Below are 56741 nucleotides of genomic sequence, written 5' to 3'. Positions count from 1 at the left end.
CGGTCGCGTGCTGCTCAAGCTCGGCGGCGAGATGTTCGGCGGCGGCGGCGTCGGAATCGATCCCGAAGTGGTCGCCACCGTGGCCCGCCAGATCGGCGAGATCGTCGCGGACGGGGTCGAGGTGGCCATCGTGATCGGCGGTGGGAACTTCTTCCGCGGCGCGGAGCTGCAGCAGCGCGGCATGGACCGCGCGCGCGGCGACTACATGGCGATGCTGGGCACGGTGATGAACTGCCTGGCGCTGCAGGACTTCCTGGAACGCGAGCACGGGATCGACACCCGGGTGATGACCGCGATCACCATGGGTCAGGTCGCCGAGCCCTACATCCCGCGGCGCGCGATGCGGCACATGGAGAAGGGCCGCGTGGTCATCTTCGGCGCCGGCACCGGCATGCCGTACTTCTCCACCGACACCACCGCCGCGCAGCGGGCGCTGGAGATCGGCTGCGAGGTCGTGCTGATGGCCAAGGCCGTTGACGGCGTCTACACGGCCGACCCCAAGACCACGCCGGACGCGAAGCTGTTCGAGCACATCACCCACCGCGAAGTGCTGGAACGCGGCCTGAAGGTCGCCGACGCCACGGCGTTCAGCCTGTGCATGGACAACGACATGCCCATCCTGGTGTTCAACCTCCTGGAGGAAGGCAACATCGCCCGGGCGGTCGGCGGTGAGAAGATCGGCACGCTGGTCAGCACCCCGGGCACCGAGCAGCTTTGATGGTGCTGGATCCTGATCTGGTCGCGGGGCCGCCTGGGAGGCGAGCCGAGCGACGCGCAACACTTGCAAAGTCCACTGGTCGGCAGACTTAAGGAGCAGCCGTGATCGACGAAGCTCTTCTCGAAGGCGAGGAGAAGATGCAAAAGGCTGTGGAGGTGGCCAAGGATGAGCTGGCCTCCGTCCGCACCGGTCGCGCGAACCCCGCGATGTTCTCCGGCATCGTCGTCGACTACTACGGATCGCCGACGCCGCTGAACCAGCTCGCCAGCGTCTCCGTCCCGGAGGCTCGGCTGGTCGTCATCAAGCCCTACGACGGCAGCCAGATCCAGGCGATGGAGAAGGCGATCCGCGACTCCGACCTCGGGGTCAACCCGTCCAACGACGGCCAGCTGATCCGCATCGCGATCCCGCAGATGACCGAGGAACGCCGCAAGGAGATGGTCAAGCTCGCCAAGGCCAAGGGCGAGGAAGGCCGGGTCACCATCCGCGGCATCCGCCGCAAGGTGAAGGAAGAGATCGAGCGCATCGTCAAGGACGGCGAAGCCGGCGAGGACGAGGGTTCGCGTGCGGAGAAGGAACTCGACAACCTGACCCACCGCTACACCGGTCAGGTCGACGACTTGCTCAAGCACAAGGAAGCGGAACTCCTCGAGGTCTGAGTGGTGACGCCCGGCCAGTGTGCAGACGAGTCCGGAATGTCGGCAGACGACGTTCCGGACCCGCCTTCGCGTCCATCCCGGGCCGGTCGTGACCTCCGCGCCGCCATCGGCGTCGGGGTCGTGCTCGGGGCGGCCGTCATTCTCTCGTTGCTGATGGTGCGGTTCGTGTTCATCGGCATCGCCGCAGCGGCTGCTCTGGTGTCGACCATCGAGCTCGCCCAGGCCGTGCGACGCGCGGCGGGCATCCGGGTCTCGTTAGTCCCGGTGCTGATCGGCGGGCAGGCCATGATGTGGCTGTCCTGGCCGTTCGGGCTGCGCGGCATCCTGATCTCGTTCGCGATCACCGTGCTGGCCTGCCTGGTCTGGCGGTTCCGCGACGGCATCGACGGATACCTGCGCGACGTGACCGCCTCGGTGTTCACCGCCGCCTACGTGCCGCTGTTCACGGCGTTCGCCGCGATGCTGGTGCGCCCGGAGGACGGTGCGTTCCGGGCCTTGGTGTTCCTGATCTGCGTGGTCGCCTCGGACACCGGTGGGTACGCGTTCGGCGTGCTGTTCGGCAAGCACCCGATGGCGCCGGTGATCAGCCCGAAGAAGTCCTGGGAGGGCTTCGGCGGGTCGCTGGTCGGCGGTGTGCTGGCCGGTGCGCTGTCGGTGTGGTTGCTGCTCGACGGCCAGTGGTGGATGGGCGTGCTGGTCGGAGCCGCGCTGGTGTGCAGCGCGACGGTCGGCGACCTGATGGAGTCGGTGATCAAGCGCGACCTGGGCATCAAGGACATGGGCAACCTGCTGCCCGGTCACGGTGGCCTGATGGACCGGATGGATTCGTTGCTCCCGTCGGCACCGCTGGCGTGGATGATGCTGTTCTGGCTCATCCCCGGCTGATGCGGACCTGGCGGGAGAAGCAGGTTCCGGAGGTCACGCCGAGCCCCAACATCTGGAACTGGCCCGAGGTCTACGAGGCGGAGAACCACGCCCAGGACGCGGTCGGGGCGCTGTGGAAGGCGTTGCGCGCCGAGCGCGACTGGGCCGGCCTCGACGTGGTCGACGTGGGCTGCGGCGACGGCTTCCACCTGCCCGTCTTCGCCGCGACGGCCCGCTCGGTGGTCGGAGTCGAACCGCACGAGCCGCTGGCCGAGCGCGCTCGCGTCCGCACGTCGGGCACGCCGGGCGTGGACGTCCGGGTCGCTCCGGCCCAGCGCCTCCCGCTGGCCGACGGCAGCGTGGACCTGCTGCACGCGCGCACGGCGTACTTCTTCGGGCCGGGCTGCGAGCCGGGCCTGGCCGAGGCGGAGCGGGTGCTGCGTCCGGGCGGCACGATCGCGATCGTCGACCTGGACACGGCGAGCCCGCCCTACGGCGACTGGATGCGCGCCGACGCCCCGCAGATCGATCCTGGCAAGATCGAATCGTTCTTCACCCGCCACCACTTCACCAGCACGACGGTGCCCACCCTGTGGCGCTTCCACGACCGCCGGACGTTGGAGGCGGTCCTGCGCATCGAGTTCTCCGCGAAGACGGCGGCCCGGGCGGCCGCCGAGTCCCCGGGCAGGACCTTCCCGGTCACCTACCGCCTCCGAACCCGCACCAAGCCCACGGGCCTGCTCACCTCCTGAGCCCGGGTCCTCGCGGCGGGCGGCGGCCCGTCCCGGACCCCCGCCAGCGATGGAGTCGACCGCGGACGTTCCCGACCAGAACTGCCCGTCAGGGCACCTCCCGTGCGGGTTCGCGGATCTCAGCGGAAATCCGTGCCCGGATCTCAGTGGAAATCAGGACACGGACTTCAGTGGAAATCGCTCTCAGAAGGTCTCGCCGGCGGGTTGCCGGGTGACGGCGTTGACGCGGTTGAAGAGGTTGGACAGCCCGATCATGAGCGTCAGAGCCGCGATCTGCTCCTCGTCGTAGTGCTCGGTGATCCGCTTCCAGAGCTCGTCGTCGACGGAGTCGCCCTTGTCGGCGAGACGGGTCGTGGCCTCGGCCAACTCCAGGGCGGCGCGCTCGCGGTCGTCGAAGAAGGGAGCCTCCCGCCATGCGGCCACCGCCCAGAGCTTGTCGTCGCTGGTCCCGAGCTCCTTGAGCTGCTTGGAGCTGTAGTGCGCGCAGAAGCTGCACCCGTTGATCTGGCTGGAGCGCAGGTGCACCAGCTCCAGGGTCTCCGCCGGGACGTCGACCGAGTGAACGGTCTTCATCAACGCCTGGATCGACTTGAACGCGTCCGGCAGGAGCATCGCGGGATTGTTCATCCGTGCTTGCATGAGTACCTCCGGTGTCACATGAGCCGGTTCCGGCTCGTCTACCCCCATGACGGGCGGCGACGGAGGAACGTGACCGATGGACGACAGCGATTTCTTGGCGAAGCGGTTCGAGCAGCACCGCAGGCGGTTGAAGGCGGTCGCGCTGCGGATGCTCGGTTCGCACGCCGAGGCCGAGGACGCGGTGCAGGAGGCGTGGCTGCGCGCGGACCGCGCGGGTGCCGATGACGTCGCCAACCTGGGCGGCTGGCTGACCACGATCGTCGGCCGGGTCTGCCTGGACATGCTCCGCGCCCGCCGTTCCAGACCCGAGCAGCCCTCCGACGACCTGCCCGAGCAGTCGGAGGGGCTGACGCCCGAAGCGGAAGCGGTGCTGGCCGACTCGGTCGGGCTGGCGCTGTTCGTCGTGCTCGACACGCTCGAACCGGCCGAGCGCCTCGCGTTCGTCCTGCACGACATGTTCGCGGTGCCCTTCGACGACATCGCCCCGATCGTGGGACGCAGCTCGACCGCCACCCGGCAGCTCGCCAGCCGCGCACGCCGCCGGGTTCGGCAGAGCGGACAGCCGGAACCCGACCTGGTCGCGCAGCGCGAGGTCGTCGACGCGTTCCTGCGCGCGGCGCGCGAAGGCGACTTCGAGGGCCTGCTGCACGTGCTCGACCCCGACGTCGTGCTGCGCGCCGATCAGCGCGCGATGGACACCGCCGCCCGCGCTCGCAAATCCGGTGCCCCCGTGCTCACGGCGGAGTCGCGCGGTGCGGACATCGTGGCCCGGGCGTTCCACAACAGCGCCAAGGGGGCGCGTCCGGCGCTGATCGCCGACGCCATCGGTGCGGCCTACGCGCCTCGCGGCAAGGCGCACTCGGTCTTCGTCGTGACCATCCGCGATGGACGGATCACCGAGATCGAGGTCATCGGCGATCGTGACCACATCGCCGAGCTCGACCCGCTGGTGCTGGACTGATCACTCGGGGGTGCGCCGGTCGGTGTCGATGACGGCGAAGTCGGCGCCGACCACGTCCCGCACCACCGCGATTCGCCCGTACGGGGAGTCGGTCGGCTCGCGCAGCACCTCGCCGCCCAGCGACTGGGCCTTGGCGACCGCGGCGTCGGCGTCGTGGTCGGGGTTGACCTGGAAGTACAGCTGCCAGTGCGACGGGACGTCGGCGGGCAGCGACCGGCTCGACTCGAAGCGGCCCAGCATCGGCCGGTCGCCGACGTGCCAGACGGTGAAGTCGAACTCGCCGCCGGGCTCGCCGATCTGCTCCTGCCGGTAGCCCAGCAGCTCGGCGTAGAAGGAGTCGACCGCCGAGGCGTCGCGGGTGAGCACCTCGGCCCAGCACAGCGCTCCCGCTCGCGCCCAGCCGAACACGGCGTTCTCCGGTGCCTCCCACAGGCCCACGACCGCTCCGCCCGGGTCCTCGGCGATCAGGAACATCTCACGCCCGGGAGTTTCGGTCGGCGGGACGAGGACCTTCCCGCCCAGCGCCCGGATCCGCTCGGTCGCCCGTCGCGTCGACTCGCATTCCAGGTACAGCGTCCAAGCCGACGGGATGTGGTCGGAGTCGGGCTTGAGCAGCCCGGCCACCGGCGTGTCGTCGCGGAACGCGATGCTGTACTCGCAGCGCTGCACCCAGCGCCAGCCGAACAGCCCGGTGTAGAACTCGCGCGCGGCGTCGACGTCGTGCGACGTCAGGTCGGTCCACCCGGGTGCACCCAGTGCGATGCTCACAGCGATCACTCCCGAAAACGGCGCCAGAGGCCCCTCGACGCGTTCGAGCGGGCCCTTTCTGTAGGCAGCGTCACGTCTTCGTCGGACTCCCGCAATGCGAAGCCCCCGAATGACGGCTTGATCGTCGTCCGAGCGCGTGATCGACTGGGTGCTGTCGTATGCACGTACTCGGGTTTTTCGGGAGCAGCCATGGCATTCCGCGCGGCACAGCCGGTGACCGCGGGCCTCAGCCGGCTTGCTCAGTTGGACCGTCACGAGCGCGCCCGCATCATCCGGCAGCTGTGCCGGCAGCACCCCGTGTTCCGCTCGATGCTCCGGCAGGCGGCCATCGCGCGAACGGTCGCGTTCGGGTCGGCACTGGCGCTGGGCACTTCGGTGATCACGCTGGCTCAGGCGTTGAACATGTGGATCACCGCGAGCCTGGTCTTCGCCGGGATGGGCGGCTTCTGCTACGTCGCCGTGTCGTTGACCAGCAGCCGCTTCGACCTGCTCATGGCGGTGCTCGGCGCCCACCGGACCGACGAGCTGCACAGCAGGCTGGTCACCGAGCAGATCTACGGCGAAGAGGCCGCCCCGGCGGATCCGCTACCGGATCGCTCGCCGCAACAGGTGGTGTGCTCCCACGCGATCGGTTCGCGGCTGACCGGCGAACCTAGTTCTGCACACTGATCGACAGCGCCGCGACGATCTCGTCGCCCACGAAGTGGGTTTCGGCGTTCGGGGGCTCACCGACGCGCACCACCAGCGGACCGCCGAAGGGCTTGCGCTCCACGATCTCGATGCGCGAACCCAGCGTCATGCCGTGCTCGGTGAGGTAGCGCAGCAGCTCGGAATCGGTGTCCCAGACGCGCGCGATGGTGCCGACGGTGCCGGGCTCGATCTGGTCGAGCTGCAGGGTCTTGGGCGCGGGGAGCAGGCCCTCGGCGGTGGGGATCGGGTCGCCGTGCGGGTCGATGGTGGGGTTGCCCAGCTTGGCGGAGATGTGCTCGACGAGCTCGTCGGAGACGGCGTGCTCCAGCGCGTCGGCTTCGGTGTGCACCGCGTCCCAGCTGTAGTCGAGCTCCTCGACCAGGAACAGCTCGATCAGGCGATGCCTGCGCAGCACCGAGTGCGCGAGCCTGCGGCCTTCGGTGGTGAGCTCGACGCTGCGGTAGCGCACGTGGGTGACCAGGCCCAGCTGGTCCAGCTTGTTGATCATGCCCGAGACCGAGGAGGGGCTGAGTCCGAGTCGCGCGGTCAGCGTCGCGTTGGTGACGGGCTCGCCCCGTTCGCTGAGCCCGTAGATCGCCCGGAGGTAGTCCTCCACCGAAGGCGACGGGCGCTCGGTTTCGCTCGCCATGACTTTCACGATACGGGCGACGCCGTACCCGCGGTCGCTCGGTCACCGACGACCGGGCGTCGCCGCAGCGCCCGGGGCAGGAGCCCCTGCCCGGGCGCCAGCAGGTAGGCCAGGGCGAACACGACGGTCTGGCAGACCACGATCATCCCGCCGGTCGAGGTGTCGACGTGGAAGCTCAGGTAGGTGCCCGTCACCGCGCACAGCACCGACAGCCCGGCGGCCGTGGCCAGCATCTGCGGGAACCTCTTGGTCAGGAGGAACGCGGTCGCTCCAGGCGTGATCAGCATGGCGGTGACGAGCACGACCCCGACCGCCTGCAGGGCGACCACCACGGTCAGCGCCAGCATCGCCAGCAGCAGGGTGCTGATCCGCCGCGGCGAGATGCCAATCGCGTGCGCGTGCGTGGGGTCGAAGGCGTAGAGCGTGAGGTCGCGCCGCTTGAGCAGCGCCACCGCCAGCACCGCGGCGGCGATGATCAGGACCTGGGCGATGTCGAAGTCGGTGACGCCCAGGACGTTGCCGAACAGGATGTGGTTGAGGTCGACCTGGCTGGGGATGCGCGACACCAGCACCAGACCGAGCGCGAACAGGCCGGTGAACACCACGCCGATCGCCGCGTCGCCCTTGAGCTTGGTGGTGTTGCGCACGCCCGCGATCAGCCCGACCGCGAGGCTGCCGAACAGGAACGCGCCCACCGAGAACGGCATCCCCAGCACGTAGGCGAGCACCACCCCCGGCAGCACGGCGTGCGAGACGGCATCGCCCAGCAGCGACCAGCCGATCAGCGTCACCCAGCACGACAGCACCGCGCACACCAGCCCCGCGACGAGGCTGACCAGCAGGGCCCGCTGCATGAACCCGAACTGCAGGGGTTCGATCAGCCACTCGATCATCGGGCCTCCACTCCGAACGTGCGGGCCAGCACCTCGGGTGCGAGCACTTCGTCGATCGCGCCGTGGGCGATCACGCGTTGTTGCAGCAGGACCGCTTCGTCGCACAGCTCGGGGACGCTGGCCAGGTCGTGGGTGGAGATGACCACGGTGCGCCCTTCGTCGCGCAGCTCCCGCAGCAGGTCGCTGATCGTCGCCTCGGACTTCTTGTCGACCCCGGCGAAGGGCTCGTCGAGGAACAGCAGCCGCGCGTCCTGCGCGATGCCGCGCGCGACGAAGGCCCGCTTGCGCTGGCCGCCGGAGAGTTCGCCGATGGGCCGGGCCGCGAGGTCGGTGAGTCCCACGCGGGTCAGCGCCGCGCGCATCGCGGCCTTGTCGGCGCGGCGCGGGCGCCGGGTGAGCCCGAGGTGCCCGTAGCGGCCCATGAGCACCACGTCGGCGACCGTCACCGGGAACGTCCAGTCCACCGCCTCGGACTGCGGGACGTAGGCGAGGAGCCCTTCGCGCCGCGCCTGCTTGCGGTCGCGGTCCATGATCCGGATGTTCCCGGCATCCGGTCTGACCAGGCCCATCAGGGATTTGAAGAACGTGGACTTGCCCGATCCGTTCATCCCCAGCAGGCCGCAGATGCGTCCTTCGCGGATGTCCACCGACACGTCGTCGAGGGCGAGCACGTCGCCGTAGCGGACGGTGACGTGGTGGGCGCTGATGGCGGTCACGGTGTCCCTCCGCGCAGTCCGGTGACGATGACGTGCGCGTCGTGGCGCAGCAGGTCGAGGTAGGTCGGGACCGGCCCGTCGGGGCCGGACAGCGAGTCGACGTAGAGCTTGCCGCCCAGCTTCGCGCCGGTTTCGCGGGCGACCTGGCGTTGCGGTCCGTCGTTGACGGTGGACTCGCAGAACACCGTCGGGACCCCGTTGGCGCGGACGAACCGGGTGGTGTCCTTGATCTGCTGCGGCGTGCCCTCGGATTCGCTGTTGACCGGCCACAGGTAGGCCTCGCTCAGGCCGGCGTCGCGCGCCAGGTACGAGAAGGCTCCTTCGCAGCTGACCAGCGCCCGCCGCGATGCGGGCAGCGCGGCGAGCTCGTCGCGCAGGTACCGGTCGATCTCGGCGAGCCGGGCCAGGTAGGCGTCGGCGTTCGCGCGGAAGGTCGCCGCGTGCGCGGGGTCGATCCGGATGAAGGTGTCGGTGATGTTGTCGACGTAGATCGCGGCGGTGCGCGGCGACATCCACGCGTGCGGGTTGGCCTTGCCCTGGTACTCGCCGCTGCGGATCGGAACGGGTTCGACGCCTTCGCTGAGCGTCACGTGCTCGGCCTCGCTGCGCTGCACGAACCGGTCGAACCAGCGCTCCAGGCCGAGGCCGTTGTTCAGCACCACGTCGGCCTTGGCGGCTTTGAGCATGTCGCTGGGGGTCGGTTCGTACTCGTGGATCTCGGCGCCGGGTTTGGTGATCGACTCGACGACCAGGGCGTCGCCGGCGATGTTGCGCGCCATGTCGGCGAGCACGGTGAAGGTGGTGACGACGTGCTTGCGGCCGTCATCGGGCCGGCTCAGGCCGGTGCCGCACGCCGACACCAGCATCGCGACCACGGCCAGGAGGGCCGTGTTTCGGCTACTCGCAAGTCCAGGTTTCGCCACGCCGAAAACCATACCTCGGGGCACCGCGAGGGCCAACGGGGCGGCTCCACCGGCTGCCCACCAAGGTCGTCCGCGGACGTGGGAGACTGTAGGGCGCTATGTCTACGAAATCCCTGCCGCTCGTCTTCGACGCCCCGCGCCGCGGCAAGCCGCCGCGCCACCTCGCCGACCTCTCCGCCGAGGAGCGGAAGGCCGTCGTCGCCGAGCTGGGGGAGAAGCCGTTCCGCGCCAAGCAGCTGGCCAACCACTACTTCGGCAGGCTCAACGCCGACGTCGAGTCGATGACCGACATCCCGGCGGGCAGTCGCGAGGCGCTGGGCTCGGCCCTGCTGCCCCAGCTGCTCAACCCGGTGCGCAACCTCGACACCGATGAGGGCACCACCCGCAAGACGCTGTGGAAGGCGCACGACGGGACGCTGCTGGAGAGCGTCCTGATGCGCTACCCGGACCGCGCGACGGTGTGCATCTCCAGCCAGGCCGGATGCGGCATGGCCTGCCCGTTCTGCGCCACCGGCCAGGGCGGCCTGCAACGCAACCTCTCGACCGCCGAGATCGTCGACCAGGTCCGCTCGGCGGCGGCCATGATGCGCGACGGCGAGGTCCCGGGCGGCCCCGGTCGGCTGTCGAACGTGGTGTTCATGGGCATGGGCGAGCCGCTGGCCAACTACCGCCGGGTGATCGACGCGGTGCACCGCATCTGCGATCCCGCGCCCGACGGCCTGGGCCTGTCGCAGCGCTCGGTCACCGTCTCCACCGTGGGCCTGGTGCCGGCGATCCGGAAGATGACCGCCGAGAACCTGCACGTCACGCTCGCGGTGTCGCTGCACACCCCGGACGACGAGCTGCGGGACACGCTGGTGCCGGTCAACAACCGCTGGAACGTCGCCGAGGTCCTGGACGCCGCTCGCGGCTACGCCGACCACACCGGTCGCCGGGTGTCGATCGAGTACGCGCTGATCCGCGACATCAACGACCAGCCGTGGCGCGCCGACCTGCTCGGCAAGCTGCTCAAGAAGCACCTCGGCCAGTTCGCGCACGTCAACCTGATCCCGCTGAACCCCACCCCGGGCAGCAAGTGGGACGCCAGCCCCAAGCCGGTCGAGCGCGAGTTCGTCCGCCGGGTTCGCGAGACCGGGGTCTCCTGCACCGTCCGGGACACCCGCGGCCAGGAGATCGCCGCGGCCTGCGGCCAGCTCGCGGCCGAGGAGTAGCCCACCCGGTCTCGGCCAGCTGACCACAGACCTAGCGGCCAAGTGTCCACGTATGGTGGTTGTGAGCATCAAGAACTCACTGGTTGAGCGGCATGCCGAGAGGTTCGTGGCCGAGGCTCTCGGCGATGCACGAGTGGTGCACGTGAAAGGCCTGATGGCTTCATCGATGCTGCGTTCGCGCACGGTCCTCAACTCGATCATTCATCCACACTGCGACGACGGGACTACCTGGAGCGAGCCACGATCGGTGGTTCCCCGAGGCGGTTCGGCGCAATCCGCGCAGGCGTAGTGCGTTCTTCAACTCCTACTTGTCCACGCTCATCGAGCGAGACGTGCTGGAACTGGCCAGCATCGAGCGTCACGGCGAGCTGATGCGATTGCGTCTTCCGGGCACACGCACCGCGTGGTGAGCACGCCGAAACTCGCGTTCACCGACACCGGCGTGGCCTGCCATCTTCTCGGTCAGGACGTGAACAGCTTGGCGGAACCGGGCGGGTCGGTCGGAGCGGTGTTGGTCGGAGACCGCTTCGTCGCGGGTTACGTGCTCTACACCGGACAACAGACCCTTCCGTTCGGTGACAAGGTGCGAGCGGTTCCGATGGACGCATTGTGGCGGCTCCGGCCGTGAATTCGTGACCGCAATGAACAGAAGTGGCCCGTTGTGCTTCCGATGGCCGATGATCCTCAGGTCTGAGTGATCGAGCTGGGAGGCAACGGTGCCTGACCTGAGAATTCGTGGCGCAGCGGTTCATTCGATCGTCGCGGCGGCGCTGGTGCTGCTCGCCGCTCCCGCCCACGCCGAGGCGCCCGATCACCGGGCGGTGTCGACGGGCTGCGGGAACACCGCCGTCGCGCCCGGGGAATCGGTGACCGAGGAGATCGTGTCGGGTGGCACCACCCGCACCTACCTGCTGCACGTGCCGGAGGACTACGTGCCGCTGCGGCCGACTCCGCTGGTGCTGTCCTTCCACGGGCACTCGCGCGACTCCGCGTATCAGGAGGAGCTCTCGGAGTTCTCCGACACGGATGCCATCGCGGTGTACCCGCAGGGGCTCGTCGGAACCGACGGCGAGACGGCCTGGCAGGGGGCGCCGTACTCGGCGGACGTCGACGACGTCCTGTTCACCGGCGACCTGCTCGACGAGCTGCAGCGCGACCTCTGCGTCGACCCGGCTCGGATCTACGCCGCGGGCAAGTCCAACGGCGGCGGCTTCACCGGGGTCCTCGCCTGCCGGATGAGCGACCGGATCGCGGCCTTCGCCCCGGTCTCCGGTGCCTTCTACCCGCAGGGCGGCGCCTGCGAGCCCACGCGCCCGGCACCGATCCTCGACTTCCACGGGGCGCTGGACGACACGATCCCCTACGACGGCGATGCGGAGCGCGGGCTCCCGCCGATCCCGGACTGGCTGGCGGGCTGGGCCGAGCGCAACGGTTGCGACCCGGAGCCGGTCACCCGTGACGTCGGTGACGGGGTGCACGAGGTCGAACACCGGGCGTGCGACGGGGGAGCCGAGGTCGCGCACTACCGGATGGACTCGGTCGCGCACGACTGGCCGGCGACGCACCCGAACCCGGACTCCGATCAGCCCGCGCCGATCGACGCCACTCCGCTGATCATGGACTTCTTCTCCCGGCACGCGTTGCGCTGAGCGCACCGGCGGTCGGTTCTGGTCCGAACCGGCCGGGCACAACGGACGATGAGCATGGGCGGTTCGTACCAACCCTGCCCCGGGGTGACCGCTACGGCCGCTCTGAACAGCGAAAAGCCGCCCTCCGGATTCCGGGGGCGGCTTCGTCGACGTTCTGGGTCAGCGACGGCGCTTGTTCTTGGCCAGGTCGTAGAGCAGGCCGATGGCCAAGACCGCGGCCGTGCCGATGAGCCAGACATCTTCCATCTTGAAGTGCCCGCCGCCACTGAGGATGCCCTGGTGGTTGCCGATGAGCATGCACAGGACCGCGACGACCGAGAACCAGCCGGCGATCTGGGTGCCCTTCGGGAAACCGCCGTGCCAGCCCCACTCGACCGACGGTTCCTCGGCCGGGTCGATGGCCTGGCTGGGCTTCTTCTCCAGCTCGGTGCTCGCCACGTTCCCCTCCTGCGCCACACCGGCCACGCGCGGCCGGAAAGCCTGTTGCTTGAGTTTCGCGCACCGCCGGACGACGATCCACGATCGCCTTCATCCTCGCACACCCGGTCGGCGTCTCGGCGCCCACCTGCCCGGCATCAGCAGCGAAAAAGGTGCCGCGCGAACTCGGCTCGCGCGGCACCCCGTGAACGACGACCCGGATCTACCCCTTGACCGCCTTGCGGCCGACGATGACGCGGTAGATGCCGAGGACGATGAGCGATCCCACGATCGCCAGGATCCAGGTCTGGATCGACCAGAACTCGTTGAGACCGGTCCCGAAGATCCACTTGCCGATGAACCCGCCGAGGAAGGCTCCCACCACGCCGAGCAGCATGGTGATGATGATCCCGCCAGGGTCCTTGCCCGGCATGATCAGCTTCGCGATGGCTCCCACGATCAAGCCGAGAACGATCCATCCGATGATGCCCATGACGGCCTCCTTAGTTCATCGGGCTGCGGCCGGTAAGCCGATCGTGACGCCGAATGGTGATTTGCGCACCGCGAGGGGCGCCTGCTCACCTCCTTCAGGGACAATGGGCGGCGATGCACGCGGATACGAGCACACAGAGCGACACCACTCCGCGCACCGTTCTGGTGCTCGGCTCCACCGGTTCGATCGGTACCCAGGCACTCGACGTGATGCGCGACAACCCCGACCGCTTCCAGGTCGTGGGACTCGCCGCGGGCGGCAGCGACCCGCAGGCGCTGGCCGCGCAGGCGCTGGAGTTCCAGGTGCCGGCCATCGCCGTGGCGAAGGGCACAGCCGCCGAGGACGTCCAGCTGGCCCTCTACTCCGAGGCGCAGAAGCGCGGCTACGCCGAAGGCGACTTCAAGCTGCCGCGGCTGCTGGCCGGGCCGGAATCGGCCCTGGAGCTCATCGACGCCGCGCCGGCCGACGTGATCCTCAACAGCGTCGACGGCTCCCGCGGCCTGCGCCTGACGCTGGCCGCCCTGGAGACGGGCGCTCAGCTCGCCCTGGCCAACAAGGAATCGCTGGTCGCCGGTGGTGCGCTGGTGCTGGACAAGGCCGCGCCCGGACAGCTGGTCCCGGTCGACTCCGAGCACTCCGCGCTGGCCCAGTGCCTGCTCGGCAACGACAACAGCGACGTGGACCGGCTGGTGCTGACCGCTTCCGGCGGCCCGTTCCGCGGCCGCAAGCGCGAGGAGCTGGCCGAGGTCACCGTGCAGCAGGCGCTGGCGCACCCGACCTGGGCGATGGGCAACGTCGTCACGATCAACTCGGCGACGCTGGTCAACAAGGGCCTGGAGCTCATCGAGGCGCACCTGCTGTTCGGCATCGACTACTCGCGCATCGACGTCGTGGTGCACCCCCAGTCGATCGTGCACTCGATGGTCACCTACACCGACGGTGCGACGATCGCGCAGGCCAGCCCGCCGAACATGAAGATCCCGATCGCGATGGGCCTGGAGTGGCCGCGCCGCGTTCCCGGGGTCGCGCCGCGGCTGACCTTCGACGAGGCCCAGGCGTGGACCTTCGAGCCGATGGACCACGAGACGTTCCCGGCCGTCGAGCTGGCCCGGGCGGCCGGTTCCGGCGGGGGATGCCTGCCCGCGATCTACAACGCCGCCAACGAGGAAGCGCTGGCCGCGTTCGTCGACGGCCGACTCCGGTTCACCGAGATCGTGCAGACTGTGGGTGACACGCTCTCCGCTGCCGACCAGTGGCGCGGCGAGCCGTCGGGACTTGATGAGATCTTCGCAGCCGAGGACTGGGCGCGGACCCGGGCACGCGAGCTGGCCGGAGGGAAGGCGGAGTAGTGCTGGTCGTCGTTGGCATTCTGATCTTCTTCTTCGGTCTGCTGTTCTCCATCGCGTGGCACGAGCTGGGCCACCTCGCGACCGCCAAGATGTTCGGCATCAAGGTCACCGAGTACATGGTCGGCTTCGGCCGCACCATCTGGTCGCGCAAGAAGGGCGACACCGAGTACGGGCTCAAGCTCATCCCGTTCGGCGGCTACATCCGGATGATCGGCATGTTCCCGCCGAAGAAGGACGAGGAGTACGGCCGCACCGCCTCGTCGTCGCCGTTCCGCGCGATGATCGACGACGCGCGGCAGATGTCGGCCGAGGACGTCACGCCCGAGGACTCGCACCGGCAGTTCTACCAGCGGGCCCCGTGGAAGCGGATCGTCGTGATGGTGGCCGGGCCGGTGATGAACCTGATCCTGGCGGTCGGCATCTTCGCCGCGATCCTGATGGGCCACGGCATCAACACCCCGACGCTGACGGTCTCCTCGGTCAGCGAGTGCGTGCTGCCGGCCAACGCGCCGGACACCCAGAAGTGCCCGCCCGGGGCGAAGCCCTCGCCCGCGGCGGCGGCCGGGTTCAGGCCGGGCGACCGGATCGTGGAGTTCAACGGAAAGCCGTTCCAGTCCTGGGAAGACCTGCAGCTGGAGATCCGCCAGTCGAAGGGTTCGGTCCCGGTCGTGGTCGAGCGCGACGGGCACCGGGAGACGCTCAACGCGGCCCTGATGCAGACCGAGCGGCCCAAGCTGAACTCGACCAGCGAGTACGAGACGGTCGGATTCCTGGGGCTCTCGCCGACATCCGAGCTGGTCAAGCAGGACATCGGTGGTGTGGTGAGCACCATCGGCGAGTTCGTCGGCCTGACCGCGCAGAAGATCGTCGAGCTGCCGCAGCGCGTCCCGGACCTGGTCAGCGCCATCTTCGGCGGTGAGCGGCACAAGGACTCGCCGGTGGGCATCGTCGGCGCCAGCCGCCTCGGCGGTGAGGTGCTGGCCACCGAGCAGTTCGGCGTCGACGAGCGCGTCATCCTGATGTTCAACCTGCTCGCGGGCGTGAACCTGTCGCTGTTCGTGTTCAACATGCTGCCGCTGCTGCCGCTCGACGGTGGGCACATCGCGGGCGCGGCCTGGGAGTGGGTCCGGCGCGGTTTCGCCAAGCTGGTCCGGCGCCCGGACCCGGGACCGTTCGACACGGCGCGCCTGATGCCGTTGGCCTACGCGGTCAGCCTCATCTTCATCGCGTACTCGCTGCTGGTCCTGGTGGCCGACATCGTGAACCCGGTGACGTTGTACTAGGGGTGTGGTCGGTGTGCTCGGCGCCCGGAACTCGAGCGGCTCCGCCGGGTCCCCAGGCGCCGGCTGATTTCACCGCTGTGGTGGACCGGGTTCACAGCCGGGGACGACGTGTCGTCCTCGGTGACCGAGATGGCGCGTGCTTGTGAGCGCAATATCGCCGATAGGGTGATGCGCGGCTCGAAGTCGTGGGCCGAACGGGATATGAACGGCCGATGTCGATCACCCAACGTGATCCGTCAGACGCCCGGACGTCCAGCCGGATGAAGGTGCGCCGGTATCGTGGAATGCGGGCGGGACACCGTCCGAAGCACACCAGAAGAGGTGGAGAGGTATCGATGACCGTCGATCTGGGCATGCCCGGAGGCCCCGCCCCGGTGCTCGCGGAGCGGCGTAAGACTCGCCAGTTGCAGGTCGGACCGGTCGGAGTGGGCAGCGAAAGCCCGATCTCCGTGCAGACCATGACCACGACCGTCACCGCAGACATCAACAGCACTCTGCAGCAGATCGCCGAACTCACCGCCGCAGGCTGCGACATCGTCCGGGTCGCGTGCCCGAGCGCCGATGACGCCGAAGCCCTGCCGGCCATCGCGAAGAAGTCGCAGATCCCGGTCATCGCCGACATTCACTTCCAGCCGAAGTACGTCTTCGCGGCGATCGAAGCGGGTTGTGCCGCGGTGCGCGTGAACCCCGGCAACATCAAGAAGTTCGACGACAAGGTCAAGGAGATCGCGCAGGCCGCGAAGGACCACGGCACGCCGATCCGCATCGGCGTCAACGCCGGCTCCCTCGACCCGCGCCTGATGGAGAAGTACGGCAAGGCCACCCCGGAGGCGCTGGCCGAGTCGGCGCTGTGGGAAGCGGGCCTGTTCGCCGAGCACGACTTCCACGACATCAAGATCTCGGTCAAGCACAACGACCCGGTGGTCATGGTGCGCGCCTACGAGATCCTCGCCGAGCAGTGCGACTACCCGCTGCACCTCGGCGTCACCGAGGCCGGCCCGGCCTTCCAGGGCACCATCAAGTCGGCCACCGCCTTCGGCGCTCTGCTGCGCCAGGGCATCGGCGACACGATCCGGGTCTCGCTGTCGGCTCCGCCGGTCGAGGAGATCAAGGTCGGCACCCAGATCCTGCAGTCGCTGAACCTGCGGCCGCGCAAGCTGGAGATCGTCTCCTGCCCGTCCTGCGGACGCGCCCAGGTCGACGTCTACAAGCTCGCGGACGAGGTCACCGCCGGTCTGGAGGGCATGGAGGTCCCGCTGCGCGTCGCGGTCATGGGCTGCGTCGTCAACGGCCCCGGTGAAGCCCGCGAGGCGGACCTGGGTGTGGCCTCCGGCAACGGCAAGGGCCAGATCTTCGTCAAGGGCGAGGTCATCAAGACCGTGCCCGAGCACCAGATCGTCGAGACGCTGATCGAAGAGGCCATGCGCATCGCCGAGGACATGGGCGAGACCGTGGAGGAGGGCGCGAGCCCGACCGTCACCGTCAGCTGACGCGACATCGCACATCGGCCGCCCGGATCCGTCCGGGCGGCCGATTCGCTTTTTTCGGGAGTTGTCGCTGCTCCGAACGGGTGACCGCAGCTGTGTTCGACTCGGTTGATCTCCGCCGATCAGCCGTTCGCGTGGTGTTTCTGGCAGTCTTGGCTGGTGCTCAAGGTTGCCGGTGCCCGCTTGCTGGAGGAACGGGACGCGAATCTGGTCCGCTCGGCGCTGGACTCCGCGCCCGTGGCCGCCTGCATGGTCGCGGCGCGCGTCGAAGAAGCCGGTGTCCACCCGCTGCGCCTGGGCGGTGAGCTCTGGGGCTACGGCAGCCGGCTGAGCGGGATGTGCTTCTCGGGCGCGAACCTGGTCCCGCTGCGCGGTGGCCCGGACGCGATGCGCGCCTTCGCCGATCGCGCGCTGCGCCGCCGCCGCGTGTGCTCCTCGCTGGTCGGCCCGTCCGAGCAGGTGCTGGCGCTGTGGGAGGAGGTCGAGGCGCAGTGGGGGCCCGCACGCGAGGTCCGCGCCGAGCAGCCGCTGATGGCGCTCTCCGAGCGCCCGCACGTCGACCCCGACCCGCTGGTGCGCTCGGTGCGGCCGGACGAGCTGGAGCGCTACCTGCCCGCCGCGGTGGCCATGTTCACCGAGGAGGTGGGTGTGGACCCCTCGACCGACGGCGGTGCCGCCGGGTACCGGGCGCGCGTGGCCGATCTCATCGCGGGCGGCCGGGCGTTCGCGCGCTTCGAGGACGGCGAGGTGGTGTTCAAGGCCGAGATCGGCGCGCTGTCGTCGACCGTCGGCCAGATCCAGGGCGTCTGGGTGCACCCGGATCGTCGCAGCACGGGGTTGGGAACCGCCGGGACGGCGGCGGTGGCCGACCGCCTCGTGCGCGGCTTGGGTCGTACCGCGAGCCTGTACGTCAACGACTACAACGTCGCCGCCCGAGCCGCCTACCAGAAGGTCGGTTTCCGGCGCGTCGGCGAGTTCGCGACTGTGCTCCTGTAGAACGGTTTCGTCCGCTCTGCGCCCTGTGCCGGAGCCCAGATTCGGTGTCCTGCAAGACTTCGGCATACTCGCGGGCATGCATTCCTCGCGGATCATGGCCGGGCTCGCCGCAACGCTGCTGATTCCAGTTGCCGGGTGCAGCACCGGACCATCCGAGAAGGACGTGGCCACCGCATTCGTCAACGCCGTCGCCGCAGGTGATGTGGCGGGTGCGGCGGCTCAGACCAACAACCCCGAAGCCGCCCGCCGCACGCTGGAGCAGGTGCGCAAGACGCTCGCCCCGACCGCGTCGCACGCGAGCTTGGGCCAGGTGACCGAGAACGAGCAGGGCGCGGCGGCCAAGTACGACCTCTCCTGGGACTTCGGCGACGGCAAGGTGTGGCGGTACACCAACACCGTGCAGCTCGCCGAGGAGGCCGAGGGCTGGAAGGTCCTGTGGGCTCCGTCGGCGGTTCACCCGAAGCTCAAGGCCGGTCAGACGCTCGCCTACAGCGAGGTGCTGCCCGCGCCCGGACCCGTGACGGGCTCCGAGGGCAAGCAGCTGATGGGGCCGGAGCCGGTGGTCACGGTCAGCCTCAACGGTCAGGAGGCCGGTGACGTGCCGGGCGTGGCGGGCAAGCTCGCCGACGCGCTGCGCCAGGTGGACCCGGAGATCACCCAGCAGTCGATCGTCGAGGGCGTCGGCAAGACCCCGCCCGGCCAGCCGTACCAGGTCGTCACCCTGCGGCAGGCCGACTACGACAAGGTCCGCTCCAGCATCTACGACCTGCCCGGGGTGCGGTTCCCGGCGCAGGTGCGGTTGCTGGCCGCCGAGCGCGGTTACGCCGGCCAGGTGCTGGCCGGCGTGTCGAAGAAGGTCGACGAGCAGGCCAAGGCCAACGCGGGTTGGCAGGTGGCCGTCGCCGACGCCAAGGGCAACGAGATCAGCAAGCTGCACACCGTCGCCGAGAAGCCGGTCCCGCCGACCTCGGTGACGCTGTCGGACCGCACGCAGCGCGCGGCCGAGCGGGCGCTGGACCCGGTTCCGCAGCCCGCGATGATCGTGGCGATGAAGCCCTCCAACGGTGAGGTGCTGGCGGTCGCGCAGAACGATCCCGCCGACGCGCAGGGCCCGATGGCGCTGTCCGGGCAGTACCCGCCCGGCTCGACGTTCAAGATCGTCACGGGAGCCGCGGCGCTGGAGTCGGGCAAGGTGCGCGCCGACACCCCGGTCGAGTGCCCGCCGAAGAAGGTCTTCGACGGCATGACCTTGCCCAACGACAAGGAGTTCGACCTGGGCCGGGTGCCGCTGCACACCGCGTTCGCCCACTCCTGCAACACGACCTTCGCGCAGCTGTCGGTGGACCTGCCCGACGACGCGCTGCCGAAGGAGGCCAAGAAGTTCGGCATCGGCGTCGACTTCGACATGCCCGGTTCGACGACGATCACCGGGAAGGTCTCCAACGCCGAGACGGTCACGCAGCACGCGGCCAACGGCATCGGCCAGGGCAAGGTCCTGGCCAGCCCGTTCGGGATGGCGCTGGCGGCGGCGACCGTCGCCAACGGCGGCATGCCGACGCCGACGCTGATGCGCGGTCAGCCGACCACCGCCGACTCGCAGCCGGAGAAGATCGCCCCGGCGTCGTTGGAGCAGCTGCGCTCGATGATGCGCGAGGTCGTCACCGGCGGCACCGCCCGCGGCCTGGCGGGTTCGGGCGAGGTCCGGGGCAAGACCGGCACCGCGCAGTTCGGCGACGGCACCCACTCGCACGGCTGGTTCGTCGGCTACCGCGACGACGTGGCGTTCGCGGTGCTCATCACCGATGCGGGGGCGTCCGGCCCGTCGGTGGACGCGGCCAAGCGCTTCCTCGGCGGTCTGTGATCATCAACCGGAGATGTCGCTTCACGTGTTCGGGTGATCACTTAGGGTCAGTTGGGTGCTAGGTTGTAGCCCATCGAGCGCAGTGGTGACGGTTCGTTGCTGCGCTCGATGGGTCGTCACCGGTGTGGCCACCTCCGATGTGCGATCCCCCTCGCCACGTTGTGTTGCCACGACGATGGGCGAACCAGGTGTCCGGCTCCGTCCGGACGCGCATCGGCCCGCCGTGATCCCGGTGGGCGCCCCCGACGAACCGCGCCGGCACCGCCTCCCCCGAAGGCCGCCGGCGTCGCCCCAGGTGTGAACAGGAGTGGTTTTGATCTACTTCGACTCTTCCGCGCTGATCAAGATGATCGCCCCCGAACCGGAGAGCCAGGCGCTGAGCCAGTGGATCCGCGATCGCTGGGAGCAGCCGCGGGTGACCAGCGCGCTGTCCAAGGTCGACGTGCTGCGCAACTTCCGCGAGCAGGGCCCGGCCGCCGAGGACCTTGCCTCCATCGTGGTGTCCAAGCTGGAGACGCTGCCGGTGCAGCAGGAAGTGCTCGACACCGCCAGCGAGCTGCGCGCCGACCTCGGGCCCGTGGACGCGATCCACCTCGCCTCGGCGTGCGGCATCCGCAACGAGCCGGTGACCTACGTCTCCTACGACCCGGCGCTCATCGAAGCCGCGAAGGAGGCGGGCCTGGCGACCGCGTCCCCGGCCTGAGCTCTTCCGAAGTCCGGGCGGTGGCGTTCCACATCGCGGATGGTTCCGCGTGGTGCCGTTACCGCCCGGAGTCGTGGCGACCAACGTGGTTAAAGTGGGGGCATGCCGGTTCGAGCCCCGTTGAAGCCAGGCGTTGCGACGCCGCGCCGCCAAGTCCCAGCGCACATCGAGCGTCCCGAGTACGTGGACAAACCGGCTCCCCAGCGCAACACCGACCCTGACGTGCAGCCTCCCGAGGTCATTGAGGCGATGCGCTTCGCGGGCAAGCTCGCCGCCCAAGCGCTGGCCGAGGCGGGCAAGGCGATCCGGCCGGGCGTCACCACCGACTCCGTCGACGCCGTGGTGCACGAGTTCCTGCTCGACCACGGTGCGTATCCGTCGACGCTGGGTTACCGGGGCTTCCAGAAGTCCTGCTGCACCTCGCTGAACGAGGTGATCTGCCACGGCATCCCGGACTCGACGGTCATCGAGGACGGCGACATCGTCAACGTCGACGTCACCGGCTACATCGGTGGCGTGCACGGCGACACCAACGCGACCTTCCTGGCCGGCGACGTCTCCGAGGAAGCCCGGCTGCTGGTCGAGCGCACCCACGAGGCGACCATGCGCGGCATCAAGGCCGCCAAGCCGGGCCGCCAGCTCAACGTGATCGGCCGCGTCATCGAGTCCTACGCCAAGCGCTTCGGCTACGGCGTCGTCCGCGACTTCACCGGCCACGGCATCGGCCGCTCGTTCCACAGCGGACTGGTGATCTTGCACTACGACGAGCCGTCGGTGGACACCGTCCTGGAACCGGGCATGACCTTCACCATCGAGCCCATGATCACCCTCGGCACCCACGAGTACGACATGTGGGAAGACGGCTGGACGGTCACCACCAAGGACAAGAGCTGGACCGCCCAGTTCGAGCACACCATCCTCATCACAGAAGACGGCAACGAAATCCTCACCCAGCTGTGACCTGCGCGGGGGCGGCTCACCTCGGAACCGCCCCTACGGCCTCAGGACGTTTCATAGGGTGCATGCCGTGCAGACAGAACTGTGGGCTCCCAGCGATTCGGCCAGGCGGGTCTCGTATCGGGAGGGCTGGGGACTCCTGGCCGGGATGCTGTTCCTCCTCGCCTTCGCCGGACTGTTCCTGGCCGTTGCACTGTTCCCGGACGAGATCGTCACCCGGAAGGGACGGGACTTCGCGCCCTACGTCGGTTGGTTCTTCACAGTGCTGTTAGGGCCGCTTGCGCTGATCGGGGTCATCGGTGGGATCGGGATGGTCGCTCAGATCCACCGCGTCTTCGTCGACGAACGTGGTCTTTGGTTGCGGATTCACGGCAAGACCGACCTGGTCTCGTGGAGCGAGCTGAACGCGATCCGTGGTCAGCTCCCGCAACCCAAGGTCGAGGACGACCGGGGCTCGAAGCCGGTCCCTGCGGCTCTGCTGTTCCAACCCGTCGACGACGGCTTCGTCAGGCGTCACGCGCACATCCTCGACAAGCAGCAGTTGGATTCACCGCAGATCACACTGCCCGGGAAATCCGTCCTCCGACGGATCACCCGGGCAGTTTCAGAGGCCAGACCAGGCCTTCTGCGCTAGCGGTCGGCTTTCCCCTGTTCCTTCGCCCTTCGGCGGGCTTCCCTGATTTCAGCATCTCGCTGCCGCGAAGCTTGACGACGTGCTTTTTCCTCGTCTTCTTTTTGCTTCTTCGCGGCCTGCTCCTCAGGAGTTCCGTTGATCTTCTCCCAGAACTTGCGCTGCTCTTCCTGCGAGAAACCCCAGACGACGGCCTTTGCGAAGTACCAGAGGATCATGGGGATGGCGGCGAAACCGATGAGGATCGTGACGGTCAGGTTCACCCCTTCCGAGTAGCCGTCAGGCGAGCGGTATACGCGGTTATCCGACTTTCCGGTGCGTCCTCCGCTGTATCCCCAGGTGATCCTTTCCTGCTTTCCGATGCTCTCTGGGCTGAGGACGTTCATGTCGACGACGTCAGTCCAAACCTCGCCGGTCTCATCATCCCTGATCTCTGTTGTGCAGGCCCAATGATGTCCGAACCCTCGGCGGCTGACCGGACCGTAGTCTTCACAGGATTTCGCGACCGCAGTTGCGTTGGTTGCCGGGGTCTTTTCCGGGAACGTGAAGATGATCGTCAGCGCGGTAAGCGCGATCAAGGCGACGATGCCAAAACCGATGAGCACGCGCAGGATTCGGAGGATGGGGTTGTCGGATTTCCACACGACGATCTCCTACTTCTTCTCCTGTTGTTGTTCGGCTTTGGTCTCGCCGTCATCCAGCTTCGCGGTTTCCTTGACCACTTCGTAGCCGAACTTGTGAGCACCTTCTCGATGGCCCATGTCCACGGTGGGAGCCTTGAAGAGGTCGCCTTGCGCCCATGGCTTGTACTCGCCGAAGCCCGCCTTCGCTCCTGCGACAGCGTCGGTGAACCGGCTGCTTCCGGTCCCCTTCGCCCCTTCTCCGATCTGGTGGATCGTGCTCGAGTCGAATGCCTTCTGCGCGCTTGTATTCGCGACGCTCGCTTCCGGAACGTTGGCGAGTCCGGTGAAGAAGTCGTCCACCTTCGCCTTCAGCGATTGGCCGACCGAGCCGAGCTTGTTCAAGAAACCGGAGAGCCCCTTCAACACGTCGGCGAGCTTCTCCATCCAGCCGGCGATCTTGTTGGCATAGCTGATCGCTTTCGCGACCATCTCGGCGACCATGCCACCTGCGGCGATTCCAGCCGTGCACACGGCGGCGGCTCCCCACCGAAGCCCGATTGAGATGATCTCACCGACCGCGCTGGCGATCAGGTCCCGCACGATGCCGCGTACTGCGCCGACGACTGCGCCCGCACCTTGTACCGCGTCTTTCATCCCGTCACACGCTGCGGATAGTGCTTCTACGGTCTTGGCGGTTTCACCGCCCAGTGCCCGGTATGCGTCGCCAGCTTTGCCTTCCCACCCTGTGGTTCCTTGTACGGACTTTCCGTATTCGTCGCTCACTGCTTTCAGCTGCTTGCCGATGTTCTCCCAGGTGCTGGCCATGCCGGAAATGGCATCGGGGTTGCCCATGAGCGCATCGAACGGTTCACGCAGGAACGAGAAGTACTCCATGGCCCAGCCAAAGGCCCAGCTCCCGAGAGTGGCGAGCGGGTCAGCAGCGAGGCCGACCACGTCAACGCCAGCGCCCATCAGGCTCAGTCCGGCGGAGTCCCAGTCTCCGTTCTGGATTCCTTTGACCACGCCGAGAACGTTTTCCACGCCTCCGCCGCCACTGGCGACGTTGTACGTGTTGTTTTCCTTCGCGTCGGCCTCCGACTCGTCGGCTGTGACGACGAGGTCATTTTCCGAACTCAACCTTGACCCCCTCGATGATGCTGGTGCACTCCTCGTCGGTGCGCTGGTACTCCGCTGCTGTCTCGTCGAGGGCTGACTTCAGTTCGCCGAGGGCTTTAGCGCCGGATTCGATGACGGACTTGGTCATCTCGCCCTGGGCGATGCACTGCATGGCGATGAACTGGCCGAAGATGCCGAAGGCGTTGGTGTCCATGGTGGTTTCGGCTGCGCCGTGGGCTGTGCTGACGCGGTCTGCGAAGCCTTGGACCTGGTTGCTGTGCTGCTTGATGACCGGGACGTCCGCCCGGAAGCCGTCGCTCATCGCAGGAAGCTCCCGCGGGAGTAATCGTCATCGTCGTCGGGAGGGGGGACGGGTCGGTCGGGGGCTTGTGGCTGGTCCTCGTCGGTGCCGTCGCCGCTGTAGCCGTGCGGGAGGTTGCTCTTGACGAAGTCCAGGGCCGCGCCGTCGCCGACGAACTGCTGCATGACCTCGACCATCTGGCCTGCGGCCTGGCGTTGGGCTTCGCGGACGCAGGTCATGATCGCGGCTGCGACCTGATCCGGTTTCGGGTGCTGGAAGCCGTTGCCGAAGCGGATGTCCTCCAGGACGCCGCTGCTGTTGACCCGCACCGTGATCTGCCCGTCCGGGGAGCTCGCGGATGCGCCGACCTGCGTGAGTTCTTCCTGTGCGCGGTCGGTGTCGGCTTTGATCTTCTGCAGCTTGGCGTTGTAGTCGCTCAGCCAGTCGTCAGGTGTCGTCATCGGAATCCGTTGGTTGCGGTGGGCGGGCCAGTCGGGAGCGTAGTTGAGGGGGTTCGTTCCGTGTCCGGGTTTCGGGTGTCGGTCCCCACAGCGGGGGCATGGGGTAGGAACGGGGTGTGAATGCGCTGCTGATCGCTGGGACGACATCGGATGCCGGGAAGAGCGTGGTGACCGCTGGGATCTGCCGGTGGTTGGCGCGGTCGGGGGCGCGGGTGGCGCCGTTCAAGGCGCAGAACATGTCGAACAACTCGGTGGTCACGCCGGACGGCGGTGAGATCGGGCGGGCGCAGGCGGTGCAGGCGGCGGCGTGCGGTGTCGAGCCGTCCGTGCGGTTCAACCCCGTGCTGCTCAAGCCCGGCAGCGACCGGCAGTCGCAGGTCGTGGTGCTCGGCCGCGTCGCCGGTGAGGTGACCGCGTTGTCCTACCGCGAGCGCAAGGCGGCACTGCTCGACACCGTCGCGTCCACTTTGGACGACTTGCGGCGCGATCACGACTACGTCGTGTGCGAGGGCGCGGGATCGCCTGCGGAGATCAACCTGCGGGCCAGCGACATCGCCAACATGGGGCTCGCGCAGGCCGCGAAGCTGCCGGTCGTCGTGGTCGGCGACATCGACCGGGGAGGGGTGTTCGCGCAGCTCTTCGGCACCCTGTCGCTGCTGGACGCCGCCGATCAGGCGCTGGTGGCCGGGTTCGTGATCAACAAGTTCCGGGGTGATCCCGAGCTGCTGCGACCGGGGCTCGACCAGCTGCGGCAGTTGACCGGCAGGTCCGTGCACGGAGTGCTCCCGTGGGCAGAGGACTTGTGGCTCGACGCCGAGGACTCGCTGTCCTACGTCGCAGACGGCGTCGTAGGCCGGCCCGCGCCGCCGCGAGGTGGGCAGTGGTTGCGGGTGGCCGTGCCCCGGCTGCCCCGGATCTCCAACGCCACCGACGTCGAGGCGCTGGCGGCCGAACCCGGCGTGGCGGTGCGGTTCGTGACCGAGCCCTCGCGGCTCTCCGACGCCGACCTGGTGGTGCTGCCCGGCTCGAAGTCCACGGTGGCCGACCTGGCCTGGCTGCGGGAGAGCGGCCTCGCCGAGGCGATTCGCGATCACGCGCTAGCGGGGCTACCGGTGGCCGGGATCTGCGGCGGGTTCCAGATGCTGACCAGGCACATCCACGACGAGGTCGAGTCCGGCTCCGGTGCGGTCGACGGGCTCGGGCTGCTCGACCTGGAGATCGACTTCGCCCGGGAGAAGACTTTGGCCAGGCCGAGTGGTGAGGCGTTCGGCGAGGACGTCGCGGGTTACGAGATCCACCACGGCGTCGAGGTCCGCCGAGGTGACCTGCCACCGCTGATCACGCTTCCCGACGGCGAAGGAGAAGGTGGCGTTTCGGGGTCTGTGCTGGGCACGCACTGGCACGGGCTGTTCGAGAACGACGACTTCCGGCGCGAATTCCTCGGCTGGGCCGCCGGTCTGGCCGGCCGGGACGGTTTCCTCGCCGCCGAGGACACCGTGTTCGCCGACATCCGCGACGCGCAGCTGGACCTGCTCGGCGATCTCGTGACCGAGCACCTCGACACCGACGCGCTGCGCCGGCTCCTCGACGGCGGCGCGCCGACGGGTCTGCCGCGCTTGACCGCCGGGCTGAGCTGACCACGCGGTTCCCGACACAGCGGGACGAAACGGACGTACTCCGGGGTGGGATGTAGGTAGACCTGCCCAATCGACTACCCGATTCGGCCTCACGAGCGGCGTGATGCAGGTAACTTGTCGGCATGGCTGTTGAGTTTTCCGTGGACGAAGCCCGCGAGCGGCTGACCGAGCTGCTCGACCGCGCCGAAGCAGGCGAGCACATCGTGATCACCCGCTTCGGTGCCCCGGCGGTATCGCTCGAACCGACCCCGGTCCCCGCGCAGCGGCGTGGAGGCTTCGCCGCCGGAGTGGTCGCGGCGTCCTGGGCCGCGCCCGCGGCCGACGGCACCTTCGACATGGGCACCGACTACTGGGCCGATCCGGGGACATCCGTCGGCGCGTGAGCGCAACCGCGGGTCTCCCGGGCGCGTGCTGGATAGCCTCCGGGCATGCCCGCTGACGCTCCGACGATCCTCGCCACCAGTGGCGGGATCAGCGCATCCGACCGCCTGCCGTGGGGGATCGGAGCGCTGACCCGGCATGCCGTCGACCTCGCCGGGGCCACCGGCCGCGCGCCGCGCGTGTGCCTCCTGGCCACCGCCGTCGGCGACGACTCCGGGCTGATCGGCACCTTCTACGCCAACGCCGTCGCCGAGGGCTGGCAGCCCAGCCACCTGGCGCTGTTCCCCATGCCGAACATCGACGACGTGCGCGAGCACCTGCTCAGCAGGGACGTCGTGTGGGTGTGGGGAGGCAGCGTCGCCGGGTTGCTGGCGATGTGGCGGCTGCACGGCCTCGACGAGATCTTCCGCGAGGCGTGGCAGGCGGGGGTCGTGCTCACCGGTGTATCGGCCGGGTCGATCTGCTGGCACTCGGGCGGCACCACCGACTCGTTCGGGCCCGAGCTGCGGCCCGTCACCAACGGCCTCGGCCTGCTGCCGCACTCCAACGGCGTGCACTACGACAGCGAACCCCGACGGCGTCCGCTCTTCCAGCGCCTGATCGCCGACGGGACGCTGCCTCCGGGGTACGCCACCGACGACGGCGCCGGGCTGCTCTACCGGGGAACCGAACTCGTCGAGGCGCTCGCGGAACGGCGCCGCGCCGGGGCCTATCGCGTCGACCGCGGCCCGGACGGGACCGCGGTCGAAACGCCGTTGGACGTGCGCCGGATCAGTTGAGCGGCAGGTTGAGCAGCGCGTTCTCCAGCAGTTCCGGCATCGCGGGGTGGATCCAGTACTGGCCGCGAGCCATGCTGCGCGCGTCCAGGCCGAAGTGCATGGCCTGGATGATCGGCTGCAGCAGCGTCGGCGCCTGCGGGCCGATGATGTGCGCGCCGAGCAGCAGCCCCGTGTTCGGGTCGGCCAGCAGCTTGGCGAAACCGGTGGTGTCCTCCATCGCCCAGCCGTAGGCGATGCCCGCGTAGTCCTGGGTGGAGGTGACGTACTCGACGCCCCGCTGCTGGGCCTGCTGCTCGGTGAGGCCGACTGCGGCGATCTGCGGACCGGAGAACACCGCGTGCGGCACGAAGCGGTGGTCGGAGGAGATCGGTGTCTCGGGGTGCAGGATGTTGTGCCGCACGACGCGGGTCTCGTGGTTGGCGACGTGCTTGAGCTCGTGGGCCGAGCTGATGTCGCCGAGCGCCCACACGCCCTCGACCGAGGCGCGCTGGGTGTCGTCGACCGCGATCTTGCCCTCGTCGGTGAGCTCCAGCCCGCCGGTCGCCGCGTCGATCAGGTCGGCGTTGGGGGTGCGCCCCACCGCGACCAGCAGCTTCTCGGCCTCGACGGACTCCGCGCCGTCCAGGCCCTCGAGGTTCAGCCGGATCGCATCGCCGGTCTTCTCGGCGGAGACGATCTTGCGGTTGAGCCGCAGGTCCCAGCGCCGGGCGGCGATCTCGGTGAACCGGGCGGCCACGTCGGTGTCCTCGGCGCGCAGCACCTTGCCCGAGCGGCCGATCATGGTGACCTCGACGCCCAGCGAGCTGAAGACGTGGGCGAACTCGGCGCCGATGAAACCGGTGCCCATGATGATCATCCGGCGAGGGAGCTCGTCCAGGCGCATCACGGTGTCGCTGGTGTGCACCTCGACCTGGTCCAGGCCGGGGATCTCGGGGATGACCGGGCGGCCACCGGCGGCGACCACGAAGCGGTCGGCGGTGATCGTCTGGGGGCCGTCCGCGGTCTGGACGGTCAGCTGCTTGACGCCGGTGAACGCGGCCTCGCCGGTCAGCAGGGTGACGTTGGGCGAGCCCTCGGCCCGGTAGCGGCGGCCGCCTTCGGAGATCGGGTCGATGCGGCCGAAGATGCGGTCCCGGACCTCCGGCCAGCGCACGCCGTGGCGTTCGAGGTCGACACCGAGCCCGGCGCCGGCCTCGGGGGCACCCGCGACGTCGGCGGTGTGCACGAACATCTTCGTCGGGATGCAGCCGACGTTGAGGCAGGTGCCGCCGTAGGCGTCGTTGGGGCCGACGCCCTTCTCGACGATGGCCACGTTCCAGTCGGCGAACCGGTCGTCGATGATCGAGTTGCCGGAGCCGGAGCCGATGATGACTAGATCGAAATGCCGCACGGTTCCATCCTGCCTCACTTGGTGCGGGCCGTTGCGGGTCCGCGGACGTCGGTCAGTTCCAACCCGGCGAGCCACCCGGTGATTCCACGCCGATCTCGGTCCCAGATCACACCGATCGCGTGCGCGGCGCACCACAGCAGGCCGAGCACCGCGCTCGGCGCCCCCCTCGCCAGTTCGCAGGCGGCCTGGAGCAGTGCGAGACCCCCGGTGCCCAGCGTCCAGCGCAGCACGGCGGTTCGCCCGCCGGGGGAGCGCGCCCGCAGCAGGACCAGCCGCTGGCCGGGCGTGCCGTCCCAGCTCAGGGCGGCCACCAGCATCAGCAGCGCCGGGACGAGCCACGCGGCGCCCACCTGCAACGCCGTCGAGGGCGGGAGTCCCGCCCAGCGCAGGACGAAGCCCGTCAGGTGGACGCAGGCGACGCCCAGCCACCACAGCAGCAGGCCGTCGCAGCACATCCCCAGCAGCCGACGGCCGGTGGTCAACGGACGTGGCTCCGCGGCCCGGCGCCCGCTGCCCGCCGGAATCCGGTTCAGCAGCGGGACCAGCAGGCTCCCGAGCGCGGCCCCGGTGGTGTTGGCGATGACGTCATCGACGTCGAACACCCGGTAGGGGCACGGGTACCGGAACCACAGCCCGGTCAGCTGGGTGACCTCGACCAACGCCGACAGGGCCGCGCCGGCCAGCGCCGCCGCCGGTGGGGCGCGCCGCAGCAGCGCGCCCAGCGGGACGAACAGCGCGACGTTGCAGGCGAACTGCTCGACCCCCACGGCGCTGGTCAGCGCGGACAGCGGGCGCAGCTGCGCGGGGAAGCACGAGGTGCCGGTCGGCGGCAGGACGTAGCAACCCAGCGCGATGGCGTAGAGCAGCGTCGCGAAGCGCAGCACGGCCGTGCCCGCGCGCAGCTCGCCGTGCCGGCGGTAGTGACCAGCGACGAACGACGGCAGCAGCAGCGCGGCGACCCCGGTCGCGATCACCGCGGCGGTGGAACCCGGCAGCAGACTCATCTCTCGCACCTCCCTCATGAAGAAAGAGGCGCGAACCCCCCGAACAGATACATCTCCTTCGGGTGATGACGACGTCGCGCCCGCCCGGAGCGATCCGGGCGGGCGCGACGAAGAGCGGGATCAGTGCTGGTAGGTGGGGGTCATGACGGCTCGGCCGACGGTGTGGAAGGCCAGGTTGAAGCTGACCACCGCCGGCGAGGCGTCCTCGTCCACGCCGAGCTTCTCGGTGTCCACCGCGTGCACCACGAAGTAGTAGCGGTGCGGCCGGTCGCCGGGCGGCGGAGCGGCACCGCCGAAGGCGCGCTCGCCCATGTCGTTGGCGACGTGGAACGAACCCGCCGGGATGTTCTGGCCGCTGCGGTTGCCCGCGTCGGCGGCCAGTTCGGTGACGTCGGCGGGCACGTCGACGAGGACCCAGTGCCAGAACCCGCCGGGGATCGGTGCGTCCGGGTCGAAGCAGGTGACCACGAAGCTCTTGGCGGTCTCCGGGAAACCCGACCAGCTCAGCTGCGGCGACAGGTTCTGCCCGTCCGCGCCCATGCCGTCGTAGGCATGGGCCTTCGGCATCGCCCGGCCGTCGGCCACATCGGTGGAGGTGACGGTGAACGCGGGGACCGAAGGCAGGAACGAGTACGGATCAGGATCGATCGGGCGCTCCAGACTCATGCGAGCATCCTCCTTTTCCTGGTGGCTATGGGGTGATCGTCGTCGATCACCGGGCACAGCCTAGGAGAACCCACGGCGGTGCGGCTCGCCGGTTCTATCGGCTTTGTTGCGTTGCGTGCAATGGCGAGTGTGCATTTTGCAGCGGTCTCTGGCTAAGCTGTCGCCCGTCCCGGTGATGGCAGGAGGCAACGTGGCGCAGGCGGGCAACGAGACCGAGGTGTTGTGCCTGGGCGAGACCATGTCGCTGGTCGCGCCGGCCGCTCCGGTTCCCCTCGAGGAGGCTCCCGCGTTCACGCTCTCCGCCGGTGGCGCCGAGTCGAACGTGGCCGTTCACCTGGCCTCCCTCGGGCACCACGTGCGGTGGGCCAGCCGCCTCGGCGACGATCCGCTCGGACGGCGCGTCGCCGCCTCCCTCGCCGCAGCGGGCGTCGACACCGGCCTGGTCGAGATGCGTTCCGAGGCACCGACCGGCGTCTACTTCAAGGACCCCGGGCCGGACGGCACCCGAGTCCACTACTACCGCGCGGGCTCGGCCGCCTCGACGATGGACCACGACTTCCTCGCCGACGACGTCATCGACGACGCCCGCGTCCTGCACATCAGCGGCATCACCCCGGCTCTGTCGGAGGGCTGCGACCGGCTGATCCGGCGGCTGCTGACCCGCCCCCGCCGCGCCCCCCTCTCCTTCGACGTCAACCACCGGCCGGCGCTGTGGTCGGCCCGGCAGGCCGCCCCTGTGCTCGCCGAGCTCGCCCAGCTCGCCGACGTCGTGTTCGTCGGCCTCGACGAAGCCGCCACCCTGTGGGGTGTGAGAACCGCCGATGACGTGCGGGAACTGCTCGACTCGCCGGTCACCGTCGTGGTCAAGGACGGCGCCGAGGCCGCCTACGCGCTCGGCGAGCGCCGCACCGTCGTGCCCGCCCCGACCGTCGAGGTCGTCGAGCCGGTCGGCGCCGGTGACGCCTTCGCGGCCGGGTTCCTCTCCGGCGTGCTGCGCGGCGAGGACGACGAGCGCTGCTTGCGCCGCGGGCACCTGCTGGCCGCGCACAGCCTGCGCAGCACCGAGGACCACACCGCACCGCCCGACGCCGAGTCGCTCGCGCGCTGGCTGGCGCTCGACGAGGAGCGGTGGGGCGCACTGCGATTCGACGGGAGCGAGTGAGAAGTGCCCTTCCTGGAGGAGTTGTTCGCCAAGCCGGTGATGGCGATCCTGCGCGGCATGGATCCGCAGCGGACCGCGGAGCTGGCCGAACGAGCCTGGGACCTGGGCATCGACGCCGTCGAGGTTCCGATCGAGACGCCGAAGGCCGAGCCCTCCCTGGCGGCGGCCGTGCGCGCCGGAGCCGAACGCGGCCGCCCGGTCGGTGCGGGCACGATCATCAGCCCCGAACAGCTGCGCACCGCCCGCGACCTGGGCGCGGCCTTCACCATCGCACCCGGCCTGGACGCCGGGATCGTGCGGCTGAGCGCCGAACTCGACCTGCCGCACGTGCCCGGTGTCGCCACGCCCAGCGAGGTCCAGCAGGCGCTGCGCCTCGGGCTGTCGTGGGTGAAGGCCTTCCCCGCCGCTGAACTGGGCAGCAGCTGGTTCCGCGCGATGAAGGGTCCCTTCCCCGCGCTGCGCGTGGTGGCCACCGGCGGGATGAACGCCCGCAACGCGCCGGAGTTCTTGCGGGCCGGAGCCGACGTGGTCGCGGTCGGTTCGGCGCTGGAGGACGAGGCCCAGCTGCCCGCGCTGGCACAGCTCGTCGAGGGCTGACGTTCCCCGGGAACGAGTTCGCAGTTCGTGAGAGAGGAAGAGTCGTGAAGGTCCACGTTGGTCCGGTCGCCCAGCCCGAGCTGGAAGCCGCCGTGGTGGCGGCCGGTGCCGAGCTGAGCTCGGCGGAGGAGGCGAACGCGCTGGTCTGGTTCGGCGGGGAGCCGAGCTGGTTCGGCTCCTACGACCGCCCGGACCTGGAATGGGTGCAGCTGCCCTCGGCAGGCATCGAGTCCTGGGTGGCCTCCGGCGTGCTGCGCGAGGACCTGACCTTCACCTCGGCCGCGGGCACCTTCGCCCAGACCGTCGCCGAGCACACCCTCGGCCTGATGCTCGCCGGTGCGCGGCAGCTGGCCGCGATGGCTCGGGCCACCACGTGGCAGCGCCCCGAGGGCATGCGCAGCCTCGCCGGCTCGACCGTCGGCATCATCGGCGCTGGTGGGATCGGCAAGGCGCTGATCGAGATGCTGCGTCCCTTCGGCGTCCGGGTGCTGGCGGTGAACCGCTCCGGCAAGCCCGTGCTGGGCGCCGAGCGGACCTGGCCGTCCGAGGACGCCGACGGGATGCGCGAGCTGCTCGCGGAGTCGGACTTCGTGGTGGTGGCTGCTCCGGCGACCTCGGCGACCTCGAAGCTCATCGATGCCGCCGCGTTGCGGGCGATGAAGTCCGACGCGTGGCTGATCAACATCGCGCGCGGCTCGCTGGTCGACACCGAAGCGCTGGTCGAGGCCCTGGACGCCGGCCGGATCGGCGGTGCCGCCCTCGACGTCACCGATCCGGAACCGCTGCCCGACGGGCACCCGCTGTTCACCCACCCCCGCGCTCTGATCTCCCCGCACACCGCCAACCCGCCGTCGCTGCAGATGCCGGCCCTGGCGCGCAGGGTCGAGGAGAACGTCCGCCGCCACATCGCAGGACAACCACTCCTCGGCCTGGTGGATGTGCACGCGGGTTACTGAGGGGTCGGATCAACTCATCATGCTCAGCGGTGCGGGTGGGGGAACCTGATCGGCGCTGTGGACTCCGCGCGCCACTCCTGATGTATTCCACGGCGTCGCGGCGTGCTCGCCACAGCACCGCTCAGAACTCCCGGCGGTGCCGGCTGCTCTGGGGGGCAAGGAGAAAGCACCTTCGGTGCTTGCCTGACGACCGAGGGGAAGGAGATCTTTCTCGCGAAATCGTTGGTGGGGTGGTGGGTGATCGCGGGGTCGATAGGATGGCTGCGCCAGTACGGCGGTGACGTGGAGGAACCCGGTGTGAGGCCGGGGCGGTCGCGCCACTGTGACCGGGGAGCGGTCCCCGACGGCCACGGCCTGCGCAGGGCTGGAAGGCGGGACACCGCGACGATCCGGGAGCCAGGAACTCCTGCCGCCGTGACCCCCGCCGGGGCGCGCACCCCGAGAGAGGATCACCGTGAGCGAGCCTGCCCGCGACGCCCGAGTTCTGCTGCTGTCCACTGCGGACACCGACCTGCTGGCCGCCCGTGCCGCCGAGGCCGACTACCGCGTCGCCAACCCCTCCCGCGTGGCCGCCGAGGACGTTCCGGCGCTGCTCGACGGCGTTGACGTCGTCGTGGTCCGGCTGCTGGGCGGCCGCCGCGCCTGGGAGGAGGGCCTGGACGCGGTGCTGGCGTCGGGCCTGCCGACCGTGGCGCTGGGTGGCGAGGCCACCCCCGACGCCGAGCTCATGACGCTGTCCACGGTGCCCGCCGGTGTGTCCACCCAGGCCCTGGCCTATCTGGTCGAAGGCGGCCCGGAGAACCTCGCCCAGCTCGCCCACTTCCTGTCCGACACCGTGCTGCTGACCGGCACCGGGTTCACCGAACCGCAGTCGATGCCGGAGTTCGGCCTGCACGGCGAGCGCGAGCACGACCCGTCGCGCCCGACGATCGGCGTCGTCTTCTACCGGGCGCACGCGCTGGCGGGCAACACCGCGTTCGTCGACACCCTCGCCGACCAGGTCGAATCCGCCGGGGCCAACGTGGTGCCGGTGTTCTGCGGCTCGCTGCGCGGCCTGTCCGACGCCGCCGGTCTGCGCGCACTGCTGGGCGGGTGCGACGCGCTGATCGCCACCGTGCTCGCCGCGGGTGGTGCGGTCGCCGCCGACGCCAGTGCGGGAGGGGACGAGGACTCCTGGGACGCCGGTGCGCTGGCCGAGCTCGACATCCCCGTGCTGCAGGGCCTGTGCCTGACCACCAGCCGCGCGGTGTGGTCCGACAGCGACGCGGCGCTGTCGCCGATGGACGCCGCGATGCAGGTCGCCGTGCCGGAGTTCGACGGCCGGTTGATCAGCGTGCCGTTCTCCTTCAAGGAGGAGGGCCCGGAGGGCATCCCGGTCTACGTCGCCGACCCCGAGCGCGCGGCCCGCGTGGCCTCCACCGCCGTGTCGCTGGCGCGGCTGCGGCACGTGGACAACTCCGCCAAGCGCCTCGGCGTGGTGCTCTCCTCCTACCCGACCAAGCACTCCCGGGTCGGCAACGCCGTGGGCCTGGACACCCCCGCCTCGGCGGTCGTGCTGCTGAGCGCGCTGGAGGACGCCGGCTACGACCTCGGCGGCCTGGACGTCACCGGCCTGGACGGCGACACCCTGATCCACCGGCTGATCTCCGCAGGTGGCCACGACGTGGAGTGGCTGACCGAGGAGCAGATGTCCGAGGCCGCGATCCGCGTCCCGACGACCCGCTACCGCGAGTGGTTCGACGCGCTGCCCGAAGAGCTGCGGGCGTCGATGACCGAGCACTGGGGAGCCCCGCCCGGCAGCCTCTACGTCGACGAGGAGGGCTGCCTCTACGTCGCCGCGCTGCGCTTCGGCAACGTGGTGATCCTGATCCAGCCGCCGCGCGGTTTCGGCGAGAACCCGATCGCGATCTACCACGACCCGGACCTGCCGCCCTCGCACCAGTACCTGGCGGCCTACCGCTGGCTGGCCGAGGAGTTCGGCGCGCACGCGGTGATCCACCTGGGCAAGCACGGCACGCTGGAGTGGCTGCCGGGCAAGGGCCTGGGCCTGGCGGCGGACTGCGCGCCGGACGCGGTGCTGGGCGACATGCCGTTCGTGTACCCGTTCATCGTCAACGACCCGGGCGAGGGCACCCAGGCCAAGCGACGCGGCCACGCGACCGTGGTGGACCACATGATCCCGCCGATGGCCCGCGCCGACGCCTACGGCGACATCGCCAAGCTGGAGCAGCTGCTCGACGAGTACGCGCTGGTCACCGACCTGGACCCGGAGAAGAAGCCGGCGCTGCGCAACCAGATCTGGGAGCTGGTCACCCAGGCCGAGCTGCACCACGACCTGCACCAGGAGGGCCAGCCGGACGCGGAGTCCTTCGACGACTTCGTGATGCACATCGACGGCTACCTGTGCGAGATCAAGGACGTGCAGATCCGCGACGGCCTGCACATCCTCGGCCGCGCGCCGCGCGACGAGGAGCTGGTCAACGACGTGCTGGCGATCCTGCGCGCCAAGCAGGTCTTCGGCGGCAAGGTCGGCGCGCTGCCCGGCCTGCGCTCCGCGCTGTCGGACCACTTCGGACTCGACGAGCAGGCGCTGCTGGCCGAGCCCGGCGCCCGCGCGGACGTCCCGGCCGCGCTGACCGAGCTCGTCGAGGGCCCGTCGGCTTCGGCGTCGGACGCGGTGGACCTGGTGGAATCGTTGGCGCGCAAGCTGATCCAGGCGCTGGCCGACACCGACTGGGACTCCGAGCGCGCCGAGCAGGTCGTCACCGACGTGATCGGCACCGGCGTCGCCGACGTCGTGCGGGTGCTGCGGTTCGCCTGCGTCGAGCTGGTGCCGCGCCTGGCCCGCACCACCGACGAGGTCGAGCACGTGCTGCACGCGCTCAACGGTGGTTTCGTGCCCGCCGGACCGTCCGGCTCGCCGACCCGCGGGTTGATCTCGGTGCTGCCCACCGGCCGCAACTTCTACTCGGTGGATCCCAAGGCCATCCCGTCGCGCAACGCCTTCGACGTCGGTTCCGCGCTCGCCGATTCGCTGATCACCCGGCACGTCGCCGACACCGGTGAGAACCCGCGCTCGGTGGGCCTGACGGTGTGGGGCACCTCGGCGATGCGGACGCAGGGCGACGACATCGCCGAGATCCTCTGGCTGCTGGGCTGCCGCCCGAAGTGGGACGACGCCTCGCGGCGGGTCACCGGCTTCGAGGTGGTGCCGGTCGCCGAGCTGGGCAGGCCGCGCATCGACGTCGTGGTGCGCATCTCCGGGTTCTTCCGCGACGCGTTCCCGCACGTCGTCTCGCTGATCGACGACGCGGTGCAGACCGTGGCCAAGCTCGACGAGACCGACGAGGACAACTACGTCGCCGCCCACTACCGCGCCGACGTCGACGAGCACGGCGACGACCGCCGGGCCTCGACCCGCATCTTCGGTTCCAAGCCGGGCGCCTACGGGGCCGGGCTGCTGCCGCTGATCGACGCCCGCAACTGGCGCAGCGACGCCGACCTCGCCGAGGTCTACGCGACCTGGGGCGGCTACGCCTACGGCCGGGGTCTCGACGGCCGCGAGGCGCGCGGCGACATGGAGACGGCGTTCAAGCGCATCCAGGTGGCGGCCAAGAACGTCGACACCCGCGAGCACGACATCGCCGACTCCGACGACTACTTCCAGTACCACGGCGGCATGGTCGCGATGGTGCGCTCGCTGTCCGGGCGGAGCCCGGCCGCCTACGTGGGTGACTCGGCGGTGCCGCACGCGGTCAAGACCCGCACGCTGGGCGAGGAGACCAAGCGGGTCTTCCGGGCTCGGGTGATCAACCCGAAGTGGATCTCGGCGATGCAGCGGCACGGGTACAAGGGCGCCTTCGAGCTCGCGGCCACGGTGGACTACCTGTTCGGGTTCGACGCCACCGCCGGGGTCGTCGACGACTGGATGTACGCGAAGCTGGCGGAGTCCTACGTCTTCGACGAGCAGGTGCAGCAGTTCCTGCGCAACTCCAACCCGTGGGCGCTGCGAGGCATGACGGAGCGGCTGCTGGAAGCCGCCGATCGCGGCCTGTGGGCCGAACCGGACGAGCAGGTCCTCGACGATCTGCGGTCGGTGTACCTGGAGCTGGAAGGTCAGCTGGAGGACTGAACGCCCCCCGGGGCCGCCACTTGCCGGTCCCGGGTGGAACGTACCTCGCCCAGTCCATCCACAGTGGACCGAAACGTTGGGCCGTCCGAGTGGAAAGTGGCGTGAAATTCCACTCGTTCGTGTTGAGCTCCTGGCCGAGGTGTATCTGACAGAGGGTTCGTTTCCTCTTACTCGTGGACACTTTGGACGAGCCGGAGCGGCGGTCGGACGGCCGCCGGGAGGCTCCGGGGGAGGAGACGAACCATGGCGGAGAACAAACTCGGGATGCGGGCGGCGGCCGGGACGCTGGCGGCGATGAGCCTGATCGGTGGTCTGCTGGCCACCTCGGCCAGCGCCGGCGAGCAGGGGACCGCTGCGCCACCGATCGTCGGGGGGCAAGCGGCTCCGATCGCCGACCACCCGTGGGTGGTCTACCTGGCCGATGACCAGGGCAACCAGTTCTGCGGCGGCACCATCGGCGCGGCGAACAAGGTCATCACGGCGGCGCACTGCGTCAAGGGCGAGCGACCCGCCTCGGTGCGGGTGGTGGCGGGCCGGGAGAGCAAGTCGTCCACCGACGGCGTCGAGGTCCCGGTTTCCGACATCTGGGTCCACCCGAACTACCAGGACGCCAACACCGGATCCGACGTGGCCGTGGTGACCCTCGAGCAGCAGCTCCCGCAGGCCCCGCTGCCGGTGGCCACACCGGCCGACACCGCCGCCTACGAGGCGGGCCGGATGGCGACCGTGCTCGGCTGGGGCGCCACCTCAGAAGGCGGCGAGGCCTCGGACACCCTGCAGAAGGCCGAGGTCCCGCTGACCTCCGACGCCGACTGCAAGCGGGCGTACGACCAGTACGACCCGCAGGGGATGGTCTGCGCCGGATACCCCGAGGGCGGCATCGACAGCTGCCAGGGCGACTCGGGCGGGCCGCTGGTGGTCGACGGCAAGCTCGTCGGCATCGTCTCCACCGGCAACGGCTGCGCGAGGCCGGGCAACCCGGGCATCTACACCCGCACCGCCACCTACGAGGCCGACATCCGGGCCCAGCTCACGGCGCAACACTGATCACGCCGGGGTCAGCCGCAGCCCGGGACCGAGTTCGCGGGCGAGCCCGGTGGCCAGGGTCCGGAAGGCACGCACGTGCGGATCCTCGTCACCGGCGCGGCTGACCAGCACGCTGTGCTCCCACGGCGCGTCCGCCACCGGAACGCACCGGGTGCCGGGCCACGGGTAGAAGCGCTCGAAGGATTCCAGCGCCGAACCCGCACCGCGTCCGGCGGCCGCCGTGGCGAGCACCTCGTGCGGGTTGACCGCGTCGTCCTGGCCGCGGCGCGGGGACTCACCGCCCCGCGCCGCGGTGAAGTACAGGTAGTCGGTGAACGGGCGCGGCGTGCGCTCGGGAAGCCGGATGAACGGCAGGTCGAGCACGTCGGCCAGCCGCACCTCGGGTGCGTCGGCCAGCTCCCAGCGGGCGGAGACCACGACGATGCGCCGCTCGGTGGTGAGCACGTCGATCTCGACGCGCTCGTCCACCGGTGCCGGGCGCACGAAGGCCACGTCCACGCGGTGCTCCAGCAGCGCGGACACGTGCTCGGTGAAGTCCAGCGGCACCAGCCGCAGGTCGATCTCGGGGTGGGCCATCCGGAACGCCTGCGCGGTCGCGGGCGTCAGCTCCGCCGAACCGTGCCCCATGACCCCGACCCGCAGCGTCCCGGGCTCGGGTGAGGCGGCTTCGGCGACGTCCGCGCGAGCGAGGTCGGCGGCGGCGAGCAGCGCGCGGGCGTGCCGGGCGAGCCGGTGTCCCGCGGGGGTGAGCCGCACCGGGTTGCGGTCCAGCAGCGGCGTCCCGAAGTCCTGCTCCAGCTGCTTGACGTGCTCGGTCACGGTCGCCTTGGCCAGGAACAACCGCTCGGCGGCCCGACCGAAGTGCCCCTCCTCGGCCACCACCAGCAAGGTCTCCAACCGCCGCAACTCCATGCGAGCAACGTACGACCGGTTGCCGGAAGAGACCAGGCGATTGAGGCGCACTTTACGATGCGCATTCGAGCCTCGATCGGCCGTTTACTGAGCGTGCGCCAGTGCCCGTGGGCGTGGTCTGCGCCCAACTCCAGTCGAATTGGGATTCGGGCCGCATTTCGGTGGTGCGGGGCGGGAGGAAGCTGCTTCACCACCGGCATCACCTGGGCCAGGCCGGGCTCAGCGAGGAGCAGTGGCGTGCTCGGTGGGAGGCCGAACGCTGGTTCTTCGCGGCGGATGGGGAGTGGGGCAAGAAGTCCGGCAACGAAACGGTGCGCATCACCCCGGATGGTGAGGTGTCGATCCGGTTGCCCGCGCCGCTGGAACATCTCGCCAACGCACGCAACGGCCGGTATGTCTTGACCGCGATCGCGCGGTTCCAGCATCGCGGTGCGGAGTGGGCTGAGCACATCGCTGGTGATCGGGCGGTAGCGTACCGGTTTCAATACGACGCCACTCGTGACCGCTGGTACGTGGGTGCGTCTTGGCAGCGCAGCCCAGCACCGTCGGTGCCGTTGGCCGTGTTGCGGTCTGGTCCGGTGATCGGGGTGGACACCAATGTTGATCACATCGCCGCCTGGAAGCTCGACCCTCACGGCAACCCGACGGGCCGACCGAAAACCTTGGGTTACGACCTTTCCGGCACGGCTGACCACCGAAACGCACAGCTGCGCCATGCCCTGTCCCAGGTTTTGCGTTGGGCCAGGAGTGAAGGTGTGCGGGCGATCGCGGTCGAAGATCTCGACTTCAGTGACTCGACGACTCGTGAGAAGCATGGCCGCAGGAAGCGGCTCCGGCAGCTGATTTCCGGCATGCCCACGGGGAAGCTTCGTTCCCGGCTGGTGTCGATGGCCGCCGAGACCGGTGTCGGTGTGATCGTCGTGGACCCTGCTTGCACCAGCAAGTGGGGCAACGAGCACTGGCGTGCGCCACTGTCCAGGAAGAAGCATGAGATCACCCGACACCACGCCGCGAGCGTGGCGATCGGGAGACGCGCCCTCGGGCACGGGATCAGGCGACGGGTGACACCGCCCCGGCACGACCAGAGCGATCGTGTCGGGCATCGGACCATCCAGGCCCAGCCTCGTACTCGTGGGTGTGAAGGAACCCGCCCCGACGCGACCGGGACGCGGACGCGATCCGTGCTGTCCGGCCGTCGAGCGAATGCGGGAACCCAGTTCGTCCAACACCGTTCGGGAGGGACGCAGTAGCGGGACGTCCGATCATCATGGGGACGCCTGAACGCTGTTGAGGAACGGTAGACCGAGATCCTGATTCCCTCGTTCGGGAAAACCGAACGGTTGGTGTTCGGGGTGGGGACTGCGCGTAGAACGTTAGGTGTGCGAAACGTGTGGGTGCCGGCTGCTCTGCTGTTGATGGTGGCCGGGTGGGGTGCGAACCAGTTCTCGCCGCTGCTGGGGGCTTACCGGGGTGAGTTGGGGCTGAGCCCGTCGGCGGCGACCGGGTTGCTGGCGCTCTACGTCGTCGGGTTGGTGCCCGGCTTGTTGTTCGGGGGTCCGCTGGCGGATCAGCGCGGGCGCAAGCCGGTGGTGGTCTGGGCGATCGTGCTCAGCGCGCTGGCCACGGTGGCGCTGATGCTCGGGGCGCACGTGGTGCCGTGGCTGATCGTCGGGCGGCTGATCGTCGGGGTGAGCACCGGCGCCGTGCTGGCCGCCGGGAGCGCTTGGGTGCGCGACCTGTCGCACCCGCCGTTCGGGACCGCGACCGAGGACGGCGCCGGTGCGCGCAGGGCCGGCGTGCTGCTGGCGGCCGGTTTCAGCATCAGCGGCGTGGTGTCCGCGCTGGTCGCGACCTGGGGGCCGTTCCCGCTGGTCAGCGCCTACGTTCCGCACCTGGTCCTGTGCGCGGTGACGCTGCCGCTGGCGCTGCGCTGCCCGGAGACGCGCGTCGAGCCCGCGGCCGGGGCGCCGCGCGGCAGGGGAGCGCGCGATCCGCGGTTCCTGCGCCGAGTGGCGCCGGTGGCGCCGTGGATCTTCCTGTGCCCCACCGTCGGCTTCGCCGTGCTCCCCGCGCAGGTCACCGTCCACGCGCCCGGCTACGAGGTGCTCTACGCGGGGGTGTCGACGCTGTGCGCTCCCGGTTTCGGTGCGGTCGTGCAGCCCTGGGCTCGCCGGATCGCCCGGCGCGGGGTGCGGGCGACGGCCGTGTTCGGGCTGCTGGCCATCGCTGCCGGGCTCGTGCTCGCTGCTGTCGCGGCGTGGCGGGCGCAGCCGTGGCTGGGGCTGCTCGCAGCGCTGACGCTGGGCACCGGCTACGGCTTCGTCTCGACCTACTGCCTGACGATGGTGGGCCGCATCGCGGGACCGTCCGAGCTGGCCGGGCTGAGCGCGATCATGTGGGTGCTGGCCTACCTGGGGTTCTGCACGCCGTTCGTGATCAGCCTGCTCTCGGGCGTGGTCGCGGTACCGGTGGTGCTGCTCGTGCTGGCCGGGCTGGCGCTGCTGACGTTGCTGTCAGCTCGCGACGAGACCGATCGAGATGGTCACGAAAGCCGTCGCGCTCAACGCGTCCAGCGACTTCGAGACGCGGGGGTTCTTTAGCCGGTCGGCGATCCCGGCCGCCGCCAGCACGATGGTGACCTCCCAGATCGCCGCCAGCACCAGGAACACCACACCCAGCGCGACCAGCTGGAGCGCCGGTTGCGTCGACGCGCCGACGAACTGCGGCAGGAACGCGAGGCTGAACAGCAGCATCTTCGGGTTGGTCAGGTTGCTGAGCAGGCCGCGCAGGTAGGGGTTGGCGTCGTCCGGCGGCGGAACGTCCAGCGAGCCGGATTCCCGCCTGGTCAGCCAGTACCCGCGCACGATGGTGGCCGCGAGGTAGAGCAGGTAGGCCGCGCCCACCCACTTCAGGGCCACGAGCACGCCCGGGGCTTTGGTGATCAGCGCGCCCAGCCCTGAGATGACCACCGCGACCTGCAGCGCGCTGGCGCTGTGGATTCCGGCCAGCGCCAGCAGCCCCGCCTTGCGGCCGTGGTTCAGCGACGTGCGCAGCAGCAGGAAGACGTCCACTCCCGGTGTGATGATCACGACCGCGCTCGCCAGCAGGAAGGCGGGCAACGGCGTCGGGTCCAGGAGCACGGCGAATTCCTCTCCACTTCGGCAGCACGCACTGCCGCATCGCTTGATCAGGTTCTTCTCGTCATCCGGACAGGTGAGATCGGCGGATGCCGGTGGTGGAGGTACCCCGGTTTCGCGATGCCCTGGGATGGAGGCGCGACTGTCAACGGCGACATTCGCGAAAGGATTTGCTTCCGTAGTCGAGTTTAACGAAAAACTTTCCTGGGATGCTGTGAGTTGCGACTCGTGATGTTTCGGTGTGCGGGTGATTACGGTGTGTCCGCTCCGCCGATGACCGCGACAGCTGGAGGCACCGACTTTGGGCCGCGACGAACAGGGAATCGCCGACAAGACCCGTGCGCTGCGCGCGCTCGCCATCGCCGGAGCGGTCACCGCTCTTGCGGGCGCGAGCCCCGCCGCCCACGCGTCCCCGGCGATCACCGGGGACGACCAGCCGCAGTCCCGGATCCTCGGCGGCTCGGGCAGCACCACCGACGACGCGCCCTGGGTGGTCGCGCTGACCGACCGGTACGGCAACCAGTTCTGCGGCGGCACCCTGATCCGCGCGGGCGAGGTCGTCACCGCCGCGCACTGCGCGCACGATCCGCTCACCGGGGCCGAACGCTCGCCCGAGGACGTCCGCGTGATCGCCGGGCGCACCGACCTGCGCAGCTCGCAGGGCAGCGAAGCCGAGGTCGACGACGTGTGGGTGCACCCGGGTTACGAGGACTTCACCACCGGCGACGACCTCGCCGTCCTCAAGCTCAGCGCTCCGCTGCCGCAGCGCCCGCTTCCCGTGGTCGCGCCCGGCGAGACCGCGCCGTACGAGCCGGGCACCACGGCCCGCGTCTACGGATGGGGCCGGACCAGCGAGAACGGCCCGAACTCGGACACCCTGCGCTCGGTCGAGGTGCCCGTCGCAGCCGACGACGCCTGCCGCTCGGCCTACCCGAACTACGACCCGCGCAGCATGTTCTGCGCCGGGTACCCCGAAGGCGGGCGCGACGCCTGCGCCGGCGACTCCGGTGGGCCGATCGTCGCAGGTGGGCGGCTCATCGGCGTGGTGTCCTACGGCACCGGCTGCGGTCGTCCCGGCACGCCCGGCGTCTACACCAGGCTGTCGAACTACCCGATGTGAGCGGTGGGCGAGTGGTCTGCACAACTCCCGCCGCTGGCGAGTGCGGGAAACCGGGAAGTCCTGTGATATCCAGGTAAGGGTGACCCTTCAGCCGCTCGCGACCGCCGTGCAACGCGCCTACACCGCAGACCTCGACGCCTCCGACTTCTACCGGATGCTGCGGCTGCGGGTCGACGTCTTCGTCGTCGAGCAGGAATGCCCGTACCCCGAGCTCGACGGGCGTGACCTGGAGGACTCCACCCGCCACTTCTGGGTCGACTCCGCCGACGACTACGTGCTCGGATACCTGCGGCTGCTGGAAGACCCCGACGGCACCTACCGCATCGGCCGCGTCTGCACCGCCAAGAGCGCCCGGGGTCTGGGCATCGGCCGCAAGCTGATGCGCGCCGCCGTCGCCGAGGTGCAGAACTCGCCCGCCGTGCTGTCCGCCCAGGCCTACGCCAAGGACTTCTACGCCTCCTTCGGCTTCGTCGAGGCCGGGGACGAGTACCTCGAAGACGGCATCCCGCACGTCGAGATGCGACGCGAACCCCGCCGCGCGGGTGTTGCCGCCGGTCGCCGAATGTGAGTTGTGGCGCCGGATGGTTGGGCGCTTGATCGACGTCTGGGACGATGTCGGTGAATCCGTTTGCAAGGGGTGTTGGCAGGAAGCCGGTGCGAGTCCGGCACGGTCGGCGCCACTGTGACCGGGGAGCGGACCTCCCGCGCGAGCCACCGGGGTGACCTGGGAAGGCCGGAGGGACGTGACGATCCGGGAGTCAGGACACTGCGGCCCCTTGTTCCCGACAGCGGGGCGTCCGCACCCCGAGGAAGGAACCACACCGGCATGTCCGCTGCCCCTCGCTTCCCCTTCTCCGCCGTGGTCGGCCACGACGACCTGCGGCTCGCGCTGCTGCTCAACGCGGTGCACCCGCGCATCGGCGGTGTTCTGGTGCGCGGCGAGAAGGGCACGGCCAAGTCGACCGTCGTGCGCGCCCTCGCCTCGCTGCTGCCGACGCTGGACGTCGTCGACGACTGCCGCTTCGGCTGCGATCCCGCCGCGCCCGACCCGCAGTGCCCCGACGCGCCGCACGGCCCCACCGCGACCCGGCGGCCCGCGCAGCTCGTCGAACTGCCCGTCGGCGCCACCGAGGACCGGCTCATCGGCTCGCTCGACCTCGAACGCGCCCTGACCGAGGGCGTTCGCGCCTTCCAACCCGGCCTGCTCGCCGGAGCGCACCGCGGCGTGCTCTACGTCGACGAGGTCAACCTGCTGCACGACCACCTCGTGGACCTGCTGCTCGACGCCGCCGCCATGGGTCGCGCCCACGTCGAGCGCGACGGCGTGTCCGTCTCGCACGCCGCGTCGTTCCTGCTGGTCGGCACCATGAACCCGGAGGAAGGCGAGCTCCGGCCGCAGCTGCTCGACCGCTTCGGGCTCACCGTGCAGGTCGCCGCCTCCCGCGAGGTCGGCACCCGCACCGAGGTCGTCCGCCGCCGGCTCGCCTTCGAAGCCGACCCCGCCGGGTTCGCCGCCCACTGGGCCGATGCCGACGCCGAGCTCGCCGAGCACATCCGCGCCGCCCGTGCCCGGGTCGAGGACGTCGTGCTGCCCGACTCCGAACTCCGCCGGATCTCCGCGCTGTGCGCGGCCTTCGACGTCGACGGCATGCGCGCCGACCTGGTGCTGGCGCGCACCGCCATCGCCCACGCCGCCTGGCGCGGCGCCGACGCCGTCACCGAGGAGGACGTCGAAGCCGCCGCCCGCCTGGCCCTGCCGCACCGGCGCCGCCGCGACCCGTTCGACGAACCCGGCATGGCCGAGGACCAGCTGCAGCAGGCCCTCTCCGACGCCGCCGAGCAGGCCGAGGACCAGCCGCCGGAAGACCCCGACGACGACCCCGACGGAGGGCCCGACGGCGGTCCCGGTGGCGGCGGCGAACCGCAGGACGAGCCCACCGGTCCCACCGGCGGCGGAGGCGGCGAGGAGCAGGACCAGCAGCCCGGTGGCGGCGACTCCGAACGCGCCCCCGTCGGCGCCGGGCAGTCGTTCCGCGCCCGGTTGCTGGAAGTGCCCGGACTCGGCGAAGGCGCACCCGGCCGCCGGTCCCGCGCCCGCTCCCGCAGCGGACGCACCACCCGCGCCACCACCGTCGGGGGCCACGGACTGCACCTCACCGCCACCCTCGCCGCAGCCGCTCCCCACCAGGCCGCGCGCGGGCGCAGCGGACCCGGCCTCGTCCTGCGCTCCGACGACGTCCGCCGATCCCTGCGCGAAGGCCGTGAGGGCAACCTCGTGCTCTTCGCCGTCGACGCCTCCGGCTCCATGGCCGCCCGCGACCGGATGACCGCCGTCAGCGGCGCCGTCCTGTCCCTGCTGCGCGACGCCTACCAGCGGCGGGACAAGGTCGGTGTGATCACCTTCCGCGGTGACAAGGCCGAAGTCGCCCTGCCGCCCACCTCGTCGGTCGACATCGCCGCCGCCCGGCTCCGGCGGATGCGCACCGGCGGACGCACCCCGCTCGCCGACGGACTGCTGCGTACCCAGCACGTCATCCGGACCGAGAGCACCCGCGACCCGCAGCGCCGGCCGCTCGTCGTCCTGCTCACCGACGGCAAGGCCACCGTCGGCGTCCAGGGAGCCACCGGGAGCAAGCAGGCCGTCGACGACGCCCTGCGCGCCGCACGCGTGCTCGCCGACACCGGAACCGCCTCCGTGGTCGTCGACTGCGAGAACGGTCCCGTCAAGCTCGGACTGGCGAACCGGGTGGCCACAGCCCTGGGCGGACCCAGCCTCCGGCTCGAAGAGCTCTCCGCCGAGCACGTCGCCGGAGTCGTGCGTGCCGTCAGCGGTGACAGCGGGTTGGCCGCTTAGTCTCGTTTTGGTTACGAGATTCAACCTTGTGAGTACCGACCCATCGGTCGGATTGGTACGGTGACCACCAGTCCACCTGACCCCCAGGGGTGGACCTCCAAAGTGCCCCGCGCTCCCAGCGACCCCCAGGCCGGTTGAGCGCGGGGCTCTTTTTCTTGTGGGATTACTCCGGTGGTCTTGTTGCTTAGCGGTGCGGGTGGCGGAACCTGAGCGGCTCCGTGGACTCCGCGCGCCACTCCTGATGTATGTCCAATACACGGCGTCGCGGCGTGCTCGCCACGAAGCCGCTCAGAACCCGCGGCGGTGCCGGTTGCTTGCTTGGGGAAATGAGAAAGCGACTTCGTCGCTTGCCTGACGTTCTTGTTTTTGCTGTTCAGGCTGGGGTTGGTTGTTTTTGGTGGTAGCGGTGTCTTGCGTAGGTTGCTGTTGCTACCAGGGGGGTTGCTACTGCTCCTGCTGTGATGAACAGGATCGTGTAGTTGCCGTGGTCTGCTAGGGGGCCTGCTGCTGCGGAGGCCGCTGCGCTGCCGAGGAACAGGGCGCAGGCGAAGAGGGCCACCGCTGTTCCCCTCGCTTCTGGGGCCACCGAGGTGGCCCAGGCCTGCAGGGAGGAGTGCATGAAGGACCAGCCGCCGCCCAGCAGGAGGGCCGTGACGATCACCGTGGCCAGGTTCGTGTCCACGGAGACCAGGGCGTAGCCGACGATCATCTGGGTGCCGCCGATGGCGATCAGGCGGGGGACCGGGACCTTGGAGTTGATGGCCTTGACGACCCTGGAGAACACCAGCACGCCCACGCCGTAGGCGCCCGTGGCCAAGCCCGCCACCGCGACGTCCAGGCCCTCGTTGACCAGCGCCGACGCCAGGAAGGTCATGGTGCCCAGCAGCACCGCGCCCTCCACGAAGACCAGGCCGAACACCAGCAGCGCCCAGCGGTTGCGCAGCACTCCGCCGATGTGGGGACCCACGCCGCCAGACACCGCCGCGCGGTCGGGTTCCGGGAGACCGCGCAGCAGCATCGCGCAGATCGCCGCGCACAGGGCCGGGACCGCGAAGACCACGCGCCAGTCCAGCCAGTGGGCCAGCACGCCGCCGACCGCCGTCGCCATCGCCGTGCCCACCGCCTGAGCGGCCATCAGGTCCGACAGCGCGCTCTGGCGCTTCTGCTGGGAGACCGTGTCGCCGACGTAGGTCAGCGTCGTGGGGACCACCGCGCCCATGAAGGCACCCGCCAGCACCCGTGCCGCGATCAGCACCGGCAGCGACGGCGCGAACGTCGAGATCAGGCCCGTGGCGGCCGCCGCCAGCAGCGTGGCGCGCATGATCGGGATCCGGCCGAAGCGGTCCGAGAGGATTCCCCACAGCGGTTGCGAGAGCCCGTAGGCCAGGAAGTAGCCGCTGGCGACCGTGACCGCCGAGGCGATCGGGACGTGCATGCTCAGCGCGATCAGCACCAGCATCGGGGTCACGGCGAACCGGTCGAAACTGCTGATGAACGAGGCTGCGGAGAGCACCAGAGGCGGTCTGGTGGGCATGCGGCGGCTCCTAGTTCTGGGACGCTCGTCCATCTTCACGCGTCGAACGCCGGATGCAGCGGTGAAGTTGCCCACCTCATGCGGGGCCGTGCCCTGGGGCCTTCGCATTTTCGGCCTCTTGGGCAACTCGCACCGCCGCGGGTTTCTCACACGTCCTCTGGGGAGGACAGCCGCAGCGCCGCGCATTGGCATGCACAAGTCGCGGATCCCGGAGCCGGAGGGCGTGCGAGGTTCCGCTACCTGCACCGCCACGCAGGTCACTGTTAGCAACCTCTTAGGGTCGGTGCATGCCTCAGGGACAACCTTCTTCCGTGCCAGCTGATGGACTGACCACTCGCCAGCGCCGCAACCGGCCGTTGGTCGTCGTGCACACCGGTGAGATGAAGGGGAAGTCCACCGCCGCCTTCGGGCTCGCGCTGCGCGGGTGGAACCAGGGCTGGTCGATCGGGGTCTTCCAGTTCGTCAAGTCCGCCAAGTGGAAGGTCGGCGAGGAGTCGGCGTTCCGCGCGCTCGGCAAGGTCCACGAGGACACAGGCGTTGGAGGCCCCGTCGAGTGGCACAAGATGGGTGAGGGCTGGTCCTGGACCCGCAAGAAGGGCACCGAGGAAGATCACGCCGCCGCCGCGCTCGAAGGTTGGCAGGAGATCTCCCGCCGCCTCGACGAGCAGCGCCACGGCCTCTACGTCCTCGACGAGTTCACCTACCCGCTGCACTGGGGCTGGGTCGACGTCGACGAGGTCGTCGCCAAGCTGCGCGAGCGCGAGGGCCACCAGCACGTCATCATCACCGGCCGCTACGCGCCGCAGGCGCTCATCGATGCCGCCGACCTCGTGATGGAGACCGGCAAGGTCAAGCACCCCATGGACGCCGGGCAGAAGGGTCAGAAGGGCATCGAGTGGTGAACCTCGATCGGGTGGTCTTCGCCGCTCCGGGTTCGGGACAGGGCAAGACCACCGTGGTCACCGGCCTGCTCGGTGCGCTGCGCAGACGCGGCGATCGCGTCGCGCCCTTCAAGGTGGGGCCCGACTACATCGATCCCGGCTACCACCGGCTCGCCGCCGGGCGGACCGCGCGCAACCTCGACCCCGTGCTCGTCGGAGCCGACCGCATCGGGCCGCTGCTGCACCACGGATCCGCCGGTGCCGACATCGCCGTGGTGGAAGGCGTGATGGGCCTGTTCGACGGACGCATCGGCGGCGACGAGGAACTGGCCTTCGGTTCCACAGCGCACGTCGCGCAGCTGATCGACGCTCCCGTCGTGCTGGTCGTCGACGCCAAGGGGCAGAGCCACAGCCTCGCCGCGCTGCTGCACGGTTTTCGCGGCTACCGGCCGCAGGTGAAGGTCGCCGGCGTGGTGCTCAACCGCGTCGGCTCGGCGCGCCACGAACAGGTGCTGCGCTCGGCCGCCGACAACGCGGGCTTACCGGTGCTGGGTGCGATCCCGCGCACCGACGACCTCGAAGTCCCCTCGCGGCACCTGGGACTGGTCACCGCCGTCGAGCACGGCGCCGAGGCGCTGCGCGCCGTGGAGGCGATGACCGACGTGATCGAGCGGTCCGTGGACCTCGACGCCGTCACCGCGCTCGCCGGCACCGCCGGTGACCTGCCCGGACCCGCCTGGGACCCGGGTGCTGAGGTGCAGCCGCAGGGCCGGCCGGTGGTCGCCGTGGCAGGCGGGCACGCGTTCAGCTTCGGCTACGCCGAGCACGTCGAACTCCTCGAAGCCGCCGGAGCCGAGGTCGCCCTCGTCGACCCGCTGCGCGATGAACGACTTCCCGGCCGGGCCGCCGGACTGGTGCTGCCGGGCGGGTTCCCGGAGCAGCACGCCGCCGCGCTGTCGGCGAACACCGCGCTGCGCGACGAGATCCGCGCCTTCGCCGCCGGTGGAGCACCGGTGCACGCCGAGTGCGGTGGGCTGCTCTACCTCGGCGAGGAGCTCGACGGCGAACCCATGTGCGGGGTCCTGCCGGTGCGCGCGGCCATGTCGCCGCGACTCACCCTGGGATACCGGGATGCCGTCGCGGCCACCGAATCCCCGCTGTTCGCCGAGGGATCCCGCATCAGCGGTCACGAGTTCCACCGCACCGCAACCGAACCCGGCCACGGCGAGAACCCCGCGTGGTTCTGGCGCGGGCCGGCCGGGGCGCACCGCGAGGGATTCGTCCGCGGCGGGGTGCACGCCTCCTACCTGCACACCCATCCGGCCGGAAACCCCGGCTCGGTAGCCCGATTCGTCACGAGGTGCCTGCGATGAGACTCGTCGGTGTCGGGGTCGGCCCCGGCGATCCGGAAATGCTGACCCTGGCCGCGCTGCGCGAGATGCGCGAGGCCGACACCGTGTACGTGCCCGTCCTCGCACCGGACGAGCAGGGCCGCGCGGAGGCCGTCGTGCGCGCGCACCTGGGCTCCGACGAGCGGGTGCAGCGGCTGGTGTTCGCGCTCGCCGACCCGGTCGACGGGCCGCAGGAGCGGCGCCGCAGGCACTGGGACGACGCGGCTGAAGCGGTCGCGAAGCGTCTGCGTGATCAGGGCGGCACGGTGGTCTTCGCCACCTTGGGCGACCCCGCTGTGTACTCGACGTTCAGCTATCTGGCAGCGGCCGTCGCGGAGCTGTTGACCGAGGTCGAGATCGTGACGGTGCCCGGCATCACAGCGATGCAGGCGACCGCGTCGCAGGCGGGCATCGCGCTCACCGAGGGCTCGGAGCAACTCACCGTGATTCCCATGCTGCGGGATGTCACCGCGCTGCGGGAGGCGTTGCGAGCGCGCGGTACGGTCGTTGCCTACAAAGGCGGGCGACGCCTGGGTGAGCTGCGCGAGGCGATCGACGACTGCGGAGCTCTGGACCGCTCGGTCTACGCCGAGCACCTGGGCACGCCGGATGCGCGGGTGCTACCGCTTGCTGAAGTGTCCGATGTGGACGATGCGCCTTACTTGTCGACAGTGGTAGTGCTGCCACCCCGAGGCGGAAGAGGAGAGCAATGGTGACTGGCCGGATCTCGTTCATCGGCGCCGGACCCGGCGCGGCCGACCTGATCACGGTCCGCGGCGCCAAGCGAATCGCCGAAGCCGACATCGTGGTCTGGGCCGCGAGCCTGGTCACGCCGGAGTGCGTGCAGGAGCACGCCCGCTCCGATGCCGAGCTCGTCGACTCCTCCCGGCTCACCCACGAGCACGCGGTGGAGATCTACCGGCGCGCCGAGCGCGACAAGCTCAACGTCGCGCGCGTGCACTCCGGTGACCCGTCGCTGTGGGGTGCGGTCCAGGAGCAGTACGACGCCGCGGTCCGGATGAACGTCGAGGTGGAGATCGTGCCGGGTGTTCCCGCCTTCTCCGCCGCAGCGGCGGCGATCGGCCGCGAGCTGACCGTCCCCGAGGTCGCGCAGTCGCTGGTGCTGACCCGCCTGGAGGGCGGCAAGACGCCGATGCCCGACGGCGAGAAGGTGCGCGAGTTCGCCAAGCACGGCACCACGATGGCGCTGTTCCTGTCCGCGGCGCGGACCGGCCAGCTGGTCGAGGAGCTGCGCGCGGGCGGCTACCCGGACGACACCCCGGTGCTGGTGGCCTACAAGGTGACCTGGCCGGACGAACTGCTGGTGCGCAGCACGCTCGGCGAGCTCGAAGCCGACTGCAAGAAGCACAAGCTGTGGCGGCACACGCTGTTCATCATCGGCAAGGGCCTCACCGCGGGCGGCACCCGCTCGCACCTGTACCACGCGGGCCACTTCCACACCTACCGCAAGGCCGACAAGGAGGCCCGTCGCGCGCTGCGCGCCGAGCGCTCCGTCCGCCGCGTCGAGAAGCCGCGCGAGCAGCCCGAGGAGCCCGACTCGGCCAAGATCAAGGAGTCCGAGGCCGCCAAGCTCCGCGAGTCCGACGCGGCGTGGTGGGCCGTGCGCGACTGGCAGGAGACCGCGCGCGGCGCAGCGCGTTTCGGCGCGAACCGCTCGATCCCGATCCCGCAGGTCGACGAATCGCAGTCGCAGCTGTTCGCCGAGGAGCCCGCCGAGCCCGAACCGGTTGCGCCGCAGCAGGAGTCGGCCACGTCGAGCACCACGACGGCGCAGGCCACCACCACGACCGGCACCACGCGCAAGTCGACCGGGACGGCGAAGTCCGGCTCGGCCAAGCGCAAGGCCCCGGCCAAGCCGAACACGGCGAAGAACAAGCAGTCCGCCAAGCGCAAGCCCGCGGCGAAGCCGGATGAGCAGTCAGAGTGATCCGCAGCCGCCGCTGCGCGAGCCGGACCTCCCGCGCACCGCGAAGGTCCGGCCCAAGGCGCTGCGCACCGGTTTCACCACCGGGGCCTGCTCCGCAGCGGCGGCCCGAGCGGCGGCCGAACTGCTGGTCACCGGGGAACTCCCGGCCACCGTGGACATCGGCTTCCCGGACGGCAAGCGCCGCCGGTTCCAGGTCGACTCCGGCAGCGCCGAACCGGCGAGCGCCGTGGTCGTCAAGGACGCGGGCGACGATCCCGACGTCACGCACGGCGCCCGGCTGACGGTCAGCGTCGTTCCTCGCGAGGACGGCGAGGTCCTGCTGCACGGCGGCGAGGGCGTCGGGACCGTCACCAAGCCCGGCCTGGGCCTGGAAGTCGGCGGTCCGGCGATCAACCCGGTGCCGCGGCAGATGATCGGCGACGCCGTGCGCGAGGTGCTCGGCGAGCGCGGCGCGGACGTCACGATCACCGTGCCCGGCGGCGAGAAGATGGCCTACAAGACCACCAACCGGCGGCTGGGCATCTTCGGCGGCATCTCGATCCTCGGCACCACCGGCATCGTCCGGCCGTTCTCCACCGCGTCGTGGCGGTCCAGCGTCGAGCAGGCCGTGTCGGTGCTGTCCGCGCAGCAGGGCCGGGTGGCCGTGCTGTCCACCGGCGGGCGCACCGAGCGGGTCGCGATGCGGCTGCTCCCGGACGAGCCCGAGGTGGCCTTCATCGAGGTCGGCGACTTCACCGGTGCCGCCGTGCGCAGGGCCGTGGAGCACGGTCTGGACGAGCTCGTGTTCGTCGGCATGATCGGCAAGCTCACCAAGCTCGCCTCCGGCGTCGTCATGACCCACTACACGCGGTCCAAGGTGGACACCGGACTGCTGGGGCGGCTGACCGCGGAGTTCGGCGGCAGCGAGCAGGACGTGACCGAGGTCAGCGAGGCCGCCACCGCCCGCCGCGCGTACGAGGTGTGGCAGCGCGGTGACTACTTCTCGGCGTGTGCGCACCGGTTGTGCGACCTGGTGGCAGCAGTATTGGAGCGGTTCAGCGAGGAGTGCGGTCGCAAGCTGCGTGTTCGGGTCGCCATGGTCGACTTCGAGGGAGAGCACGTGGTCGCGGCCACCGAGGCGAGGTGGGTGACGTGGCAGTCACGGTGATCGGGGTCGACGGGGCAACGCTGCCGCCGGGTGGTGCCGAGGCTTTGGAGCAGGCGCGACTGGTCGTGGGAGGCAAGCGGCACCTCGACGCGCATGCCCCCGACCAGGCGAAACGACTCGAACTGGGTCCTCTGGAACCGGCCCTGAACGCGCTGTCCGCGCTGTCCGGGGACGAGCAGGGCGTGGTGCTGGCCTCCGGCGACCCGGGGTTCTTCGGCGCCGTGCGCGCGCTGCGCGAGCGCGGCGTCCGGTGCGCGGTGCTGCCCGCGACCTCCAGCGTGCAGCGGCTGATGGCCCGCGCGGGCCGGTCTTGGGACGACGTCGTGGTGGTCAGCGCCCACGGGCGCGACCTCGGCGCGGCGATCAACGTGTGCCGGGCGCGCCCGGCGGTGGCGGTGCTGACCGCGCCGAAGTCGGGTCCGGCGCAGATCGCCTCGGGGCTGGCCGGCTGGCGGCGCACCATGATCGTCGGCGAGGACCTGGGCGGGCCGAACGAGTCGGTGGTGACCATCGATCCGGCGGACGCGGCCAAGCGCAGCTGGTTCGAGCCGAACGTGGTGCTGTGCCTGGCGGATGCCGACGAGGTGCCCTCGCGCGGGTGGATCGCCGGCGGTGAACCGGTTCCACCGGCCACCGGCTGGGCGCTGTCGGAGGACGAGTTCTCGCACCGCGACGGCATGATCACCAAGGCCGAGGTGCGCGCCGTGGCGCTGGCCAAGCTCGCGCCGCGTCCCGGCACGCTGGTCTGGGACGTCGGCGCCGGCTCGGGTTCGGTGGCGGTGGAGTGCGCCCGGATGGGCGCGGCGACCATCGCGATCGAGTCCGACGAGGCTCAAGTGGTCCGGATGGTCACCAACGCCGCAGGTCACGGCGTTGATGTGCGCATCGAGGAGGGCAAGGCCCCGCAGGCGCTGCGCGAGCTGCCCAAGCCGGACGCGATCTTCGTGGGAGGTGGCGGCAACGAGGTCGTCACCGCCTGCGCCCACGCCGGAGCGACCCGCGTCGTGGTCGCCCTGGCGGCCCTGGACCGGGTCGGGCCGACCCGCGAGACGCTGCGCTCGGCGGGCTACGAGGTCGAGGGCGTCCAGCTCGCGGCCTCCCGCTTGGCGGAACTCCCGGACGGCTCCTCCCGGCTGGAGGCGGCCAACCCTGTGGTCCTCATCTCCGGTCGCAAGAAGGCGTGATCCCTCGCGGGCCGGCGGGCGGCTTCAGCCCTGACCGACCAGGCAAAACGGGTACCGATCATGGCCGGTTCGGGCCAGAACCGCTCGGCAGGGAGTGTCGTAGGGTGTTTTCACCCGTTCCGGGCATGGCACGACGAATAGGGGAGTAGCAGTGATCGGTCTGTTCGCGGTGACCGCGGCGGGACGGCGGGCGGCCGCCGAACTCGCCGGACGGCTGGGGCCGGAGGCCCTGGTCGCCGACGGTCCGATCGGACCGGCCGTCCGACGCCTCTGGGACCACCTCGACGCCGCCGTGTTCTTCCTGGCCAGCGGCGCCACGATCCGGCTGGTCGCGCCGCTGCTGCAGGACAAGCACACCGATCCCGGCATCGTCAGCGTCGACGAGGCGCAGCGCTTCGCCATCGCCCTGACCGGAGGTCACGGCGGCGGCGCGAACGCGCTGGCCGAGCAGGTCGCCGACGTCTTCGGCTGCACCCCGGTGATCACCACGGCCACCGACTCCACCGGCACCACCGCGCTCGACGAGCTCGTCGAGCAGCTCGACGCCACGGTCGACGGCGACCTGCCGTCCTGCGGCGTGGCGATCCTCGACGGCGAACCGGTCCGGCTGGTCAACCCGCACGGCTTCCCGCTCCCGGCGCTGCCGCCCAACGTCGGCACCGACGTCGCGAACCCGCAGTGGACGGTGGTGATCGACGACCGCCGCCCGACCGAGGACGAGGAGCGCACGCTGCGCCTGGTCCCGCGCACGCTGGTCGTCGGGGTCGGCTCCGCGCGCGGTGTGTCGCGCACGGCGGTCGCCGAGACCATCGCCCGCCTCGACAGCGAGCACGGCCTGGACCCGCGGGCCATCCGCGCCTTCGCCAGCGTCGACCTCAAGGCCGACGAGGTCGGAATCCTCGACGCGGTGCAGGACCTGGGCTTCTGGCACTCCAAGGACGGCGGCGACGAGCTGTCCCTGCTGACCTACTCGGCCGAGGTGCTGGCCGGCGTGGAGGTGCCCAACCCGAGCGAGGTGGTGCGCAGCGAGGTCGGCACGCCCAGCGTCGCCGAGGCCTCCGCGCTGCACGCCGCCGACGAGCTCGCCTACGGCGCCCCGGTCGAGCTGGTGGCGGACAAGATCAAGGGTGACAACGTCACCGTCGCCGCCGCCCGGATCAGCCCGCGCGGCCGGCTCGCCATCGTCGGCATCGGGCCGGGTGCCCCCGACCTGCGCACGCCGCGCGCCGACGCCGAGCTGCGCCGCGCGTCGGTGGTCGTCGGCCTCGACCAGTACCTCGACCAGGTCCGGCACCTGCTGCGGCCCGGCACCGAGGAGCGCGCCACCGGCCTGGGTGCCGAGGAAGCTCGCGCGGCCGAGGCGGTCGAGCTGGCCAAGCAGGGCCGCGCGGTCGCGCTGATCGGTTCCGGCGACGCGGGTGTGTACGCGATGGCCAGTCCGGCGCTGGAGAAGGCCGACGTGGACATCGAGGTCGTCGGCGTGCCGGGCGTGACCGCCGCGCTGTCGGCGTCGGCGCTGCTGGGCGCTCCGCTCGGCCACGACCACGCGCTGATCAGCCTGTCCGACCTGCACACGCCGTGGGAGATGATCGAGCGCCGGGTCCGCGCCGCCGCCGAGGGCGACCTGGTGGTCTGCTTCTACAACCCGCGTTCGGTGCAGCGCCACTGGCAGTTGGGCCGCGCGTTGGAGATCCTCGCCGAGCACCGCCCGGCGACGACCCCTGTCGGCGCGGTCCGCCAGGCCAGCCGCGCGGACCAGAAGGTCTGGTGCGCCTCGATCGACGAGTTCGACCCGGCCGACGTGGACATGTTCACCACGGTCGTCGTCGGCTCCTCGCAGTCCACCGTGGTCGGTCGCCGGATGGTCACCCCGCGCGGCTACCGCTGGATGGCGGGCGATGTCCGTTGATCCGCTGACCATCACCGACGCCTGCACCGCCTGCGGCGCGTGCCTGCTCACCTGCCCGGAGCACGCCCTCCGCCCGGCCCCGGGCCGCCCCTACGTGCTCGCCGAAGCCTGCACCTCCTGCGGAGAATGCGTCGAAATCTGCCCCAGAGACGCCATCGACCTCCTGCGCTGATCGCGTCCGGGGTGGCAGGGTTGGGCGGGTG

At 70.3% G+C, this 56741-nt stretch carries 57 protein-coding genes and 2 riboswitches (1 of these 59 running past the window's edge); of the genes, 39 read left to right on the top strand and 18 right to left on the bottom strand.

From position 1 onward, the window contains the following. From pyrH to E1202_RS18535, 4 genes are all read left to right on the top strand, one after another. A protein-coding gene (pyrH, locus tag E1202_RS18550) for a UMP kinase (protein ID WP_132684410.1) crosses the window boundary here: on the top strand, window positions 1-718 show its 3' portion. The gene continues 32 nt to the left of window position 1, outside the view; the window shows 718 of its 750 coding nt (coding positions 33-750); the start codon falls outside the window, past its left edge; it ends in the stop codon at window positions 716-718. 101 nt (window positions 719-819) lie between these two features. Continuing rightward, a complete protein-coding gene (gene frr / locus E1202_RS18545; RefSeq protein WP_132684409.1) occupies window positions 820-1377 on the top strand; it encodes a ribosome recycling factor in 558 nt (185 codons plus the stop codon). 36 nt (window positions 1378-1413) lie between these two features. Continuing rightward, window positions 1414-2262 (top strand): phosphatidate cytidylyltransferase, encoded by an 849-nt coding sequence (locus E1202_RS18540; protein WP_132684408.1) that lies wholly within the window; start codon window positions 1414-1416, stop codon window positions 2260-2262. Continuing rightward, window positions 2262-2993, top strand: coding sequence for a class I SAM-dependent methyltransferase (locus tag E1202_RS18535; RefSeq protein WP_132684432.1), 732 nt, complete (start codon window positions 2262-2264; stop codon window positions 2991-2993). The genes E1202_RS18540 and E1202_RS18535 overlap by 1 nt, the downstream gene beginning before the upstream one ends. Window positions 2994-3176: 183 nt before the next feature. On the opposite strand, the gene E1202_RS18530 is transcribed toward E1202_RS18535, so the two are convergent. After that, complete coding sequence (locus E1202_RS18530) at window positions 3177-3632, bottom strand: carboxymuconolactone decarboxylase family protein (protein ID WP_132684407.1); 456 nt, start codon at window positions 3630-3632, stop codon at window positions 3177-3179. A gap of 76 nt (window positions 3633-3708) precedes the next feature. Here E1202_RS18530 and E1202_RS18525 point away from each other — a divergent pair, with 76 nt between their 5' ends. Next, on the top strand, window positions 3709-4593 hold the full coding sequence (locus tag E1202_RS18525) for a sigma-70 family RNA polymerase sigma factor (RefSeq protein ID WP_132684406.1): 885 nt from the start codon (window positions 3709-3711) through the stop codon (window positions 4591-4593). On the opposite strand, the gene E1202_RS18520 is transcribed toward E1202_RS18525, so the two are convergent. Continuing rightward, on the bottom strand, window positions 4594-5361 hold the full coding sequence (locus E1202_RS18520; RefSeq protein WP_132684405.1) for a VOC family protein: 768 nt from the start codon (window positions 5359-5361) through the stop codon (window positions 4594-4596). 189 nt (window positions 5362-5550) lie between these two features. On the opposite strand from E1202_RS18520, the gene E1202_RS18515 reads away from it, so the two are divergent. Further along, window positions 5551-6030 carry a hypothetical protein gene (locus E1202_RS18515; RefSeq protein ID WP_132684404.1) on the top strand — a complete coding sequence of 160 codons (480 nt, stop codon included), beginning with the start codon at window positions 5551-5553 and terminating at the stop codon, window positions 6028-6030. Here the strand turns inward: E1202_RS18515 and E1202_RS18510 are convergent. The 4 genes from E1202_RS18510 to E1202_RS18495 are packed head-to-tail and all read right to left on the bottom strand — an operon-like array spanning window position 6014 to window position 9175. Then, complete coding sequence (locus E1202_RS18510; RefSeq protein ID WP_132684403.1) at window positions 6014-6700, bottom strand: metal-dependent transcriptional regulator; 687 nt, start codon at window positions 6698-6700, stop codon at window positions 6014-6016. The genes E1202_RS18515 and E1202_RS18510 overlap by 17 nt on opposite strands. A gap of 5 nt (window positions 6701-6705) precedes the next feature. Next, complete coding sequence (locus E1202_RS18505; RefSeq protein WP_132684402.1) at window positions 6706-7593, bottom strand: metal ABC transporter permease; 888 nt, start codon at window positions 7591-7593, stop codon at window positions 6706-6708. Continuing rightward, window positions 7590-8309, bottom strand: a complete 720-nt coding sequence (locus tag E1202_RS18500; RefSeq protein WP_132684401.1) for a metal ABC transporter ATP-binding protein — start codon at window positions 8307-8309, stop codon at window positions 7590-7592. The genes E1202_RS18505 and E1202_RS18500 overlap by 4 nt, the downstream gene beginning before the upstream one ends. Beyond that, window positions 8306-9175 carry a metal ABC transporter substrate-binding protein gene (locus tag E1202_RS18495; RefSeq protein WP_235878615.1) on the bottom strand — a complete coding sequence of 290 codons (870 nt, stop codon included), beginning with the start codon at window positions 9173-9175 and terminating at the stop codon, window positions 8306-8308. Before E1202_RS18495 ends, E1202_RS18500 begins: the two co-directional genes overlap by 4 nt. Window positions 9176-9330: 155 nt before the next feature. Here E1202_RS18495 and rlmN point away from each other — a divergent pair, with 155 nt between their 5' ends. The 4 genes from rlmN to E1202_RS18480 all read left to right on the top strand — a co-directional run bounded on the left by rlmN (window position 9331) and on the right by E1202_RS18480 (window position 12092). After that, the gene (gene rlmN / locus E1202_RS18490; RefSeq protein WP_132684399.1) at window positions 9331-10443 is read left to right on the top strand and encodes a 23S rRNA (adenine(2503)-C(2))-methyltransferase RlmN; all 1113 of its coding nucleotides are present in this window, start codon (window positions 9331-9333) and stop codon (window positions 10441-10443) included. Between the two features lie 61 nt (window positions 10444-10504). Then, the gene (locus E1202_RS31855) at window positions 10505-10732 is read left to right on the top strand and encodes a hypothetical protein (RefSeq protein WP_207918743.1); all 228 of its coding nucleotides are present in this window, start codon (window positions 10505-10507) and stop codon (window positions 10730-10732) included. Window positions 10733-10849: 117 nt separating this feature from the next. Then, the gene (locus E1202_RS31850; protein WP_207918741.1) at window positions 10850-11071 is read left to right on the top strand and encodes a hypothetical protein; all 222 of its coding nucleotides are present in this window, start codon (window positions 10850-10852) and stop codon (window positions 11069-11071) included. An 88-nt stretch (window positions 11072-11159) separates the two neighbouring features. After that, window positions 11160-12092, top strand: a complete 933-nt coding sequence (locus E1202_RS18480) for an alpha/beta hydrolase family esterase (protein ID WP_235878610.1) — start codon at window positions 11160-11162, stop codon at window positions 12090-12092. A 159-nt stretch (window positions 12093-12251) separates the two neighbouring features. Here E1202_RS18480 and E1202_RS18475 read toward each other — a convergent pair whose 3' ends face one another. Next, window positions 12252-12530, bottom strand: coding sequence for a DUF2631 domain-containing protein (locus E1202_RS18475; RefSeq protein WP_132684398.1), 279 nt, complete (start codon window positions 12528-12530; stop codon window positions 12252-12254). A gap of 202 nt (window positions 12531-12732) precedes the next feature. Then, entirely contained in the window at window positions 12733-13002 is a 270-nt protein-coding gene (locus tag E1202_RS18470) for a GlsB/YeaQ/YmgE family stress response membrane protein (RefSeq protein WP_132684397.1), read from the bottom strand. Window positions 13003-13115: 113 nt separating this feature from the next. Between E1202_RS18470 and dxr the strand changes: the two genes are divergently transcribed. The 8 genes from dxr (at window position 13116) to E1202_RS18430 (ending at window position 22272) form a co-directional block, all read left to right on the top strand. Next, the gene (gene dxr / locus E1202_RS18465) at window positions 13116-14351 is read left to right on the top strand and encodes a 1-deoxy-D-xylulose-5-phosphate reductoisomerase (protein ID WP_132684396.1); all 1236 of its coding nucleotides are present in this window, start codon (window positions 13116-13118) and stop codon (window positions 14349-14351) included. Beyond that, window positions 14351-15634, top strand: coding sequence for a M50 family metallopeptidase (locus tag E1202_RS18460; RefSeq protein WP_132684395.1), 1284 nt, complete (start codon window positions 14351-14353; stop codon window positions 15632-15634). The genes dxr and E1202_RS18460 overlap by 1 nt, the downstream gene beginning before the upstream one ends. Before the next feature lie 335 nt (window positions 15635-15969). Next, window positions 15970-17124, top strand: a complete 1155-nt coding sequence (gene ispG / locus E1202_RS18455) for a flavodoxin-dependent (E)-4-hydroxy-3-methylbut-2-enyl-diphosphate synthase (RefSeq protein WP_132684394.1) — start codon at window positions 15970-15972, stop codon at window positions 17122-17124. Window positions 17125-17280: 156 nt separating this feature from the next. Beyond that, window positions 17281-18117: a GNAT family N-acetyltransferase gene (locus E1202_RS18450; protein ID WP_132684393.1), complete on the top strand. Its 837-nt coding sequence runs from the start codon at window positions 17281-17283 to the stop codon at window positions 18115-18117. A 76-nt stretch (window positions 18118-18193) separates the two neighbouring features. Continuing rightward, complete coding sequence (locus E1202_RS18445; RefSeq protein ID WP_207918739.1) at window positions 18194-19978, top strand: penicillin-binding transpeptidase domain-containing protein; 1785 nt, start codon at window positions 18194-18196, stop codon at window positions 19976-19978. Window positions 19979-20291: 313 nt separating this feature from the next. Further along, window positions 20292-20681 carry a type II toxin-antitoxin system VapC family toxin gene (locus E1202_RS18440; RefSeq protein ID WP_132677754.1) on the top strand — a complete coding sequence of 130 codons (390 nt, stop codon included), beginning with the start codon at window positions 20292-20294 and terminating at the stop codon, window positions 20679-20681. Between the two features lie 102 nt (window positions 20682-20783). Further along, window positions 20784-21641 carry a type I methionyl aminopeptidase gene (gene map, locus E1202_RS18435; RefSeq protein ID WP_132684392.1) on the top strand — a complete coding sequence of 286 codons (858 nt, stop codon included), beginning with the start codon at window positions 20784-20786 and terminating at the stop codon, window positions 21639-21641. A gap of 58 nt (window positions 21642-21699) precedes the next feature. Beyond that, on the top strand, window positions 21700-22272 hold the full coding sequence (locus tag E1202_RS18430; RefSeq protein WP_132684391.1) for a hypothetical protein: 573 nt from the start codon (window positions 21700-21702) through the stop codon (window positions 22270-22272). On the opposite strand, the gene E1202_RS18425 is transcribed toward E1202_RS18430, so the two are convergent. Genes E1202_RS18425 through E1202_RS18410 form a run of 4 tightly spaced genes read right to left on the bottom strand, consistent with a single transcriptional unit; the run spans window position 22269 to window position 24770 of the window. Then, entirely contained in the window at window positions 22269-22913 is a 645-nt protein-coding gene (locus tag E1202_RS18425; protein WP_207918737.1) for a DUF6346 domain-containing protein, read from the bottom strand. The two genes, E1202_RS18430 and E1202_RS18425, sit on opposite strands and share 4 nt — an antisense overlap. Before the next feature lie 9 nt (window positions 22914-22922). After that, window positions 22923-24029 (bottom strand): WXG100 family type VII secretion target, encoded by a 1107-nt coding sequence (locus tag E1202_RS18420; protein WP_132684390.1) that lies wholly within the window; start codon window positions 24027-24029, stop codon window positions 22923-22925. Further along, window positions 24013-24330 carry a type VII secretion target gene (locus E1202_RS18415; RefSeq protein ID WP_132684389.1) on the bottom strand — a complete coding sequence of 106 codons (318 nt, stop codon included), beginning with the start codon at window positions 24328-24330 and terminating at the stop codon, window positions 24013-24015. The genes E1202_RS18420 and E1202_RS18415 overlap by 17 nt, the downstream gene beginning before the upstream one ends. After that, window positions 24327-24770: a YbaB/EbfC family nucleoid-associated protein gene (locus tag E1202_RS18410; RefSeq protein WP_132684388.1), complete on the bottom strand. Its 444-nt coding sequence runs from the start codon at window positions 24768-24770 to the stop codon at window positions 24327-24329. Before E1202_RS18410 ends, E1202_RS18415 begins: the two co-directional genes overlap by 4 nt. A gap of 116 nt (window positions 24771-24886) precedes the next feature. Here E1202_RS18410 and E1202_RS18405 point away from each other — a divergent pair, with 116 nt between their 5' ends. The 3 genes from E1202_RS18405 (at window position 24887) to E1202_RS18395 (ending at window position 27567) form a co-directional block, all read left to right on the top strand. Continuing rightward, window positions 24887-26407 (top strand): cobyric acid synthase, encoded by a 1521-nt coding sequence (locus E1202_RS18405; protein WP_132684387.1) that lies wholly within the window; start codon window positions 24887-24889, stop codon window positions 26405-26407. 122 nt (window positions 26408-26529) lie between these two features. Beyond that, a complete protein-coding gene (locus E1202_RS18400) occupies window positions 26530-26790 on the top strand; it encodes a type II toxin-antitoxin system Phd/YefM family antitoxin (protein ID WP_132684386.1) in 261 nt (86 codons plus the stop codon). A gap of 45 nt (window positions 26791-26835) precedes the next feature. Continuing rightward, window positions 26836-27567, top strand: coding sequence for a Type 1 glutamine amidotransferase-like domain-containing protein (locus E1202_RS18395; RefSeq protein WP_132684385.1), 732 nt, complete (start codon window positions 26836-26838; stop codon window positions 27565-27567). Here the strand turns inward: E1202_RS18395 and E1202_RS18390 are convergent. From E1202_RS18390 to E1202_RS18380, 3 genes are all read right to left on the bottom strand, one after another. Beyond that, on the bottom strand, window positions 27560-28957 hold the full coding sequence (locus E1202_RS18390; protein WP_132684384.1) for a mycothione reductase: 1398 nt from the start codon (window positions 28955-28957) through the stop codon (window positions 27560-27562). The two genes, E1202_RS18395 and E1202_RS18390, sit on opposite strands and share 8 nt — an antisense overlap. Before the next feature lie 14 nt (window positions 28958-28971). Beyond that, entirely contained in the window at window positions 28972-29961 is a 990-nt protein-coding gene (locus E1202_RS18385; protein ID WP_165943903.1) for a VanZ family protein, read from the bottom strand. Between the two features lie 120 nt (window positions 29962-30081). Beyond that, the gene (locus E1202_RS18380) at window positions 30082-30627 is read right to left on the bottom strand and encodes a YbhB/YbcL family Raf kinase inhibitor-like protein (RefSeq protein ID WP_132684382.1); all 546 of its coding nucleotides are present in this window, start codon (window positions 30625-30627) and stop codon (window positions 30082-30084) included. Between the two features lie 175 nt (window positions 30628-30802). Between E1202_RS18380 and E1202_RS18375 the strand changes: the two genes are divergently transcribed. The 5 genes from E1202_RS18375 to E1202_RS18355 all read left to right on the top strand — a co-directional run bounded on the left by E1202_RS18375 (window position 30803) and on the right by E1202_RS18355 (window position 38521). Then, a complete protein-coding gene (locus tag E1202_RS18375; RefSeq protein WP_132684381.1) occupies window positions 30803-31789 on the top strand; it encodes a sugar kinase in 987 nt (328 codons plus the stop codon). Window positions 31790-31792: 3 nt separating this feature from the next. Further along, window positions 31793-32386, top strand: a complete 594-nt coding sequence (locus E1202_RS18370) for a bifunctional 4-hydroxy-2-oxoglutarate aldolase/2-dehydro-3-deoxy-phosphogluconate aldolase (protein WP_235878607.1) — start codon at window positions 31793-31795, stop codon at window positions 32384-32386. A gap of 44 nt (window positions 32387-32430) precedes the next feature. Further along, a complete protein-coding gene (locus tag E1202_RS18365; protein ID WP_132684380.1) occupies window positions 32431-33342 on the top strand; it encodes a D-isomer specific 2-hydroxyacid dehydrogenase family protein in 912 nt (303 codons plus the stop codon). A 286-nt stretch (window positions 33343-33628) separates the two neighbouring features. Next, a riboswitch (cobalamin riboswitch) is annotated at window positions 33629-33747 on the top strand. Between the two features lie 49 nt (window positions 33748-33796). Continuing rightward, window positions 33797-37474, top strand: coding sequence for a cobaltochelatase subunit CobN (gene cobN / locus E1202_RS18360; RefSeq protein ID WP_132684379.1), 3678 nt, complete (start codon window positions 33797-33799; stop codon window positions 37472-37474). Between the two features lie 243 nt (window positions 37475-37717). Further along, complete coding sequence (locus E1202_RS18355) at window positions 37718-38521, top strand: S1 family peptidase (protein ID WP_132684378.1); 804 nt, start codon at window positions 37718-37720, stop codon at window positions 38519-38521. On the opposite strand, the gene E1202_RS18350 is transcribed toward E1202_RS18355, so the two are convergent. After that, window positions 38522-39433, bottom strand: coding sequence for a LysR family transcriptional regulator (locus E1202_RS18350; protein WP_132684377.1), 912 nt, complete (start codon window positions 39431-39433; stop codon window positions 38522-38524). 101 nt (window positions 39434-39534) lie between these two features. Between E1202_RS18350 and E1202_RS18345 the strand changes: the two genes are divergently transcribed. Both E1202_RS18345 and E1202_RS18340 read left to right on the top strand, forming a co-directional pair. After that, window positions 39535-40683, top strand: coding sequence for a hypothetical protein (locus E1202_RS18345; RefSeq protein WP_207918736.1), 1149 nt, complete (start codon window positions 39535-39537; stop codon window positions 40681-40683). A gap of 129 nt (window positions 40684-40812) precedes the next feature. Further along, window positions 40813-42033, top strand: coding sequence for an MFS transporter (locus E1202_RS18340; protein WP_235878605.1), 1221 nt, complete (start codon window positions 40813-40815; stop codon window positions 42031-42033). Here E1202_RS18340 and E1202_RS18335 read toward each other — a convergent pair. Continuing rightward, window positions 41947-42573 carry a LysE family translocator gene (locus E1202_RS18335; RefSeq protein WP_132684376.1) on the bottom strand — a complete coding sequence of 209 codons (627 nt, stop codon included), beginning with the start codon at window positions 42571-42573 and terminating at the stop codon, window positions 41947-41949. The genes E1202_RS18340 and E1202_RS18335 overlap by 87 nt on opposite strands. A 298-nt stretch (window positions 42574-42871) precedes the next feature. Here E1202_RS18335 and E1202_RS18330 point away from each other — a divergent pair, with 298 nt between their 5' ends. From E1202_RS18330 to E1202_RS18320, 3 genes are all read left to right on the top strand, one after another. Continuing rightward, on the top strand, window positions 42872-43690 hold the full coding sequence (locus E1202_RS18330; RefSeq protein ID WP_235878603.1) for a S1 family peptidase: 819 nt from the start codon (window positions 42872-42874) through the stop codon (window positions 43688-43690). 79 nt (window positions 43691-43769) lie between these two features. Next, complete coding sequence (locus E1202_RS18325; RefSeq protein ID WP_132684375.1) at window positions 43770-44258, top strand: GNAT family N-acetyltransferase; 489 nt, start codon at window positions 43770-43772, stop codon at window positions 44256-44258. Between the two features lie 50 nt (window positions 44259-44308). Then, window positions 44309-44481, top strand: a riboswitch (cobalamin riboswitch). Window positions 44482-44516: 35 nt separating this feature from the next. Next, a complete protein-coding gene (locus E1202_RS18320) occupies window positions 44517-46544 on the top strand; it encodes a putative cobaltochelatase (RefSeq protein WP_132684374.1) in 2028 nt (675 codons plus the stop codon). Window positions 46545-46917: 373 nt separating this feature from the next. Here E1202_RS18320 and E1202_RS18315 read toward each other — a convergent pair whose 3' ends face one another. After that, complete coding sequence (locus E1202_RS18315; RefSeq protein ID WP_132684373.1) at window positions 46918-48078, bottom strand: MFS transporter; 1161 nt, start codon at window positions 48076-48078, stop codon at window positions 46918-46920. Window positions 48079-48365: 287 nt separating this feature from the next. Here E1202_RS18315 and cobO point away from each other — a divergent pair, with 287 nt between their 5' ends. The 8 genes from cobO (at window position 48366) to E1202_RS18275 (ending at window position 56710) form a co-directional block, all read left to right on the top strand. Continuing rightward, window positions 48366-48980: a cob(I)yrinic acid a,c-diamide adenosyltransferase gene (gene cobO, locus E1202_RS18310; protein WP_132684372.1), complete on the top strand. Its 615-nt coding sequence runs from the start codon at window positions 48366-48368 to the stop codon at window positions 48978-48980. Continuing rightward, window positions 48974-50332 (top strand): cobyrinate a,c-diamide synthase, encoded by a 1359-nt coding sequence (locus E1202_RS18305; protein WP_165943902.1) that lies wholly within the window; start codon window positions 48974-48976, stop codon window positions 50330-50332. The genes cobO and E1202_RS18305 overlap by 7 nt, the downstream gene beginning before the upstream one ends. Further along, window positions 50329-51066: a precorrin-2 C(20)-methyltransferase gene (cobI, locus tag E1202_RS18300; protein ID WP_132684371.1), complete on the top strand. Its 738-nt coding sequence runs from the start codon at window positions 50329-50331 to the stop codon at window positions 51064-51066. The genes E1202_RS18305 and cobI overlap by 4 nt, the downstream gene beginning before the upstream one ends. Then, window positions 51063-52298 (top strand): precorrin-4 C(11)-methyltransferase, encoded by a 1236-nt coding sequence (gene cobM / locus E1202_RS18295; protein ID WP_408006751.1) that lies wholly within the window; start codon window positions 51063-51065, stop codon window positions 52296-52298. The genes cobI and cobM overlap by 4 nt, the downstream gene beginning before the upstream one ends. Beyond that, complete coding sequence (locus tag E1202_RS18290) at window positions 52282-53445, top strand: cobalt-precorrin-5B (C(1))-methyltransferase (protein WP_132684369.1); 1164 nt, start codon at window positions 52282-52284, stop codon at window positions 53443-53445. Before cobM ends, E1202_RS18290 begins: the two co-directional genes overlap by 17 nt. Continuing rightward, complete coding sequence (gene cbiE / locus E1202_RS18285) at window positions 53430-54629, top strand: precorrin-6y C5,15-methyltransferase (decarboxylating) subunit CbiE (RefSeq protein WP_132684368.1); 1200 nt, start codon at window positions 53430-53432, stop codon at window positions 54627-54629. Before E1202_RS18290 ends, cbiE begins: the two co-directional genes overlap by 16 nt. A gap of 151 nt (window positions 54630-54780) precedes the next feature. Continuing rightward, complete coding sequence (cobJ, locus tag E1202_RS18280) at window positions 54781-56538, top strand: precorrin-3B C(17)-methyltransferase (protein WP_132684367.1); 1758 nt, start codon at window positions 54781-54783, stop codon at window positions 56536-56538. Next, on the top strand, window positions 56528-56710 hold the full coding sequence (locus E1202_RS18275; protein ID WP_132620780.1) for a DUF362 domain-containing protein: 183 nt from the start codon (window positions 56528-56530) through the stop codon (window positions 56708-56710). Before cobJ ends, E1202_RS18275 begins: the two co-directional genes overlap by 11 nt. The last annotated feature ends 31 nt before the right edge of the window (window positions 56711-56741 follow it).

Origin of the sequence: Saccharopolyspora karakumensis (assembly GCF_004349225.1) — a bacterium.
In the GTDB taxonomy this organism is placed as follows: Bacteria; Actinomycetota; Actinomycetes; order Mycobacteriales; family Pseudonocardiaceae; genus Saccharopolyspora; species Saccharopolyspora endophytica.
The sequence above is the reverse complement of the archived record's forward strand: the minus strand, read 5'-3'. Positions and strand labels throughout refer to the sequence as shown.

Coding starts and splice junctions, on each gene's coding strand:
- E1202_RS18540 (WP_132684408.1), top strand. CDS start 1,414: ATGTCGGCAGACGACGTTCCGGACCCGCCTTCGCGTCCATCCCGGGCC.
- E1202_RS18535 (WP_132684432.1), top strand. CDS start 2,262: ATGCGGACCTGGCGGGAGAAGCAGGTTCCGGAGGTCACGCCGAGCCCC.
- E1202_RS18530 (WP_132684407.1), bottom strand. CDS start 3,632: ATGCAAGCACGGATGAACAATCCCGCGATGCTCCTGCCGGACGCGTTC.
- E1202_RS18525 (WP_132684406.1), top strand. CDS start 3,709: ATGGACGACAGCGATTTCTTGGCGAAGCGGTTCGAGCAGCACCGCAGG.
- E1202_RS18515 (WP_132684404.1), top strand. CDS start 5,551: ATGGCATTCCGCGCGGCACAGCCGGTGACCGCGGGCCTCAGCCGGCTT.
- E1202_RS18510 (WP_132684403.1), bottom strand. CDS start 6,700: ATGGCGAGCGAAACCGAGCGCCCGTCGCCTTCGGTGGAGGACTACCTC.
- E1202_RS18505 (WP_132684402.1), bottom strand. CDS start 7,593: ATGATCGAGTGGCTGATCGAACCCCTGCAGTTCGGGTTCATGCAGCGG.
- E1202_RS18495 (WP_235878615.1), bottom strand. CDS start 9,175: ATGCTGGTGTCGGCGTGCGGCACCGGCCTGAGCCGGCCCGATGACGGC.
- rlmN (WP_132684399.1), top strand. CDS start 9,331: ATGTCTACGAAATCCCTGCCGCTCGTCTTCGACGCCCCGCGCCGCGGC.
- E1202_RS18470 (WP_132684397.1), bottom strand. CDS start 13,002: ATGGGCATCATCGGATGGATCGTTCTCGGCTTGATCGTGGGAGCCATC.
- dxr (WP_132684396.1), top strand. CDS start 13,116: ATGCACGCGGATACGAGCACACAGAGCGACACCACTCCGCGCACCGTT.
- ispG (WP_132684394.1), top strand. CDS start 15,970: ATGACCGTCGATCTGGGCATGCCCGGAGGCCCCGCCCCGGTGCTCGCG.
- E1202_RS18445 (WP_207918739.1), top strand. CDS start 18,194: ATGCATTCCTCGCGGATCATGGCCGGGCTCGCCGCAACGCTGCTGATT.
- map (WP_132684392.1), top strand. CDS start 20,784: ATGCCGGTTCGAGCCCCGTTGAAGCCAGGCGTTGCGACGCCGCGCCGC.
- E1202_RS18415 (WP_132684389.1), bottom strand. CDS start 24,330: ATGAGCGACGGCTTCCGGGCGGACGTCCCGGTCATCAAGCAGCACAGC.
- E1202_RS18410 (WP_132684388.1), bottom strand. CDS start 24,770: ATGACGACACCTGACGACTGGCTGAGCGACTACAACGCCAAGCTGCAG.
- E1202_RS18400 (WP_132684386.1), top strand. CDS start 26,530: ATGGCTGTTGAGTTTTCCGTGGACGAAGCCCGCGAGCGGCTGACCGAG.
- E1202_RS18395 (WP_132684385.1), top strand. CDS start 26,836: ATGCCCGCTGACGCTCCGACGATCCTCGCCACCAGTGGCGGGATCAGC.
- E1202_RS18385 (WP_165943903.1), bottom strand. CDS start 29,961: ATGAGTCTGCTGCCGGGTTCCACCGCCGCGGTGATCGCGACCGGGGTC.
- E1202_RS18380 (WP_132684382.1), bottom strand. CDS start 30,627: ATGAGTCTGGAGCGCCCGATCGATCCTGATCCGTACTCGTTCCTGCCT.
- E1202_RS18375 (WP_132684381.1), top strand. CDS start 30,803: ATGGCAGGAGGCAACGTGGCGCAGGCGGGCAACGAGACCGAGGTGTTG.
- E1202_RS18355 (WP_132684378.1), top strand. CDS start 37,718: ATGGCGGAGAACAAACTCGGGATGCGGGCGGCGGCCGGGACGCTGGCG.
- E1202_RS18350 (WP_132684377.1), bottom strand. CDS start 39,433: ATGGAGTTGCGGCGGTTGGAGACCTTGCTGGTGGTGGCCGAGGAGGGG.
- E1202_RS18320 (WP_132684374.1), top strand. CDS start 44,517: ATGTCCGCTGCCCCTCGCTTCCCCTTCTCCGCCGTGGTCGGCCACGAC.
- E1202_RS18315 (WP_132684373.1), bottom strand. CDS start 48,078: ATGCCCACCAGACCGCCTCTGGTGCTCTCCGCAGCCTCGTTCATCAGC.
- cobO (WP_132684372.1), top strand. CDS start 48,366: ATGCCTCAGGGACAACCTTCTTCCGTGCCAGCTGATGGACTGACCACT.
- cobI (WP_132684371.1), top strand. CDS start 50,329: ATGAGACTCGTCGGTGTCGGGGTCGGCCCCGGCGATCCGGAAATGCTG.
- E1202_RS18290 (WP_132684369.1), top strand. CDS start 52,282: ATGAGCAGTCAGAGTGATCCGCAGCCGCCGCTGCGCGAGCCGGACCTC.
- E1202_RS18275 (WP_132620780.1), top strand. CDS start 56,528: ATGTCCGTTGATCCGCTGACCATCACCGACGCCTGCACCGCCTGCGGC.